General features: G+C 35.1%; 69 protein-coding genes and 1 pseudogene (1 of these 70 cut by a window edge). 11 read left to right on the forward strand and 59 right to left on the reverse strand.

Annotated features, from left to right (window positions below; all coding sequences use genetic code 11):
- From STRUR_RS09945 to STRUR_RS09965, 5 genes are all read right to left on the reverse strand, one after another.
- A protein-coding gene (locus tag STRUR_RS09945; RefSeq protein WP_006739403.1) for a DUF2273 domain-containing protein crosses the window boundary here: on the reverse strand, nt 1-64 show its 5' end (the start). 128 nt of this gene lie to the left of the window's left edge; only the first 64 of its 192 coding nucleotides appear in the window; it begins with the start codon at nt 62-64; its stop codon lies beyond the left edge, outside the window.
- 8 nt (nt 65-72) lie between these two features.
- A complete protein-coding gene (gene amaP, locus STRUR_RS09950; protein ID WP_006739099.1) occupies nt 73-648 on the reverse strand; it encodes an alkaline shock response membrane anchor protein AmaP in 576 nt (191 codons plus the stop codon).
- Nucleotides 649-666: 18 nt separating this feature from the next.
- Nucleotides 667-909 carry a GlsB/YeaQ/YmgE family stress response membrane protein gene (locus tag STRUR_RS09955; RefSeq protein WP_006739564.1) on the reverse strand — a complete coding sequence of 81 codons (243 nt, stop codon included), beginning with the start codon at nt 907-909 and terminating at the stop codon, nt 667-669.
- A 394-nt stretch (nt 910-1,303) separates the two neighbouring features.
- Entirely contained in the window at nt 1,304-2,344 is a 1,041-nt protein-coding gene (locus STRUR_RS09960; protein WP_006740056.1) for a BMP family lipoprotein, read from the reverse strand.
- 187 nt (nt 2,345-2,531) lie between these two features.
- Nucleotides 2,532-3,824: an adenylosuccinate synthase gene (locus STRUR_RS09965; RefSeq protein ID WP_006738906.1), complete on the reverse strand. Its 1,293-nt coding sequence runs from the start codon at nt 3,822-3,824 to the stop codon at nt 2,532-2,534.
- A gap of 408 nt (nt 3,825-4,232) precedes the next feature.
- On the opposite strand from STRUR_RS09965, the gene STRUR_RS09970 reads away from it, so the two are divergent.
- The 4 genes from STRUR_RS09970 (at nt 4,233) to STRUR_RS09985 (ending at nt 8,223) form a co-directional block, all read left to right on the forward strand.
- Entirely contained in the window at nt 4,233-5,099 is an 867-nt protein-coding gene (locus STRUR_RS09970; RefSeq protein WP_006740715.1) for a hypothetical protein, read from the forward strand.
- A 12-nt stretch (nt 5,100-5,111) separates the two neighbouring features.
- Nucleotides 5,112-6,377 carry a toxic anion resistance protein gene (locus STRUR_RS09975; protein ID WP_006739843.1) on the forward strand — a complete coding sequence of 422 codons (1,266 nt, stop codon included), beginning with the start codon at nt 5,112-5,114 and terminating at the stop codon, nt 6,375-6,377.
- Between the two features lie 103 nt (nt 6,378-6,480).
- The gene (hslO, locus tag STRUR_RS09980) at nt 6,481-7,353 is read left to right on the forward strand and encodes an Hsp33 family molecular chaperone HslO (RefSeq protein ID WP_006740321.1); all 873 of its coding nucleotides are present in this window, start codon (nt 6,481-6,483) and stop codon (nt 7,351-7,353) included.
- Nucleotides 7,354-7,578: 225 nt separating this feature from the next.
- Complete coding sequence (locus STRUR_RS09985; RefSeq protein ID WP_006738639.1) at nt 7,579-8,223, forward strand: deoxynucleoside kinase; 645 nt, start codon at nt 7,579-7,581, stop codon at nt 8,221-8,223.
- A 32-nt stretch (nt 8,224-8,255) separates the two neighbouring features.
- Here STRUR_RS09985 and STRUR_RS09990 read toward each other — a convergent pair whose 3' ends face one another.
- The 47 genes and pseudogenes from STRUR_RS09990 to STRUR_RS10215 all read right to left on the reverse strand — a co-directional run bounded on the left by STRUR_RS09990 (nt 8,256) and on the right by STRUR_RS10215 (nt 43,869).
- Entirely contained in the window at nt 8,256-9,059 is an 804-nt protein-coding gene (locus STRUR_RS09990; RefSeq protein ID WP_006739120.1) for an ABC transporter ATP-binding protein, read from the reverse strand.
- 9 nt (nt 9,060-9,068) lie between these two features.
- A complete protein-coding gene (locus tag STRUR_RS09995) occupies nt 9,069-9,953 on the reverse strand; it encodes an ABC transporter permease (protein ID WP_006739537.1) in 885 nt (294 codons plus the stop codon).
- Between the two features lie 11 nt (nt 9,954-9,964).
- Entirely contained in the window at nt 9,965-10,939 is a 975-nt protein-coding gene (locus STRUR_RS10000) for an ABC transporter substrate-binding protein (RefSeq protein ID WP_006739500.1), read from the reverse strand.
- 22 nt (nt 10,940-10,961) lie between these two features.
- Entirely contained in the window at nt 10,962-11,924 is a 963-nt protein-coding gene (locus STRUR_RS10005; protein ID WP_006740141.1) for an ABC transporter substrate-binding protein, read from the reverse strand.
- 411 nt (nt 11,925-12,335) lie between these two features.
- Nucleotides 12,336-12,734, reverse strand: coding sequence for a single-stranded DNA-binding protein (locus STRUR_RS10010; protein ID WP_006738748.1), 399 nt, complete (start codon nt 12,732-12,734; stop codon nt 12,336-12,338).
- Nucleotides 12,735-12,998: 264 nt separating this feature from the next.
- Nucleotides 12,999-13,280, reverse strand: a complete 282-nt coding sequence (locus tag STRUR_RS10020; RefSeq protein WP_050934194.1) for a DUF5960 family protein — start codon at nt 13,278-13,280, stop codon at nt 12,999-13,001.
- 51 nt (nt 13,281-13,331) lie between these two features.
- Nucleotides 13,332-14,399: an SH3 domain-containing protein gene (locus tag STRUR_RS11115; RefSeq protein WP_006738696.1), complete on the reverse strand. Its 1,068-nt coding sequence runs from the start codon at nt 14,397-14,399 to the stop codon at nt 13,332-13,334.
- Between the two features lie 9 nt (nt 14,400-14,408).
- Nucleotides 14,409-14,747 (reverse strand): phage holin, encoded by a 339-nt coding sequence (locus STRUR_RS11120; RefSeq protein WP_006739223.1) that lies wholly within the window; start codon nt 14,745-14,747, stop codon nt 14,409-14,411.
- A 1-nt stretch (nt 14,748) separates the two neighbouring features.
- Nucleotides 14,749-15,072 (reverse strand): hypothetical protein, encoded by a 324-nt coding sequence (locus STRUR_RS10035; RefSeq protein WP_006738968.1) that lies wholly within the window; start codon nt 15,070-15,072, stop codon nt 14,749-14,751.
- A gap of 3 nt (nt 15,073-15,075) precedes the next feature.
- Complete coding sequence (locus STRUR_RS10040) at nt 15,076-15,228, reverse strand: hypothetical protein (protein ID WP_006740385.1); 153 nt, start codon at nt 15,226-15,228, stop codon at nt 15,076-15,078.
- 62 nt (nt 15,229-15,290) lie between these two features.
- Entirely contained in the window at nt 15,291-15,686 is a 396-nt protein-coding gene (locus tag STRUR_RS10045; protein ID WP_006740170.1) for a DUF1366 domain-containing protein, read from the reverse strand.
- Between the two features lies 1 nt (nt 15,687).
- Nucleotides 15,688-15,822 carry a hypothetical protein gene (locus tag STRUR_RS12030; RefSeq protein ID WP_006738497.1) on the reverse strand — a complete coding sequence of 45 codons (135 nt, stop codon included), beginning with the start codon at nt 15,820-15,822 and terminating at the stop codon, nt 15,688-15,690.
- Between the two features lie 13 nt (nt 15,823-15,835).
- Nucleotides 15,836-20,350, reverse strand: coding sequence for a gp58-like family protein (locus tag STRUR_RS11405; RefSeq protein ID WP_006738499.1), 4,515 nt, complete (start codon nt 20,348-20,350; stop codon nt 15,836-15,838).
- On the reverse strand, nt 20,350-21,795 hold the full coding sequence (locus STRUR_RS10060) for a distal tail protein Dit (RefSeq protein WP_006739373.1): 1,446 nt from the start codon (nt 21,793-21,795) through the stop codon (nt 20,350-20,352). The genes STRUR_RS11405 and STRUR_RS10060 overlap by 1 nt, the downstream gene beginning before the upstream one ends.
- Nucleotides 21,792-25,169, reverse strand: coding sequence for a tape measure protein (locus STRUR_RS10065; protein ID WP_006739602.1), 3,378 nt, complete (start codon nt 25,167-25,169; stop codon nt 21,792-21,794). The genes STRUR_RS10060 and STRUR_RS10065 overlap by 4 nt, the downstream gene beginning before the upstream one ends.
- 15 nt (nt 25,170-25,184) lie before the next feature.
- A complete protein-coding gene (locus tag STRUR_RS10070; RefSeq protein WP_006740224.1) occupies nt 25,185-25,784 on the reverse strand; it encodes a Gp15 family bacteriophage protein in 600 nt (199 codons plus the stop codon).
- 1 nt (nt 25,785) lies between these two features.
- Nucleotides 25,786-26,154, reverse strand: a complete 369-nt coding sequence (locus STRUR_RS10075; RefSeq protein WP_006739703.1) for a hypothetical protein — start codon at nt 26,152-26,154, stop codon at nt 25,786-25,788.
- Between the two features lie 62 nt (nt 26,155-26,216).
- A complete protein-coding gene (locus STRUR_RS10080) occupies nt 26,217-26,678 on the reverse strand; it encodes a phage tail tube protein (RefSeq protein ID WP_006740168.1) in 462 nt (153 codons plus the stop codon).
- Nucleotides 26,679-27,080, reverse strand: a complete 402-nt coding sequence (locus tag STRUR_RS10085) for a minor capsid protein (RefSeq protein WP_006738546.1) — start codon at nt 27,078-27,080, stop codon at nt 26,679-26,681.
- A complete protein-coding gene (locus tag STRUR_RS10090) occupies nt 27,077-27,439 on the reverse strand; it encodes a minor capsid protein (RefSeq protein ID WP_006739147.1) in 363 nt (120 codons plus the stop codon). Before STRUR_RS10090 ends, STRUR_RS10085 begins: the two co-directional genes overlap by 4 nt.
- Nucleotides 27,439-27,780 carry a putative minor capsid protein gene (locus STRUR_RS10095; RefSeq protein ID WP_006739028.1) on the reverse strand — a complete coding sequence of 114 codons (342 nt, stop codon included), beginning with the start codon at nt 27,778-27,780 and terminating at the stop codon, nt 27,439-27,441. The genes STRUR_RS10090 and STRUR_RS10095 overlap by 1 nt, the downstream gene beginning before the upstream one ends.
- Nucleotides 27,767-28,174 carry a head-tail connector protein gene (locus tag STRUR_RS10100; protein WP_006739628.1) on the reverse strand — a complete coding sequence of 136 codons (408 nt, stop codon included), beginning with the start codon at nt 28,172-28,174 and terminating at the stop codon, nt 27,767-27,769. Before STRUR_RS10100 ends, STRUR_RS10095 begins: the two co-directional genes overlap by 14 nt.
- Nucleotides 28,175-28,189: 15 nt before the next feature.
- The gene (locus STRUR_RS10105; RefSeq protein WP_006738833.1) at nt 28,190-28,390 is read right to left on the reverse strand and encodes a hypothetical protein; all 201 of its coding nucleotides are present in this window, start codon (nt 28,388-28,390) and stop codon (nt 28,190-28,192) included.
- A gap of 6 nt (nt 28,391-28,396) precedes the next feature.
- The gene (locus STRUR_RS10110) at nt 28,397-28,597 is read right to left on the reverse strand and encodes a hypothetical protein (RefSeq protein ID WP_006738516.1); all 201 of its coding nucleotides are present in this window, start codon (nt 28,595-28,597) and stop codon (nt 28,397-28,399) included.
- Nucleotides 28,598-28,610: 13 nt separating this feature from the next.
- A complete protein-coding gene (locus tag STRUR_RS10115) occupies nt 28,611-29,435 on the reverse strand; it encodes a phage major capsid protein (protein ID WP_006739785.1) in 825 nt (274 codons plus the stop codon).
- A gap of 20 nt (nt 29,436-29,455) precedes the next feature.
- A complete protein-coding gene (locus tag STRUR_RS10120; protein ID WP_006739341.1) occupies nt 29,456-30,034 on the reverse strand; it encodes a phage scaffolding protein in 579 nt (192 codons plus the stop codon).
- A gap of 167 nt (nt 30,035-30,201) precedes the next feature.
- Complete coding sequence (locus STRUR_RS10125) at nt 30,202-30,474, reverse strand: hypothetical protein (RefSeq protein WP_006740156.1); 273 nt, start codon at nt 30,472-30,474, stop codon at nt 30,202-30,204.
- Nucleotides 30,475-30,517: 43 nt separating this feature from the next.
- Nucleotides 30,518-30,700, reverse strand: a complete 183-nt coding sequence (locus STRUR_RS10130) for a hypothetical protein (RefSeq protein ID WP_006739687.1) — start codon at nt 30,698-30,700, stop codon at nt 30,518-30,520.
- The gene (locus tag STRUR_RS10135; RefSeq protein WP_006738951.1) at nt 30,697-32,418 is read right to left on the reverse strand and encodes a phage minor capsid protein; all 1,722 of its coding nucleotides are present in this window, start codon (nt 32,416-32,418) and stop codon (nt 30,697-30,699) included. Before STRUR_RS10135 ends, STRUR_RS10130 begins: the two co-directional genes overlap by 4 nt.
- A 4-nt stretch (nt 32,419-32,422) precedes the next feature.
- Nucleotides 32,423-33,934, reverse strand: a complete 1,512-nt coding sequence (locus STRUR_RS10140; protein WP_320153872.1) for a phage portal protein — start codon at nt 33,932-33,934, stop codon at nt 32,423-32,425.
- 11 nt (nt 33,935-33,945) lie between these two features.
- The gene (locus STRUR_RS10145; protein WP_006738411.1) at nt 33,946-35,244 is read right to left on the reverse strand and encodes a PBSX family phage terminase large subunit; all 1,299 of its coding nucleotides are present in this window, start codon (nt 35,242-35,244) and stop codon (nt 33,946-33,948) included.
- Entirely contained in the window at nt 35,213-35,713 is a 501-nt protein-coding gene (locus tag STRUR_RS10150; protein ID WP_006739977.1) for a terminase small subunit, read from the reverse strand. Before STRUR_RS10150 ends, STRUR_RS10145 begins: the two co-directional genes overlap by 32 nt.
- A gap of 81 nt (nt 35,714-35,794) precedes the next feature.
- The gene (locus STRUR_RS10155; protein WP_006739917.1) at nt 35,795-36,256 is read right to left on the reverse strand and encodes a DUF1492 domain-containing protein; all 462 of its coding nucleotides are present in this window, start codon (nt 36,254-36,256) and stop codon (nt 35,795-35,797) included.
- A 104-nt stretch (nt 36,257-36,360) separates the two neighbouring features.
- On the reverse strand, nt 36,361-36,552 hold the full coding sequence (locus STRUR_RS10160) for a mitochondrial pyruvate carrier family protein (protein ID WP_006739436.1): 192 nt from the start codon (nt 36,550-36,552) through the stop codon (nt 36,361-36,363).
- 11 nt (nt 36,553-36,563) lie between these two features.
- Complete coding sequence (locus STRUR_RS10165; RefSeq protein WP_006740041.1) at nt 36,564-36,794, reverse strand: hypothetical protein; 231 nt, start codon at nt 36,792-36,794, stop codon at nt 36,564-36,566.
- Nucleotides 36,791-36,943, reverse strand: coding sequence for a DUF7204 family protein (locus tag STRUR_RS11775; protein ID WP_006739597.1), 153 nt, complete (start codon nt 36,941-36,943; stop codon nt 36,791-36,793). Before STRUR_RS11775 ends, STRUR_RS10165 begins: the two co-directional genes overlap by 4 nt.
- A 361-nt stretch (nt 36,944-37,304) precedes the next feature.
- Complete coding sequence (locus tag STRUR_RS10170) at nt 37,305-38,699, reverse strand: virulence-associated E family protein (protein ID WP_006739553.1); 1,395 nt, start codon at nt 38,697-38,699, stop codon at nt 37,305-37,307.
- The gene (locus STRUR_RS10175) at nt 38,683-39,507 is read right to left on the reverse strand and encodes a bifunctional DNA primase/polymerase (protein ID WP_006739075.1); all 825 of its coding nucleotides are present in this window, start codon (nt 39,505-39,507) and stop codon (nt 38,683-38,685) included. The genes STRUR_RS10170 and STRUR_RS10175 overlap by 17 nt, the downstream gene beginning before the upstream one ends.
- An 85-nt stretch (nt 39,508-39,592) precedes the next feature.
- Nucleotides 39,593-39,907 (reverse strand): annotated as a pseudogene (gene ssb, locus STRUR_RS10180) (single-stranded DNA-binding protein); the annotation flags it as partial.
- 81 nt (nt 39,908-39,988) lie between these two features.
- Nucleotides 39,989-40,696 (reverse strand): ERF family protein, encoded by a 708-nt coding sequence (locus STRUR_RS10185; protein WP_006740313.1) that lies wholly within the window; start codon nt 40,694-40,696, stop codon nt 39,989-39,991.
- Between the two features lie 10 nt (nt 40,697-40,706).
- Nucleotides 40,707-41,030: a hypothetical protein gene (locus tag STRUR_RS10190; RefSeq protein ID WP_006739734.1), complete on the reverse strand. Its 324-nt coding sequence runs from the start codon at nt 41,028-41,030 to the stop codon at nt 40,707-40,709.
- Nucleotides 41,031-41,041: 11 nt separating this feature from the next.
- Nucleotides 41,042-42,223 (reverse strand): DEAD/DEAH box helicase family protein, encoded by a 1,182-nt coding sequence (locus STRUR_RS10195; protein WP_040832837.1) that lies wholly within the window; start codon nt 42,221-42,223, stop codon nt 41,042-41,044.
- Nucleotides 42,186-42,653 carry a hypothetical protein gene (locus STRUR_RS10200; protein WP_040832839.1) on the reverse strand — a complete coding sequence of 156 codons (468 nt, stop codon included), beginning with the start codon at nt 42,651-42,653 and terminating at the stop codon, nt 42,186-42,188. Before STRUR_RS10200 ends, STRUR_RS10195 begins: the two co-directional genes overlap by 38 nt.
- Nucleotides 42,650-43,132: a siphovirus Gp157 family protein gene (locus tag STRUR_RS10205; protein WP_006739284.1), complete on the reverse strand. Its 483-nt coding sequence runs from the start codon at nt 43,130-43,132 to the stop codon at nt 42,650-42,652. Before STRUR_RS10205 ends, STRUR_RS10200 begins: the two co-directional genes overlap by 4 nt.
- Nucleotides 43,116-43,310 (reverse strand): hypothetical protein, encoded by a 195-nt coding sequence (locus STRUR_RS10210; RefSeq protein ID WP_006740003.1) that lies wholly within the window; start codon nt 43,308-43,310, stop codon nt 43,116-43,118. Before STRUR_RS10210 ends, STRUR_RS10205 begins: the two co-directional genes overlap by 17 nt.
- 133 nt (nt 43,311-43,443) lie before the next feature.
- Entirely contained in the window at nt 43,444-43,587 is a 144-nt protein-coding gene (locus STRUR_RS11610) for a BOW99_gp33 family protein (RefSeq protein WP_006738771.1), read from the reverse strand.
- A 90-nt stretch (nt 43,588-43,677) separates the two neighbouring features.
- Nucleotides 43,678-43,869: a hypothetical protein gene (locus STRUR_RS10215; RefSeq protein ID WP_006740177.1), complete on the reverse strand. Its 192-nt coding sequence runs from the start codon at nt 43,867-43,869 to the stop codon at nt 43,678-43,680.
- A gap of 306 nt (nt 43,870-44,175) precedes the next feature.
- Between STRUR_RS10215 and STRUR_RS10220 the strand changes: the two genes are divergently transcribed.
- From STRUR_RS10220 to STRUR_RS10240, 5 genes are all read left to right on the forward strand, one after another.
- The gene (locus STRUR_RS10220) at nt 44,176-44,523 is read left to right on the forward strand and encodes a helix-turn-helix domain-containing protein (RefSeq protein WP_006739937.1); all 348 of its coding nucleotides are present in this window, start codon (nt 44,176-44,178) and stop codon (nt 44,521-44,523) included.
- Between the two features lie 3 nt (nt 44,524-44,526).
- The gene (locus STRUR_RS10225; RefSeq protein ID WP_006739224.1) at nt 44,527-44,913 is read left to right on the forward strand and encodes an ImmA/IrrE family metallo-endopeptidase; all 387 of its coding nucleotides are present in this window, start codon (nt 44,527-44,529) and stop codon (nt 44,911-44,913) included.
- 124 nt (nt 44,914-45,037) lie between these two features.
- Entirely contained in the window at nt 45,038-46,777 is a 1,740-nt protein-coding gene (locus tag STRUR_RS10230; RefSeq protein WP_006738522.1) for an ATP-dependent nuclease, read from the forward strand.
- A gap of 56 nt (nt 46,778-46,833) precedes the next feature.
- Nucleotides 46,834-47,691 carry a DNA adenine methylase gene (locus STRUR_RS10235; RefSeq protein WP_006738913.1) on the forward strand — a complete coding sequence of 286 codons (858 nt, stop codon included), beginning with the start codon at nt 46,834-46,836 and terminating at the stop codon, nt 47,689-47,691.
- Between the two features lie 120 nt (nt 47,692-47,811).
- Nucleotides 47,812-49,230 (forward strand): recombinase family protein, encoded by a 1,419-nt coding sequence (locus tag STRUR_RS10240; protein ID WP_006740287.1) that lies wholly within the window; start codon nt 47,812-47,814, stop codon nt 49,228-49,230.
- A gap of 104 nt (nt 49,231-49,334) precedes the next feature.
- On the opposite strand, the gene ytpR is transcribed toward STRUR_RS10240, so the two are convergent.
- The 3 genes from ytpR to STRUR_RS10255 are packed head-to-tail and all read right to left on the reverse strand — an operon-like array spanning nt 49,335 to nt 50,561.
- Nucleotides 49,335-49,958 carry a YtpR family tRNA-binding protein gene (gene ytpR, locus STRUR_RS10245; RefSeq protein WP_006740231.1) on the reverse strand — a complete coding sequence of 208 codons (624 nt, stop codon included), beginning with the start codon at nt 49,956-49,958 and terminating at the stop codon, nt 49,335-49,337.
- A gap of 13 nt (nt 49,959-49,971) precedes the next feature.
- The gene (locus STRUR_RS10250; RefSeq protein WP_006739683.1) at nt 49,972-50,286 is read right to left on the reverse strand and encodes a thioredoxin family protein; all 315 of its coding nucleotides are present in this window, start codon (nt 50,284-50,286) and stop codon (nt 49,972-49,974) included.
- Complete coding sequence (locus tag STRUR_RS10255; protein ID WP_162097623.1) at nt 50,286-50,561, reverse strand: DUF4651 domain-containing protein; 276 nt, start codon at nt 50,559-50,561, stop codon at nt 50,286-50,288. Before STRUR_RS10255 ends, STRUR_RS10250 begins: the two co-directional genes overlap by 1 nt.
- 122 nt (nt 50,562-50,683) lie before the next feature.
- Here STRUR_RS10255 and pepA point away from each other — a divergent pair, with 122 nt between their 5' ends.
- Both pepA and proC read left to right on the forward strand, forming a co-directional pair.
- The gene (gene pepA, locus STRUR_RS10260) at nt 50,684-51,751 is read left to right on the forward strand and encodes a glutamyl aminopeptidase (protein ID WP_006740084.1); all 1,068 of its coding nucleotides are present in this window, start codon (nt 50,684-50,686) and stop codon (nt 51,749-51,751) included.
- A gap of 1 nt (nt 51,752) precedes the next feature.
- Nucleotides 51,753-52,523, forward strand: a complete 771-nt coding sequence (proC, locus tag STRUR_RS10265) for a pyrroline-5-carboxylate reductase (protein ID WP_006739347.1) — start codon at nt 51,753-51,755, stop codon at nt 52,521-52,523.
- Between the two features lie 32 nt (nt 52,524-52,555).
- Here the strand turns inward: proC and STRUR_RS10270 are convergent, their stop codons facing one another.
- The 4 genes from STRUR_RS10270 to STRUR_RS10285 form a co-directional block, all read right to left on the reverse strand.
- Nucleotides 52,556-53,218 (reverse strand): CPBP family intramembrane glutamic endopeptidase, encoded by a 663-nt coding sequence (locus STRUR_RS10270; RefSeq protein ID WP_006739173.1) that lies wholly within the window; start codon nt 53,216-53,218, stop codon nt 52,556-52,558.
- A 104-nt stretch (nt 53,219-53,322) separates the two neighbouring features.
- Entirely contained in the window at nt 53,323-54,510 is a 1,188-nt protein-coding gene (locus STRUR_RS10275) for an acetate kinase (protein WP_006738434.1), read from the reverse strand.
- Between the two features lie 168 nt (nt 54,511-54,678).
- Complete coding sequence (locus STRUR_RS10280) at nt 54,679-55,872, reverse strand: acetate kinase (RefSeq protein ID WP_006740360.1); 1,194 nt, start codon at nt 55,870-55,872, stop codon at nt 54,679-54,681.
- A 64-nt stretch (nt 55,873-55,936) separates the two neighbouring features.
- A complete protein-coding gene (locus tag STRUR_RS10285; protein WP_006739646.1) occupies nt 55,937-56,884 on the reverse strand; it encodes a class I SAM-dependent methyltransferase in 948 nt (315 codons plus the stop codon).
- Between the last annotated feature and the right edge of the window lie 204 nt (nt 56,885-57,088).

Raw genomic sequence — 57,088 nt, forward strand, 5'->3', positions numbered from 1 at the left:
TTAAACCTAACAATCCACCAATAATTGGATAACGATATTGATTAAATAATGCTACAAAGTCCATAACTACCTCTATTCTACGCGGTTTGTAACCACACGCTCTTTTTCTTCAACATTTTTAACATTAACTGTATAGTCAACTTTTTTCGTAATACCAAAGAATTCATCTAAACCAGTTTTGATATCACGTTCCAGACCTTGAGTTTTTTCCACAACATTAATCCGCGGAAGCACAACACCTGAAACATCAACTTTAAATTTTTTCTTGTACATTTTGGCAGTAACAACAGGGGATTTCATAAATCCTTCTTCTTTAACAACTGTTTTTACAAAACCTTCAACTGCACTCTTCTTCAATTTTAATTTACCATTTTTTGAATCTTCAAGTTTAATTTCTGTATATTTTCTTGGGTAAAATAAAACTACGATAATTGCTACCAAAATAATAATAAAGAAAGCAACTGAGACCCAGAAAAAATAGGGTGAAAACATTTTTTCAGTGTGAGGACTCAAATTCAAGAAAGAAATAGAATCTTCTAGTTCCTTTGGAACATTAGCTAAACCAACATAATGCCCAGCCACCACTGCTAAAATGGTCATCAAGACTAAACCGATGATAATGTATAGTGTTTTTTTAAACTTATTCATAAATACCTACTTTCTAGTCTAGTGTCCAACACGACTTAATAAATAAGAAACGACAAGGACAACTATTACTGCTCCCAATATTGAAGGAATCAAAGCCATTCCTGCAAGTGATGGTCCCCAGGATCCTAAGAGAGCTTGTCCAATAACTGAACCAACTAGACCTGCAAGTATATTTGCAATCCAGCCCATTGAGCCACCTTTTTTAGTTATAGCTCCTGCTATTAACCCAATTAAGGCACCTACTAAAATTGTCCATAACATAATTTTTCCCCCTAAGATAAAACAACTTATTATACTTAGTTGAAATGTTGTCACTCTGAGGTCCGCTTATCTGAGTGTGTGTCTTATCAAGGAATAGTATTGTAAACAAACGAACCTTAAAGTGACAACATTTATTTATCTTTATGTTGTTATTATAACATGGATATTTTAAAATGCAAGTATTTTGACTTAGTGACTACACATTTTTTTATTGTGGTTGTTTTATGATATTTTACACTAAAAATAACACCTTTGCATAACATTTTCATCTCTTTTTCAATACTATTCAATTAATAACTACTTGTAAAATATAAGTGTGGTCACTTTAAACTTGTCTTTGTTTTCAAGAGTCACTCACTTAGAATAAATAAAAAAGATTCCTCATTGGAACCTTTTAATTTACTGGGACTATAATTTGTCCCTCTTTAATTTTTTGTTTTGCAGCTTCAATTACCTGTTTGGTATCAGATGATAATTGATTTCCTTTTAAATCAACACCTGATTCTTTAATTCCATAAGTCAATGTTTTGCCTGATGGAAACTGATTTTTTTTAGATTTATGGATGATATCAATAATAGCTGAGCCAACTTCTTTTATACTTGAAGCTAATATAAAGTTTGCTTTTTTATGATCTTTTGACAAGTATTGTCCCTCAGAAGATTGGTCACTATCACAGCCAATAACCCAGACTTTATTGCTCTCCAATCGTGTCTCATTTTCTGATTTCGCTTCATTAATAATACCTGCTCCACTTGCACCAGCAGCTTGGTAAATCACATCAATTCCTGAAGCATATTGAGTTGCCGCAATTGATTTCCCTTTTGCAGCATCTGAAAAAGAACCTAGGTAAGTAACTCTTACATTAATAGAAGAATTTATCGATTTAACACCAGCTAAGTACCCTTTTTCAAAGCGTTTTATGACAGCACTTTCCATGCCTCCAATAAAACCTACTTGATTCGTTTTTGTTGTTTTCGCTGCTGCAACTCCAGCTAAATAAGCCGCTTCATTATCAGCAAATCTTATACTAACACTATTTTTTTGAGCTGGAATAACATCATCAATGATAGCAAAATGCCTATCTTTGTGTTCTTTTGCTGCTTTTTCTATTGTATCATGAAAAGGAAAACCAATACCAAAAACTAAATTATAATGACTTGCAATTGCGGTATTAATACTTGTTGCAAATTCTGATTCATTTGAAGATTGAAAATAATCAAATTGACGACCTTTTTGATAGTGATTTCTTTTTGCCCATTTTTGTAGCCCTGTCCAAGCAGATTGGTTAAAAGATTTGTCATCTACTCCCGTCTGATTTGTTAGCATAGCAACTTTTACGTGATTTTCTTGATTGGTCTGGACTCTTTTTGAACAAGAACCTAATAAAATAGTTGAACAAACTAAGGCACTCAACACAGTGATTCGTTTTGTCATTAATGATAAACTCCTAAATATTAACTTTTTGTAAGTTCACCACTTTAAAAGATATAACTTACACATTATTATATCATAATTTAATTTAACTTTTAATTAAATATTCGTTTTTTAATCTTTGTCATCTTTTGCTATTATAAAAAAACAGAAAAAAAGGAAACAATTACGTGTTTCCTTTTTTTATTGTTTAGATATTTGCCCAAACACTTTCAAGAATATTTGTTTGATCACGGTCTGGTCCAACTGAGAAAGTCGAAATACGAACGCCAACTAATTCACCAACGCGACGAACATAGTTCTTAGCATTTTCAGGTAAATCTTCTAAGCGACGAACACCAGTGATATCCTCAGACCAACCTGGTAATTCTTCATAAATCGGTTTACAACGTTTTAATTGTTCAAGACTTGCTGGGTAATAATCAATTCTTTGACCATCTAAGTCATAAGCAACACAGATTTTCACTGTGTCAAGACCAGAAAGTACATCAATAGAATTGAGTGATAGATTAGTGATACCAGAGACACGACGACTATGGCGCATTACAACGGAATCAAACCAACCAACACGTCTTGGACGGCCTGTTGTTGTTCCATATTCATGACCAACCTCACGGATTTGATCACCAACTTCATCAAATAATTCAGTTGGAAATGGACCATCACCTACACGACTTGTGTATGCTTTGCAGACACCAACAACTTTGTTGATTTTTGATGGCCCTACACCTGAACCGATAGTAACTCCACCTGCAACAGGATTTGAAGACGTTACAAATGGGTAAGTTCCTTGATCTATATCAAGCATAACACCTTGTGCTCCTTCAAAAAGAACACGTTTGCCATTATCTAGAGCATCATTTAAAATAACCGATGTGTCAGTAACATATTTCTTAATTTCTTGGCCATAAGCATAATACTCTTCAAAAATATCATCAAAGTTAAGTGCCTGACTATCATACATTTTTTCAAAAAGACGGTTTTTCTCAGCTAAATTAGCTTTTAAACGGTCTGCGAAAATATCTTTGTCGAGTAAATCAGCGATACGAATACCAACACGCGCGGCTTTATCCATATAGGCTGGACCAATACCTTTGATTGTTGTTCCAATTTTATTATCACCTTTGGCATCTTCTTGCAATTGGTCTAATTTAATATGATAAGGCAAGATAACATGTGCACGGTCTGAAATTCGTAGACTGTCTGTTGTAACACCTTCTTTATGAAGATAGGCTAATTCTTCAACTAATGATTTTGGATTAACAACTACACCATTACCAATAACTGAAATTTTTTCAGGGAAAAAGATACCAGATGGAATAAGGTGTAATTTAAACTTCTTTCCATCAATAACAATGGTATGTCCTGCATTATCTCCACCTTGATAACGAGCAATCACTCCTGCATCTGCAGATAAAAAATCAGTGATTTTCCCTTTACCTTCATCACCCCATTGGGTTCCTACGACTACTACTGATGTCATAATTAAGCTCCCATGAACTTCTCAACACAAAACAAATCAGCCTACCCTCCTTTGTATCACATAAGTGCAGACTTTTTCTTTTTTTGTGGAAGTTTCATTCCTTTCAAACGTCACGGCAGGAGTCTCACCTGCTAGTTTCTCTTACACCTTATTATATCAAAAACAGAAAGATATTGCTATATTCAAACTAATTTCTAAGAAAAAATATAATTTTTATAAAAATTATCATGAATATAGTGTAAAAAACGAACATTAAAGATAAATGACAGTCGCTAGAGATATTATAGAATCATCAGCTTAGCATTCATCCTTTTAAAATACAGTCTTTTCTTTGTGATTTTTATTTTTTAAGGTAAAATATGGTTAAGTTAACTGTTCAAGTTAGTGGTTAATATAGAATAGGAAGTGATGATATTGTCTCGAAAATCCAATCGCGGCTTACATCGATTAGTAAATATTCCCTGGTGGGCTTGGTTAGTCATTTTTATTACCATAGGTTCCATTGATGATTTTAGTAAATATGTACTCCCTTTGCTTATTTTTTCAGGAGTCGGTTATGTCGTTTATCGTATTTCAAAGAGGCAAACAAAGCTATCTCATTCTGAAACCGAAAAACGTATCCAAGACTTAAAAAATAAAATTCAGCTAGCAGACAATCAAGTGAAACTACTGAAAAATTACAAAGTAGAGCATAAAACAAAACAGTATGCTTTACTAGCAGAAAAAGTATTACCGCAGATTAATGAAATCAAATCAGATGCTAAACAATTAAAAGGCCATCTAGAAACACCAACCTATAATCGAATAACCAAAAAAGCAACTGATTTCCAATCTGAGATTATCAATCAATTAGAACTACTAGGAGCCGATGCTCTTAATAACCCTTTAACAGAACAAGAAGAATTAGTTTTCTCAATTGCACCTGAACTTATTGAAAGCTTTCAAAACATACAGCAAGATCATAAGACAATCTTAACAAAAATAGATGAATCTGATTTACCCAATAAAGCTGAACTAAAAGCACTTCATCAATCAGAAATGAATCATTTTTCTGATATCTTAAAAGGGTACTTAGAGATAAAACAATCTCCCAAAGACTATTATCAAGCTTCCGAACGTCTAAATGCAGCAAAAAATGCTATTACTCAATTTGATGTAAATCTTGATGAGACTTTAAGAGAGTTAAACGAAAGAGGCTTGAAAGATTTCGAAATCAGTCTAAGAATGATGACAGCGAATCATCCCAAAGAAGACAATCCTCAAAATAATGAGTAGAAAGGTAAGAAAATGAGTGACCAGTTTCAATTTGATATTGATAAAATAGCTAGTAGTACCTTATCCAAAACGGACCCAACAACTGAAATAATAACTGAAGATAGTAATGACAACCCAAAAGCCATTTCATTTTTTGATAGACTAACACCCGAACAACAAAGTGCAATCAAAGAAAGAATACCTGCTCTTGTTGATCAATTCCTAGATGATCAAAATAGTCTATTGGATTTTGGTCAAGCAGCTGTTGAGGAAGTTAATACTACTGTCAATCATATATTAGCCGAACAAAAGAAAATTCAAATTCCACAAGTAGATGACCTTTTAAAAAACACAAACAAAGAACTTCATGGTTTTATCGCTAAATATAAAAATGCTAGCCCAGCAGAATTAGAGAAAAAACCAAATCTCATTCAAAAATTATTTAAGCAGAGTAAAGCAAGTCTGCAAGAGTTTTATTTTGATTCCCAGTCCATTGAACAAAAAATGGACGGCATGGCAGCTACTATTGTCAAGCAAGAAGAGACTTTAGCTCGAAATATCGTTTCTGCAGAAATGTTAATCGAGGATAATACACAATCAATTGAGAATTTAGTTGGTGTCATTGCATTTTTAGAAGCTGCACAAATAGAAAGTGCTAAGCAAGCCCAAGAAATTCAAACTCAAATGTCTCATTTGGACACGACCAGTGCTGATTATCAAATTAAAAGTAATCAATTGGCTAGAGTAACTGAAGTGGTCAATACACTTGAACAACAACATACAGAGTACGTGTCTAGGCTTTACGTTGCTTGGGCAACAACACCACAAATGCGCAATTTAGTAAAAGTCTCTTCAGATATGAGACAAAAACTTGGTATGTTAAGACGGAACACCATTCCTACCATGAAGCTTTCTATTGCACAACTAGGTATGCTACAACAATCTGTTCGATCTGGGATGACAGCTGATGCTATTACAAATGCTAATAATGCTGCCTTACAGATGTTAGCCGAAACCAGCAAAGAAGCTATTCCAGCTATTGAACAATCAGCTCAAAATCCAACACTTTCTATTCAATCTGTCACATCTCTCGCAGAGAGCTTAGTTGCTCAAAATGAAGGGATTATTGATGCTATTAATCAAGGTCGCACCAAACGAAATCAACTGGAAAATAGCATTATCACATCCACACAAACAATAAATGATTCGACAAAATTAAGAGATCAAACAATTATTAAAGCAATTTTGTCTCAAGCTAAAGAGACACAAGAATCTATTGGAGACAAAGCAAATGAATAACCAGCTTAAAGACTATCTAATCCTCATTTAGATGGTCTTTTTTATTGACTGTCACAAGAACAAAATCAAAAAAAGTGGGCCTCTTTATGCTATAATAAAGATTATGGATAAACTCATTAAATCAATTTCTGAATCTGGCTCTTTTAGAGCTTTTGTTTTGGACAGTACAGAAACTGTCAAGATAGCTCAAGAAAAGCATCACACATTATCATCATCTACAGTAGCACTTGGTCGTACACTCATTGCTAATCAAATTCTTGCTGCTAATCAAAAAGGAGACAGCAAAGTTACAGTTAAGGTAATCGGTGACTCCTCATTTGGCCATATCATCAGTGTTTCTGATACAAAAGGTCATGTCAAAGGTTATATTCAAAATACTGGAGTAGATATTAAAAAAACAGCAACTGGTGAAGTCTTAGTTGGACCATTTATGGGTAATGGCCATTTTGTTACTATAATTGATTACGGTACTGGCAATCCTTATACCTCAACTACTCCGCTTATCTCTGGTGAGATTGGTGAAGACTTAGCTTATTATCTAACTGAAAGCGAACAAACACCATCAGCTGTTGGCTTAAATGTGCTATTAGATGAGAAAGATCAGGTTAAAGTTGCAGGAGGCTTTATGCTTCAAGTTCTTCCTGGAGCTAGTGATAACGAAATTGCTCGCTATGAAAAGAGGATTCAAGAAATGCCTTCTATTTCAAGCCTTTTAGATTCTGAAAATCATATTGATGCCTTATTAGCTGCTATCTATGGTGATGAGCCTTATAAAAAATTAGCAGAAGAGCCACTTTCGTTTTCATGTGATTGCTCACGTCAACGTTTTGAATCAGCACTCATAACCTTACCAAAACAAGATCTTATAGATATGAAAACTGAAGATCATGGTGCTGAAATCACTTGCCAATTCTGTGGCACAAAATATTATTTTAACGAAAACGATCTTGAAACTCTAATCAATAACAAGGTTTAAGTCATCACCTACCATTTAACAACAAACGAAATAGTGTTAAAGAACACTCAAATTACTTCATCCAAAAAAATCATTAAATTATTGTCATCCATTACTTTCATAGCTGGCATCATATGAGTAAAGAAGAACTGATTAAAGGGCTAAAACAATGGAGCAGTTTACATGTTCCTATTTTGGATGATGTTCAATAAATCTTTGCACAACTATGATAAAAAAAGGAGAAACATGTTGATTGTACTAGCCGGAACTATTGGAGCTGGAAAAAGCTCACTCGCTGCTGCTCTTGGAGAGCATTTAGGAACTGAAGTCTTTTATGAAGCAGTTGATAATAACCCTGTCTTAGATTTGTATTATCAAGATCCTAAAAAGTATGCTTTTTTACTTCAAATCTTTTTCTTAAATAAACGCTTTAAATCTATTAAAGAAGCTTATAAAGCAGACAATAATATCTTGGATCGATCTATTTTTGAAGATGAATTATTTTTAAAATTGAATTACAAGAATGGAAATGTTACCAAAGCTGAACTTGATATTTATCAAGAATTACTTGCAAATATGTTGGAAGAGCTTGAAGGCATGCCTAAAAAGCGTCCTGATCTTTTAATCTACATCGATGTTTCATTTGAAAAAATGATAGAACGTATTGAAATGCGTGGCAGAAGCTATGAACAAATCGAAGGTAACCCTGATTTATATACTTACTATAAACAGGTTCACGGAGAATATCCTGAATGGTATGAAAACTACGATGTTTCTCCCAAAATGACCATTGACGGTAATCATTTAGATTTTGTTCAAAATTCAAATGATTTAGATCAAGTTTTACAGATGATTGATGAACAGTTAAAAGAACTAGATCTCATCAAATAAAAAAGTTAAGCCAAGCAACTTAACTTTTTTTATTAACTTAATACTAAAGCGTCATCTGTTAGTTTTTGACCACTATTTTGTTGGAAGAGAGACATTAACTGTTGTACCGTTAATTGTTTTTTCGCCTCACCTTTAACATCAACAACAATTTTCCCTTGGTGTAACATCACAAGTCGATTGCCATAGGCGATGGCATTTTCCATATTATGTGTAATCATTAAAGTTGTTAAGTGGTGTGTCTCTACAATTTTTTGTGTTAAATCCATAACCATTGCACTTATTTTAGGATCTAATGCCGCAGTATGTTCATCAAGAAGTAATACTTTGGGCTTTTCCAACGATGCCATAAGTAGTGTTAGAGCTTGTCTTTGACCACCAGATAAAAATTGTGTATCAACTTTCATCCTATTTTCAAGATTGAGTCCTAGTTCTTTAAGAGATTTTTTTAATATTCCTCGTTCAGCATCTTTAACACCCCAGCCTAAGCCTCTTGATTTGCCACGGCGATAAGCAATGGCCATATTTTCCTCAATGCTCAAGCGCGAAGCTGTTCCCATTTTAGGATCTTGGAAAACACGACTAATATCTTTTGCTCTTTTTGCAGATGATAAATTTTTTATGGATTTTCCATCAAGTAATATATCACCTTGATCAACCTTTAGAGTTCCTGCAAGTGTGTTCATCAAGGTTGATTTCCCAGCTCCATTACCACCAATAATAGAGATGAAATCACCCTCTTCTACATCTAAACTGAGACCTTTGAGAACATGATTTTCATTAACAGTTCCTGTTTCAAAAATTTTGTGAATATCTTTAATCGATAATATTGTTGTCATAACTAACCCCTATCCTAAATTCGGCTTGCGTATATGTAATTTCTTTTGAAGTTCTGGAATAAACAGAACAGTCGCCAAAAGAATAGCTGAGAATAATTTAACCAAATCAGCATCCATACCTGGAATAGCCAGAATAGCTAAAATAATGAGACGATAAACAATTGATCCAAGAACAATAGATACCAAACGCCAACCAATGCTTAAATTTCTGATGATAACTTCAGCAATAATGATAGAAGCTAATCCAATAACAATAGTCCCAACACCAGAATTAATATCTGCATAACCATTATTTTGACACAGAAGAGCTCCACATAAAGAAATCAATCCATTTGAAAGCATATAACCTAGAATCTTCATATTATCCGTTTTAATACCATTTGACTCACTCATTGGAATATTATCTCCAGTTGATCGAAGAGCCAGTCCAATTTGTGTTTTGAGTAATAAGGTCAAAAGTAAGATTACAACAATCGCAAATGCACATCCAATGATTAAAACAGAGGCTACTTTTGTAAAGCCCATATCATATAGCTCTGTTACCAAGGTTTTTTGTCTCAGTAAAGCAACATTTGCTTTGCCAAGAACTTTTAAGTTAACAGAGTATAGGCCAGTCAAGGTTACAATCCCAGTTAATAAAGCTGGTATTTTTAATTTTGTATGAATAAGTCCAGATACTAGACCTGCTAGAAGTCCCCCTACAAAAGATAGAAATGTCGCCATCAATGGGCCATGTCCTGAAACAATACTTGTCGCACAAATAGCTGCACCAAGTGGGTATGCTCCTTCTGCTGTTAAGTCCGCAATATCTAATATTCTAAAAGTAATATAAACACCAATAGCCATTATTGACCAAAGTAAGCCTTGAGAAAGGCTTGATAATATGAGCTCCATGATTTCTCCTTTTATTTATCTGATAGATTTGAAACATCAATGCCTAATTTTGATGCCATCTCTTTATTGACGTGAAGACTAACTGTTTTAGGATATTCAACTGAAAGTTTTGCTGGATCAGCACCTTTTAGGATTTTTACAGCCATTTTTCCAACTTGTTTCCCAAGTTCTTTATAATTTGTTCCATATGTCAATAAGCCTCCTGCATCAACCATATCAGTTGACCCACCAATAACTGGAACTTTATTTTGAACGGATAATTGACCAATCATTGTCATTGTTGATGCAACAGTATTATCCGTTGGTACAAAGACGGCATCTGTTTCTTTCATTAAGCTATTTGCAGCATCTTGAACATCATTTGTACTTGAAATCCCTTTTTTAACAACTTCATAGCCTGCTTTTTTCAATAATGATTCTGCTTTCTTAACTTGAACTTCTGAGTTACGTTCACTTGTTGTATATAAAATACCTACTTTTTTAGCTTTTGGTAAGGCTTCACCTAATAATTTAACTTGTTTCCCAATTGGAGCCTGGTCACTTGTTCCTGTTAAATTGCCACCAGGTTTTTTTATCGAATTTACTAAATCTGCAGATAATGGGTCAGTTACTGCTGTAAAGACAATGGGCTTTTCAGAGGTTGCTGTTGCCAGTGCTTGGGCAGCTGGTGTCGCAATAGCTAAGATTAAATCATTATCTTTAGCCAATTGCTCTGAGATAGTCTGTAAATTAGATTGATCCCCTTGTGCATTTTGATAATCTAGTTTTAAGTTTTTTCCTTCTTTGTAACCTTCTGCTTTTAATTCTTCTTCAAACCCTTTACGTGCAGCTGATAAAGAAACATGTTCCATATATTGAAGAATACCGACTTTAACAGTCTTTTTACTTTCACTAATGGAATTTGAACTAGAGTCTGTATTTGAACGACAAGCAACAAGAGTTAAGCTTGCAAGTGAAACTACCAATAGTTTTGTTAATTTTTTCATTTCATTTCCTCTTTATCTTTTATTAATCCGCAAATGACTTGATGGTTTCTGGCTTAATATTTAAAACCTTTGCCATGTCTTCATTTACTGCGATGGTTGTTTTTTTAGGTTTCCCAACCTTAACTTCTGCTGGATTTTTACCTTTTAAGATGCTGACAGCTTGTTTTCCTGCTTGCTTTCCAATAGCATGATAATTGACTCCAGAAGTAAATAAAACTGCATTTAAGTAAGCTTCATCACTACCAATTGAAGGAATCTTAGCATCTTTTAAAATATCTCCAATCGTAGTTGCAGTAGATGCTACTGTGTTATCCGTTGGAAGGTAAACGGCATCAACTTGTTTAGCTAAACTGGTCATCACCTGTTGAACATCATTTGTACTTGTTACCGTTTTTTCAACAACCTTAATACCCTTTTTCTCAAGAGCTTCCTTAGCCTGCTTTGCTTGTGCTTCAGAATTTACTTCACTTGAATTATAGAAGATACCAACAGTTTTTGCTTTTGGAGCTACTTTTGTTAACAAATTTATTTGATCACTAACATTTGTCGCATCAATCGTTCCAGTCATATTACCACCCGGTTTTGAAAGTGAATCAACAAGGTTAGCTGCAACAGGATCTGTAACTGCCGTAAAAACTTCCGGTGTCTCTTGATCCGCATTTAAGAGTGCTTGAGCGGCAGGTGTAGCAATGGCAAAGTTTAAATCGTTTTTCCCAGCTAATTGGTCAACCATTGTTTGTAAATTGGACTGATCTCCCTGTGCATTTTTGATGGTTAATTTAAGATTTTTTCCTTTCTTATAGCCTCCCTCACTTAAACCTTCAATGAATCCTTTTCTAGCTTCATCCAGTGCAGAATGTTCTGCATATTGAATAATCCCAACTTTAACAGTTTTTGATGTCTTGTTTGTTTCTTGCCTACAGGCTGTCAGTGCAACTAATGAAATAACTGCTAAGATAATAACATTAAACCTTTTAAACCCCATTATTTTCTCCTTCAATTTCTCACAAAAATAAGACCATTTAGAATATCTAAATGGTCTTAAACAATTATTTTGTATCACAAAATACAATATATATATGGTAACCACCTAGATATTTTTATCTACGTGGCGTACAACTCAAATAGCCTTTAGCCTCATAGATACAAACTTAACGTTTTACGTGTTTGCATCCATGATACTTCATGTCTACAAACACTATCTAAAGAAGCTAAAGTAATAACGCTTATTGGTTATTTGAGCCGTACTATGGTTTACCATAATTGTACCTCCTGATTTCTTTCATCTGATTTTTCTAAAATTATAATGGTTTTTGGAGGCGATGTCAAGGTGATTTGATTAATTTTTTGTTTTTTCTAAAATTTCTATATTATATACACAATTTAATAAAATCTTTTAAAAAGGTAACTCTTGGTCATCAAGAACCAAATCGGCTAAATCACTGATATTATTATTTTCACGCATTGCTCTTTGAGTACGTGATTCTAATAATTGAAAAGAATGGCAAAGGACTTCTGAAATATAATGTGTCTGATTTTCTTTTTCATATTTTCGTGTCCTTAATTCTCCATCGCATGATAAAAGGCTACCTTTATTTGCATATGAGACTAAAGTTTCCGCTAACTTACCCCAAACAACAAGATTGATAAAATCAGTCTCTTTTTCACCAGTTTTTGTTTTATATCTTCTATTGACTGCAATTGTCGCACGACAAAATGATTTGTCATTTGTCGTTTTAATTAGCTCAGGTTGAGCTGTTAGTCGTCCAATTAATATGGTATTCACTTGATACATTTTTTTCGAATTAACTAGTAAGGAGGTAAAAATATGGACATCAAAATGCAAGACCGTGGAAAAACCATGATTAATAAAGTTGGAGAATTATTAACAGAGAGGAAACAAATCAAAATAATGAAAATCTATTCTGGTTATGTGACAATAATAACCAGAGACTGTGAATGCGACGAATTTTTTCTATCACTCTGCAATTACATCTACGTTGGCTATTCGCCAGAGTATGATCTGTATTTGTATATTTAAAGTCTATTTAAACAGCAATTATTCATATTTGCCATTTAAACGGACGTAACCTTTGTATGAATAAATGTCATCATTTAGTTCAAAATCAAATCTAATTTTGACCATCTCTTTGCAATTAGCAGCATCCAGTATAAAAAATGTGTCACCAGTAGCTCGCATGGTTGCACGAATGTCATCTGTAAGAAATGTTAGTGGTTCTTTTAACGCAGACAACTCGTGGAAATCTCTCTCGAATTGTCTATAATTACGACTGAAATAATCAAAATCTGGAAAATTATCGAATTTTTTTAAGTAGTTCATAGACTTATTATAACAAAAAAAGACCCTCGAAATTAATCGAGGGTTTACTTTTTATTTAATTGTTCCGTAAATGTCTCCACCTTCGATTTTTGAAGCGACATAGCACTGCTTGCCGTTTCGTTCGAATGAAATCCAGTAAAATCCATCAGCATTCGCAGAACCTGTTATTTCAACTACTTCACCTTTGTTGAGACGACCTAAGATATTACCATTTGTACTTGCGGCGTCTCGGATATTTAGGTTAACAATAGCTGTAAATTGTTTTTTAACTGCGATATCATTTCCTTTTACGAGTTTTGCAAGTCCTTCTTCAAACTCTTCTTTTAAATCAGTAACAGCATTTTTTAATCGTGAATTTGTTGTATCAGTACCAAGTCCAGCAAATAAACGGCGATAGCTTGGTGCTTTTGTAGAGAATGTCTTCATTGGTATATTCTCATCAGTTCCTTCCTTGTACCACTCAGACACATATTTAACTTCTTCTTGATTGTGAAGGCCTGTGACCGTGTTAGTCAATGAATTATAAAGATATACTGCACCTTTTGCAAATTCACCGTCACCTTCTTTTATACTAAAAATAAAGCTTCCAAACATTTTATTTCTCCTTTTTTTCTTAGTTTTAGTGGTTATTTCCATTTTGGAAGTGACCGCTTTTTCATCTGGAAACATACGATACCAGCCAATCATCCAACCGATTGTATATCCAGTTTGTGCATCTATTAAAGCAGTACCACGCCAAATTCGTGACTTACGACGTGCTGGACCACCTATGTATAACGAGTCGTAATTTCCATCAACATTAGTTTCCATTGTCTCTAGTGTGTTACCGTCACAATCCACAACTACTATTCCAGTATGTCCAAATACGTGTCCATTAGCTTGAATAACAAACACGTAGCCACGCTTAGGAAGACCTGCGGCAAATACTTCAAAACCATTTGAAGATGCCTTAGAAAGCAAATCTATGGCATTTGTGTAAGACATATTTTTACCAGTAAATGTTCTTGCTGCTAAATCAGGAAAAACGACACACTGAGAACCATATGGATTCGTGTTGACGCTGAGTCGCTGACCTGATTTTGTCAGCGCCCAATTTGCGACATCTTGATTTGTTGCCATACATGCCCCCTATCCAAATGTTTCGTCAGTATTGATTCCTTGAGATTGATTATTTACATTTAATTGTGCTGATGCCTTAGCTTGACCTAGTTGATCAGCTTGAGCTTTGTTAGCCAACTTTTGATTTTGCATGATTTTTGTAGCTGTTTTTGCTTCATGAGTAAAATCATTATTTTTCCACCATGCAGCTAATGCAGTTGCTGTCGTAAAAACAAAAGAGATGAACTGGGTCATCTCTTCGTCTGAAAATGGTAACGTATTTTTTCCGGCCATAACAAGACCTTGGTTAATTAATGCGAGTACTAAAACGATAGTTCGTGTTAATGTTCCATTATCAATTTTTTTCATATTAGTAATCCTTTCTATTTTCAAGCACAGTAATTCGAGTTTCATGGTTATCAAGTCGACTGTCGTGATCTACAACTTCTTTTTTGACTTCGTCTGATTGTTGTTTAGTCAAATCAAGGGTAATATTCAAAAGTTTTATCTGTTCGGTTAAAGGCTCGACTGTATCTCTCAACGCTTTGTTGTTTTGGTCATTAATCTTTTTGGCCATCCGGTTATCAGGCTCAACTACCAAATATTTGTAAATTGCGATTAAAAATCCAAAAATGACTGTAATTGAGGCAACAACACTTGCAAAATCTGCCAAATTATCAAAAAAGATATCCATAGGCTACACCTCAGTATCTGTAACCTTTTGACTCAATAATTCCAAAACACAGTCCCTTAAATTAAACAATTTTGGTACTTCCTCAAAAGTACAGATTCCATTTGCAACTCGACGATACCATACGTCAACAATTAAATAATCTTTAGTAAATTTCATAGTAATTTCTCCTTTTTTAAACATAAAAAATAGTGTAACGATTGTATTTAAAGCATGTTCCATTAAACTGTACCTGAAGTCATCAATGTCGAAGTAACCAATTCTGTTAATTCGACAACAGCTTTGTCGACTTTAGCCTGCATATCAATTGTTGCTTGTGTCATCTTAGCTATTGATGCATCAGCCTCTGTTATTTTTTTTGCTAAAGCTTCTTTATCAGCTTTAAGCAATTCAATGTCTTTAACAGACTCTAAAATTGCAAAATCAACAACATTTTCTTTTGCGAATGTATCAAGTACCAATTTGATTAGTTCTTGATTATCTTTTTCTACGTAATCACCAATTAAAATTTGAGGTAAGTATGTTCCATCGTCAGCTTGCAGACGTACATCAGTTTTGACAACAACGCCATCCTGATAAATACCATAAGGTTTTCCGATTACAGTCCATTGCTTCATTCTAGTCACCTTCCTTTTCTTCTCTCAATTGATTAATTTCTGATTGCAAATGCTTTACTTGTGCTTCCAATGTTGCTTTATCAAGTGCAAGCTGTGCAATTTGTAAAGCTAAATTTGATTTGATTTGTTCGTCCATTATATTTCTCCTTCTATGAGATAACTGCTGCCCATGAGCCTACATTACCGATTCGATTAGCTATGTCTTTTAGTATATAACCCAAACGTTGGCCTTTAATATACATTTCATTAATGTACATTTCATCAACAGGATTCAGAGATGTTCCAATCATTGCTTTATACGTATCCTGATATGTCGTATTTGGTCTAAAAACATACTGGTTATTCAAACCATTAATATTTTCAAATACCCAGCCTCTATCACTAGAATTCGCTGAATGCGCAATTTTTAAAATATCTGATGAAATTTCAATTCTGTCTACAACGCTGTCACCAGTTCCACTTCCACCAGCGTAGATATTGATGCCAGTAAAACCACCATCTAAATTATTTTCCGTTCGCAATCGATTAGTGCCAATTGATGTAATAGCAGCTGTCAAATTTGATTTTGTGCCGGAACCAATAATTCTATAATTGTTGTCATTGGGTTGAGTACCAGTACTGAATTTAATAAATTGATTTGGTAAATCAGCAGTTACTCTTCTGATTGCTGGGTTATCATTGTACATTTCTGTTGTACCATTATTCAAATCAATCGACATCGCACCATTTAATGCGGTTAAAACGCCACCTTTAATAAGACCTCCAGAAATCTGACCTGAAGTAATGTTACTCGCATTTAAATTAATTACTGATATTTTATTTGCATCAATGGTACCACCTATAATTTTATCAGCTGTCAAATCCTTAATCATTGCATTAGTAATAATACCGTTGTCAATTAATGTCTGACCGGTGATTTTAACATACTTACCATCAATTTTTACTGTGCCATCGGTTAGATTGATTTGACTAAGGATTGAACCATTTGATGTTAAGTTTTTAACCGCCCAGCTATTGGATGTTTGGGTAACTGTCGTTTGAATTGATGATATTTGATCGTCAAGTTCTTTTTTAGATTTGCTAAATGCTGATGATATTGTTCCTGTTTCTAACTTAACATTATCAAGCGCTAATATTGCATTTGATGAAAAACCATAACCGTAGATTAAAAATGAAAATGTCTTACTAAAATCACAGTTATCCTTGTTAAACGGAACTTTAACAGAGTATCTGTTCCAAGATCCAGAAGTTATTAAGTTGACTGTAAATTGCCCGGCGTGGAAATTCGCTGTACCAGTCAATTTGTTAACATAATAAAAACCACCAAATAATTTAGCACCGGATAGATCAGCATATGCATCAAACGAAAGAATAAAATCATCTGTTGAATCAGGAAAATCTGACATTATTGTTTTTCCTATTGATTGATTTATTGCTTTCCAATTCCTTGATCCGTCAGATTCATTGAAAATTACAACATTATTTCGACCGGCAAACGAACCACTATATGAATGAAAAGATGTTACTGGATTCGGAATTCCACCATTATAAGTCGACCAATATTTAGGACCTTGTGAATAAGTAACTCCACCAACAGTAAAAGATGTTTTATTTTCTAATAATTCAAAATCAGCATTTAACAACAGATTATTTCCACCAACAGATAGATTTTGAACTGTTGTTACAAGTCCATCAGCAGTCTGTGTGACTGTCGATAACCTACCGTCAATACTGCTTACTGACGATTGGATAGAGTCTACTCTTTGAATTGTAGTCGTTAAAGATATTCCCTGCTGACCAATTTGTTGAGTGTGACTATCTACTGTATCTTTTACTGTGTTGTATTTGATAGTTAATCCATCTGTGACAGCTTTGAGGTCTTCGGGAGCTTGAGACCACTCTGTGTTAAGATTGCCAGCGTATAAAGCAGGTAAAGCGATAGACACGCTGTTAACACTATCCCAATTCCTTCCGACAATTACTTCCTTTGGAATTTTTTCCGTATCGTCTTTTGGAGCTCTGAGAGTCCATTTTATCCAATATCGTTTCCACTCATTCGTTAATGAGATATTTATGGACCCATCAGAACCGGTAGGTCTATCATTTACAACCCCTTGGGACGAAACCGATTTTATTGTCGTGTTAGGTGCGTAAAAATAACAAGTCACATTATGACTGACAGCCGTTGATTTTGCGTAAAAAGAAACAATATACTCTAATTCGTCAGGAACAATGCTCATTTTTTGTCTAAAAGCATCTTTGTAGCTACCAGATTGACCCAACGCTGAAACAACAGAACCACCCATGTATGTCTCTGAAGTCTTATTTGCTGATGTATAAGGTATATTGTCCATTGATTTTGTATTAACCAATAGGTTACGATTGCCTGAAAAAATCCCATCAACTAATCCTTCAACTCTCGTTATCTCACGACTAAAACTATCTGATGTCTCTTTGACTTTGTTATCCGTAATGACAGTTGCTTTGCTAGTAATGAGTGACTCGATATTAGTCTGAGATAATCGTGTACTAATCTCGTTAGCATTCTGCGTGATAGTCGTCTCAGCGCTAGACATTCGACCTGATAAGTTATTTACTGTTAACTGACTTGCTTTTGTGGCAATATCATTTTTATTTTGAGTAACTTGTGTTTGTAGACTGCTGATCGTTCCATCGACAGATTGTTTATTTTCTGCAATGTGGGCTGTATTCTGATCGATAGTCTGCTTGTAGTTAGTTAATGTCTGAGTAATCTCATTATCTTTGTTAACTAATGCAGTGTAATCAGTTTGTAGACCTTTTACAGTTCCATCAATTTGAGTTAGTTGTTGAGATGTTGCAGAGTAATGTTCGCCTTCTGTTTTAGACAAAGCGGACATCTGATCAGTTAATTTTTTAGACTCACTAACTATGTTAGACAAGGCAACACTCGCGGTATCCTTAGCAGCATCAGCTGTTGATTTAACTTGACTTATTAGCTCATCTTGACTGACATTTTTTGCAACAATTGCATTATATTGTTCTTCGTCTAGCGCCCCGTCTTTACCTTGATATGTATACTTTATATCGATAGTATCAGGAACATTTTTATCAGTATATGATAGTGTTGTTTTTGACCAAAGCACCTCTCCCTGACCGACAGCTGGCCTGCTATCTGACCAATTTACAGGTTGGGTTGATATTGATGTTGTCTTGCCATATGTGACTTTTCCTGACTCAATGCCATTCCCTTTTTCGCCGTCACTAACATTGATAAATGTTAACTCTTTGCTAAATGTAATTGCATCAGTGACATCAACCTCAAGCCTCAAATTTAACTTGCCATCTGTCAGCATGTCAGGCTTTATTGTCACTTCTAAGCCATTTGATAATAGTTGAGTGCCATTGTACCATCTTTGACCAATGACAGCAGCATCCAATCCATTCTTTTTAAAATTGAATGATACTATTGATGCCCCAGTGTTGTTTTTAAAAACTTGTCCGGCAGTTGTATTAAATGTAATATCATAACTTGCAGGTGTCTCAATACTTTCTTGTAAAGCAAGACCTTGAGCAGAAATTTTGGATGATAATCGTTTGAAATTAGCAAATGAGACTTCATTTTCCTCAGTTAGTAAATCCCATACAATTTTAACAACACGCAAAGTTCCCAAAAGCCCATATCTACCAACACCTTTATGATTCAAAATTACAGTATCTCCAATTTCAACATCAAAAGACCCTGCAACCTCAATGGTTTCTTTTGCATAACAATTGTTTTTTATCCATTTGTATGACTCAGACTCAAGTTTATCTAATGAATCAGTATCAAAATTTTGTTTCCAAACTAACCATTTGTCATTAGATAATACACGAGTTGTTTCTTCGGCAGCAATAACAGCATAAATTCTGCCATCTTTTTGTTCAAATTCAACTCTACCATCATTATTTCTCCAGGTTTTTCCGCTATTGCCTAACCTCAACCCATCTTTTCCTGTTGGTTCAATAGCTGTTCTTATAGTTGTTGAATCAACCGATCTGCTAATGTTGTTAGTGTTATCAATATTGAGTTCTAAATCTCTTCTATTTCTACCAACACCTTGAATTTTTTCACCATCATTTGCTTTATAGATATTTAGAATTAGTTTGTCAAACTCACCATTTCTTTTTTGTCTAATTTCAAATTGACACTCACCATCAAAGTTATTGATTAGAGAGATGAGTCTTTTGTATTTCATCTCTTCACCTGTATATTCAACAACTCTGCTGCTGCTTGCTAGTTCATTGACACCTATTTCAAAGTTAGCATATGGCAAAATCTCCATTGCTACTAAATGCTGTACAATAGTCCTTGATGGTTGTTTTTCATATGCTAAACAGTTCTCATTTAGCATTTCTAGATTGAAATAATCACCTAAAATGCTGATGGAATTGGTTTTGACATCTTCTTTGAATTTTACGATATTAAATCTATAAAATTTGCCTCTAAATCTAAATGCAAGATAGCCATTTTCTTTGATCCCCCACCATTCACCTGTTTCTTTTGAAAATTCAAACTCAACATAATGAGTTGCCTCTTCAAAATATGATGATAATGATGCCTTTTTAATTTTGATAGCATTTAACAATTGATTGTCAGCAGTTGCTGTTTCAATCATATTCTTATCATAAAAAGTAATCTGCACTATCTATACCTCTTTCTGTATTTGATGTTTACTGATGGCAATGATGTCAACCAGCTAGAATAATATAATTTCATCGTTGAGATACCAGGTGGCAACTTGATATATTCTGAACCCAATACAGTTTGTTCAGGCATTCCATCAACTGTCACTTTTCCTATCTCATTATCAAGTATGATTTTTGAAAATTTTGTATATCTATTTGGAACATCTCTAATACCAGGAACATGATGTTTTTGCCACATAAAATCAGATACAAACATATCAGTAACTTGTGATTTATTAGCATATTTGAGCAAGAATACACTTACTTTTGCGCTCTTTTTACCTTTTAAATAATCAGATTGATGATTTGAATAACCTCTCTCATAAAATGTAATGACATCATCATTTCTATACATTGCCATGTGTCCATTTGCATTCATAAATGGATTTTCTTTCAAAATATGACTAGCTAAAAATGTAGTTCTCTTTACAAAATCATATCCAACTGGGTTGTTAGGATTTGCAATCATACAATTGAACTCTGCGATGTTTGAGTTTGAACGTTTGATTGTCTCAACACCATATAGAAAATTGCCTGATGCATCAGAAACCATCACCTTGATTGCTGATTGTTGAGTTAGCATACCAGTATGGAAAACTTGTCTCCAATAAATTGTGTCAAATAATGTTCCTACCTCACCATTCAAATCAGCTTTTGCTGAAAATGTAAGTGATTGACCATTCAACCCATATCCTGCTGCTGTTCCTGGATTTGACAAATAAATCCAATCAACATCACTAGTTCCATTCGTCCTTTTAACAATACCCAATGTTCCTGTCTGTGATTGCATATTATCATTAGCAACACCAACACCCTGAGCACCTGTTGATAACATACCTTGAGCATTAAATGGTTTAAAATTGACCATCATTTCAGAATTTTGAACCTGAACTGTGTCAACTTCTTCAACATTACCAATTTCAAGGCTGCTGTTATCAACAGCAACCCCAACAAATCCATTTTCAGATGTGTTTGTCAATTCAATAATTGGTAATGCTAATGCTGAACCTTGATTGTCAAATTCAACAGTAACAATGTTATTTGATGTTGTTATCTTTTCAGATGGAATACTTTCATAAGATGTACTGTAGGCATAACCATCAAGAGTAACAAATGTAATATCGACATCTTGAAACCATGATATTTTATTTGATTCATCAAAAGGATCAATAACTTTTGCATAATAGAATAACTCAGGCTCATCAGAAAAAATCAACTCATGATAAGTATCAGACATTAAAATCTTTCTCAACTCACGTTTTTTCTGTTGCATTTCTCGACTACCTGATGTTTTCATCTTGACAGTCACCACAATTTCATGCTGATCTGCTCTGTCAATGTCAACCACTCTAAAAAATGATGACAAATCAACATTATTAAACTTAACTGTTAACTCACTCATGCAAATAATCCCTCAATCCTACCAATGTTTTCTTTAACTTCTTTTTGAACTTTGTAAGTCTCATTTTTCGTTGCTGTGGCAATAGTTTCACCGTTAACATCAATATGTGTTGGTTTCTCAACTGCTTTCTTAGCAATTTCCAGAGCTTTATTGATTAAGTTGTCATTTTTCTCTTTTTTAGCAGTAAGATCAGCCTTGATAGATTGCTCAGTGTTTGATTTAAGTTTAAGTTGACTTGACAATGTTCCGTTGCCTAAACCAATTAAGTCCTCTACATCAAACTTAAAGGATGACATCTCTTTTTGAACATAGGCTAGGCTATCTGTTACATCAGAAGTATTTTTCTCAATACCAACTGCAATACCTTGAGCGATATAACGGCCTATATTGTCCCTAAACAAGCGTGATGGTGAGTGAATTTTAGCCTTAGCTTGTGCTGCTCTCTCAGCTTGGGCAACTAGTGCATTAGCTGCAGCTGTTACTGCTCCAAGCGCTGAATACATACCTTGAGCCAAACCTTGGCCAATCATTGCACCAATACCACGCATAGCACCAACACCGCTCATTCCAGCAGAGTGCACTGCTGACATTAACGCATTCATTGCACTTGCAGCTGATCCAATGCCACCATTTATACCACTAGCTATATTTTGAGCTGTTTGTCTACCAATTCTAGTACCCTCAGCTTGCATCTGAGAGCCGACTGATCTAACAGTGCTCAAAATAGCCTGCATAGCTGATTGCACTGCACTCTGCATTGAAGTAAATGCGCTAGATACAAGTAAACAAGATGTCGCCACTTGATTAATCTGTGTAGCTGTCATATCTGCCATGGAACCAACTCTGATAAACGCTGTAGCAACTACGCTAAGTTGTGCTCCGAACATTAAAAATCCAGCAGATGCCATTGCTAACGCTGGTGTAATTGTCATAATTTGCATCTTCAACATTGCGATAGGTGCATTAACAACAGATAAACTTGATGCACTAGCAATAATCTGTGAAGAAAATGTACTAAAACCAGCAGATGCCGACATTAAAACAGAAGGTATTGTACTGATTGAAGCTTGTAACGTAGTAATAGCTGATGATATTCCAGTCATTCCAGCAAGAGCCATTGTTGAACTTGTTGCAAGCATTGTCATTCCTGTTGCTAATTGTGTCATGCTTGAGCCAACTATTGCCAAACCAGCTCCACTAGCTGAAATTTTACCTAAACCAACTGCAACTGCTGTAAGAGATGCAGCCATATCACCAAATCTTGTATTGGTAATCATAACAACACCTTGAGCAAGAGACTTAAATCCTGTTCCTGCTTTCAGTGCAGCATTTCCAATACTTGTGATGACACCAGAGACACTATTCAATACACTAACAAATGCTCCGCTTACAGCTTCTACGACTGTTGAAACAGCAGTTGCTAATTTTTGAAGCGCAGGTGCGCAGATGTTTAAAGCTACACCAAATGCAGCGACACCAGCTGATGCAACTAATAATCCAGCTCCTAATAACACGGTAGCTGCTCCTGCCAATGCAGCTCCAACTGCTAAAGCTGTCAATCCTACTCCAGCAATTAACAATCCAGCTCCTGCCATCAATGCACCAACTCCAACCGAAAGCAAACCCGCAGAAAGAGAAATAAGAGCAATTGATGCACTAAGTCCATAGGTTGCAATAGTTGGCAACTGAGTTGCTAGCAACGCTATTCCTGCAGATGCAATTGCAATACCTGCTCCTATCATTAAAATAGCACCACCAAAAGCTAGTATTCCAACTGCTCCAGCTGTCAGAGCAGGAGCTAGAGCAGTAGCACCTGCCGCTAATAAAGCAATTCCTGCAGCAAAAGCAACCATAGCTATTTGGGCACCAGTCCCAGCTGAAGATAATTGAGTAGCTGCTTGAACGAGCACATATACTCCAGTCGCAGCCAAAAGAAAACCAGCTCCAACCATTAACACTCCAGCTCCCATTTTCATTACTGATACAGCAGCAGCACTTGCGGTTGTTCCAACAGCTGTATTTCCTGCACTCATTGCTGCACTTGCTCCAGCATTTGCAGCTTGTGCAACGGTCAAGCCGAATATATTCGCTATTAACGAAACTAGTGTTTTACCAAAATCAAATGCTGATTTTAGGGTGGTAGCTATTTTGATACCTTTTTTTAAGGCAAATAAACCAGTATTAAATGCTAACACTCCAGCAACTAAATTTCTAAAAACTCCAGGATCAATCTTAGAAATCCAGTTAGCAACACTTTCAATCTTTCCTGAAATCTGAACAAATGCGTCGCCAACAGCCGTAGCGAAACTTGTTATTTGCTCTTTATTGCCAGTTATTGATGAAACAATATGACTAATCGCTTTGCCAACAGCTCCTAACGCTGACTGTAAAGCTGATACAGCTCCAGTCCCTTTAAAAATAGAAAAGAATTGTTGTAATTTGGATGTGGCAGAAGAAACTGTACTAGCTATCTTGTTAATAACAGATTCTATATTGATACCATCTAAGAAAGTTCCGAGACCGCTAGCTAACTTGTCAAAATTAACCTTATCAATTGCAGAAGATAAGGCGTTAATTGCTTTAATACCAAATGCATTTACTTTATCAAAAGCAGGCATCAACTTATTTGATAGACTTTCTTTTGCTCCATCAATTGCCTGATCAACAGTTTTGAACTCAGTAGCCATTTTTTGAAAAGCGTCTGAGTTACCTGCACGTTCCATTGCTGCAAAGAAATCTTCAGTTTTTACTTTTCCATCATTTACTGCTGAAACTAGTTCAGCTGTTGTCATGCCCATTTCTTTAGCAACAGCAGCCATACCAGCAGGGGCTTGTTCCATCATTATTTTAAAATCCATCCAAGCAACCTTTGGTTTAGCCGCCATCTGAGTAGCTTGCACAGATAAAGACTTCATAGCTTGGGCTGGATTTTCTGCTGATGCTGCAAGTCCACCAAAGGCTTTAACCAAGCTACCAACATTCTTGGTCCCAACAGCATCTAACTGAGCGTATGTACTAGCCATATCAGACGCTGAGTAAATCGTCTTGGTTGCAAAGTCTTGCATTTCGGTCTTAGCTGCTTTGATTACCTCAGGAGAGCGCCCAAAAGCCTGCAAGTTTCCCTCAAAGGTCTTCCATGCTTTGGCAGAACTATTCAGCTCAGAAGCCATGTCACGTATACCGTTATTAACAGTACTTATGCCAGCTGTTAAAGCCGAACTAATAATATTAGCTCCTAAAACCGACTTAAAAACAGACCCAACCTTTGAGCCTGCTCCTTCTAATTGTCCAAAAAGTGATTTTAACTTACTGACGCCAGACTGAGCGTCAGAACCGTCCAAATCAACTTTGATTGTTACTGATCCATCTGCCATATATACCCCCTTTCTCTAGTAGTCGAAATCATTTGGTAGTGCATACTCTTTCTTGAGTTGTTTCATGCCTTCCTTGTACTTCTTACTATCGCCTTTCTGTGGCTTGTAAGAACGTATTTTAAGCACCTCAGCAAACTTAGTGTCGCTAGGTAACCCATTAAGTAGGGCATTAAATTTCTTCCAGTGCAACGTATTCTGTGCGTCAATCAAATCAATACCGTAAGCCTGCATGAATGATGAGTAGATGTACTCAGCGTCATACTTCAAACTAAAAAGACGCTCTCCGTCCTCTGATTGACTTTTAGAGCGTATCTTGCTTTTGATTGGATTTCCTGCTAAGTCTAATACTGGTGCACTATCTTTAGCTGGAATTATTCTGATGTGTTCCTCAAAAATCAGCTTGAAAATAGCCGTAGCTTGTTCAGGGCTCAAAGCATCTGTGAAATCAACATCAGTAAAAATCTGAATAGCTAGATATGGTTTATAAATATCATCAAACTCATCATCATTGATAAGCTCCATAACTTTCAAAACCTTGTTAAAAGCAATATTCATATTGTACACATCATCACCAATGACTAGCTCATCTGTCAATTTCCTTGATAAATCAAGCATATTAGTCACCTAGATATTTTTTAAGCGCATCCCCGTTGTTATTTTTTTCCCACTCTGACATAATCCCATTTACAGCTTCAAGTAAGTAAATCATGCAGTCAATTGTTGTACCTTCTGAGAATTTATAAACTTTTTCAAATGCATTTTCATCAAAAATCTCAGTCCATGATAATTTAACTAAATCGTGCAATGATTCAAATGCTTGATTGTCATCATCATTTACAGTTTCTGATAGTTTAGCACCTTCAGACTCTAATTTTTTACCAACTTCCGTCATTTTCTTAATGCTTTTATCGTTAGCAAGAAATTCAAGTTTGAACTCCCCAAAATCGACTGGAATTACATTACTACGCTTTTTAATTACTACCATTTATTTATCTCCTACTAAAAATCAAAAATAAAAAAGGGGAGCAATAACTCCCCTAAGTTGCTTTATCCACCAACTACAGCGGACTGTTTAGGTACTGTGTTCCAGCTGATAGTACATTCAAAGGCTTCAAATTCAGCAGCCTCACCGCCACCGATCTTGATTTCAGACACTGTGGCAACTCCTGAATATTGAGTCATGCCGTCGGGGTCAACTACCTTAAACCACACCTTGCGTTGGTCTCCAGTCAAGAAACGCATATCAGCAATGATTTTTTGCGCTTCATCTTCTTTGATGTAGTCACCCTCAAAGCTGTAACCGTACTTAACAGATGTAACCACTGTCTCAGGTGTGCCGTCACCGTTGTAGTAAGCTATGTCGTCTGTTTCTTCGTCATTCTCAACTTCTGCAGTTGTGACACCATCTGCAAGCCATTTCCAAGCATCAGTTAATGGCTCAGTAGTTGGATTTTCTGCTGACCAAGGCGCTACATAGTGTTTGCGCTTGGCGTTTTTCATTTTAGGCATTTAATTTCCTCCATCTGTTTCAATTTTTGCTGTGATGTCCAGCATATAAACATAAAAGCCTTGGTCATCACGGTCATTAAGAAATGGCTGTGAGACTTCAAGGCCTCTGAATTGATATGAATTATTTTGACTAGGTAGCTCAAGGTTAAAATCAGCAAGAGCACTATTGACAGCCCACAAAATACCACTTGTTTTTTGATGATCAGTAGTTTTTATTGCTACTTCAAAAAACAAGCTGATATCCTGTTTACCGTTTAGATACTCTTTTTCAACCTTGCCACCAGGTAAAGGATAAAGAACTAAGCCTTCAGTCTCTGACAAGTAATCAAGTCTACAAATCAGAGGCAGGCCTAGTGTGTTGATGAAATCTCTTAGGACTTCTGAAAAATCATTATTGTTCATGCTTTAACTCCCATTGCTCTAAGTCCGACTTTACCCCAATCCTTGACATGTAGAGCGGTTGCTTTTTTATCCCACCTTTTACCAGTTCCAGGTGTTGTATAACGCTTAAAAGTAAAGCTCTTGTGTTTGTTGTAGCTAGAGCCGTAAAACTGAGCTCTTGCATAAGGTCCAGGATAACGCACACTATCACCGCTAGCTTGAGCACTACCTCTCAGGTTTCCTTCTTTGGCAGGTGTGAATGGCGCCATATCAAGTATCATTTGGTTAGCGATTGCTAATTTACCTCTTGCTAGCGCTTGTGATGATACTTTCTTTTCTATACCTTTAAGGTCAACTTTTACAGATACTGTTGCTCCCATTAGATACACTCCAACTCATAACAGAAAATTTTCCCATTATGTGGATAACTGACAGGGACAATAGTAGTCACTCTGTACTCCGTCTGTCCGTCATTGATAATGGCATTTTCAAAAGACTTATCTAGGACTATTGGGCAATATTGAGGATACACAAACAAAAGGCTAGGTTTAGCCTCTTTGCGGTTGTTCTGGGTGCCTTGCACTTGATACTGCCTATCAAACCTAACAGGACTAAGCGTGACTGGGCTCTCTAACATTACTTTTCCCCATGCGTCTTTTTCCTCTGTGGTTTTCTGGATAGTCACAGTATCGACCAAAAGTCGCTTATCAATACCTGTCATAACCTACCCCTCTAAAGCCAAATCCTGCTCCTTTCAGAGCGTTCAAAGCGTCAAGTGATAAATTATACCTAGCACTCTCTAAAGAGGTTTTAGAGGTGTCCTTGTAGCTCACTGAGGTACGCCCAAGCGATACACTAGCCACTGACTGCTTATCATCAGCCGTCAGGATACCGCTAGTGTCCAAATAGACTACTTGGAAAGCTACAGCCAATTTGACCGCTTGCTTTCTGTGCTCAATCTCTTTCTCAAAGTCTACAAAATCATAGAACCCATTAAGAAAGAGGTTGATAGACACCTCCGCTCTCTTTAGCAGTTTTTCAAAGTCATTGACTTCATCAAAGCCAAAATCCTTAAATTCATCTTTGGTTAAATAAGCGATAGTAACCACCTCCAATTAAAAAAGGCGGTGTTACTTATCCGCCTTTGTTGCTTTTTCTTCCTTGTCAACACGTTCAAAGAATGGGCTGAGTTCAGGGTGTGTAACTGCCCCCTTAGCGTTAAGTTCCTCAGCTTTCTTTACTTCCATGTCGTACTCAACATTTTCATCAAAATGTGTTTCTTTGCCATCAACGACAAAGACAACGTTTGATGTTGCTTTGAATTTAGCCATTTTTTATTATTCCTCCACTTCGTAGCCTTGGTTTTCAAAGGCTGAAATCATGATAGGGTCAGAGAGGGTGAAAGACACCCCGCCCTTGGTCAAGGTAACAGACTTTTTGACAGAAACTGTTTCCACCACTTCCTCTGTGGTTTCCTCAGTTACTTCTTGCTTTTCCACCACTTCCTCTGTGGTTTCCTCAGTTTTCTTTCTAGCCATTACTTAGCCTCCCTTATGCTGATTTGTGAACGTAGATAGCTTTTTTCTTGTTGTCAAGAACAAAAGCGTCATAACGGATACGACCCTCAACAAGTTTACCGTTAATTCCTGGTGGGTTGTCGTGGATTTTGTAATCTTCCAACTTAACAGGAGATGTAGTAGCCACTGGGTGAGCAATCACGAACTCTACATTTTGTGGCAAGCGTGATGTTGGTGTCAAGACAACTGGCAAGCCGTCAATCATACCTACTTGACCTTTGATAGTGATTTCTTGGCCAAGGTCAGAGTTCTTCACAAATGTTGGGTCAAGTTTGATAAGTTTGTAGAACTTAGGAGACACATGCAAGACACGACCAGCTACAGGAATAAAAGCGTCTGTAAGAGCTACCTGACCATCTAGGACAGCCTCATAAGCGTCATCTTTAGTAATAGCCGCTGTCTTAACATGTTCAGGAGCTGCACCTGCTACGATTGTTGCAAAGCGGTAGGTATCAACCTCAGGGATAACAACCTCTGACAGTTGACGTGCAAGAGCCTTACCAGCCTCCATAACACCATTAGTATCTTGTTCAGATTTCTTATCAATTGTAAATGTAAATGAACGGTCTTTGGTTAAAACCATAGTTTGAACTGTATTACCAAGTTCTTCTGCAGTACCATAGCGATTAACTCCTGATGTTGTGTAATCGTTCATTTTTGATGTTGGCACAGAATACACTTTTACAGTATCAACACCAGTAAAATCAAAATCCTGGTTGATAATTCCTGTTGAAAGTGCTTCTTTTGCAAAGCGCTCATCAACTTTAGTGTCAAATTTAGATGCGTAATTTACTACCATGTAATACTTCCTTCTTTCTCTTAAATACTGTCAAAGCCTGCAAACAAGGCTTTATCTTCTTCACTCAGGTTAGATCCTGAGTCTGCTGACGGATTTCCAATTGCGGTAATTTTTGGTGTTGGTTCTGTTTCGTTTTGGACTTGGAAAAGATATGGACTTGACTCTCTAAGGTTGTTGATTGTTTCTTCTAAAACAGGTTTACCATCTTCTCCTATTTCGATTTTGTCTAAGTCGATAAACTTCATCAAATCTTCTGAGTTGTAAGCTCCAACATCTTTAAGTGCTAAAGCTACCGCATTTGTTTTTTGAATTTGAGCAAGTTGCGTCTCGCTATCAGATTTGTAAGTATCAAATTGGCTCTTGATATCAGCTAATTGTTGTTTCAGCTCATCACTAGCACCTTCTTTGTCCTGCAAATCTTTAATAGTTTGAGTTTGTTGCTCAAGCTGTTGTTTCAATGTGTCGTTTTCTGCCTGTAACTCAGACTTAGCCTGTACTTTTGCATTTTCAATACCTGCACCGTACGCTTGCATGATATTATCCAGCACACTGTTATCTGTTATACCTGCGTCAACCAACATCTCACGTTTAAGGCTCATACCTTAACTCCTTTGTTTTACGTCACGAGGGACTGAGATACAGACACTTTTACGCCATATCCAGGGCAAAATAAAAAACCGTTCTAATGTACGGTTCAAGACATAGATATAAGATCACGCTCCTTTCAGTTTTCAGACGGTTTCAAGGTTGTAATCTCCTTTCTAAATTATTTCCAAAATTGCCAAAACGGCCTTTTATTGGTTAAATCATTCAAAACATAGTCTTGCAACTCAGCTAGAGCTTCAGAAAGTGCATGAGTCAGTTCTTGCTGATCAATTAATGCTTTACGTAAGCTTGTAAACTCTTTGTTAGTTGCTAGTGCGTTTCGAGACTGTACAATTTCAATATCAAGTATTTCTTTATTTAGAACTTTGTAGTTTTTATTTAAAATTTTGATTGTTTGTTCAAGCTCTAGCTTCTTTTTTAATCGTTTATTCATAACAACTCCTATTTTTGAGCATGAAAAAAGCACCTAGTTTTAACTAAGTGCTAATAACTTCAATTTGCTTAATACTACTTTCTGGATATGAGTGGTCTTCTATGACGATTTCATCATCACCATCTAAATCAACTCCATCATACCAATCAAGCACCTTTCCAATGACAGAGGTGCCATCAACTAATACTAGGCGGACTGTTTTATTTATATATTCCCATAATTTCATTGAGTACCTCCTTCTTTGTTATCGCTTGGCATTTTTGGCACTAGGTGAGTAGTTGCTTTGGAAATGTGGATAGTAAACTCAACTGTCTCTGTTGGATAAGCTCCATCTAGGTCTGAACGACTATATGCAACACCACTCTTAGTGTCAATCTTGATAATAGAGCTATACTGCCCTTTCTGACGCTTGACTATTGTACCGTCCAGGTAATTGTCATTGATAATCTTCTGGACAGTATCATTGTCTACCGTGATATAACCAGGTATTGGCTTGTTTTTACTCTTATTGCTTGAGACATAATCAGCATAGGCCTTGTGGTCTTTGGCGTGTCTATTTTGCTTATCCTGATTGATAACCAAAGATAGCTCGCCGTTGTTGATTTGCTCTTGCAGGTCAGACTTGAGTAATACTTGCCTGTACCCTCTAGTGTTATTATACCCCATTTTCTTAAATTCTGACAATGATTTTGGTGCTCTCCCCCCTAAAAGTTCCTTGGCTCGCTCATATTCCTTAGTCACTTTTTCCTGGCGTGCCCTAAGCTCAATATCTTTCTTAGCCTTGGTAAATGGGTCATCATAGTACTTCTCTCTGGCATAATCACGGTGTAGGAATGGGTTCTGTCTGAGATAGTCTCTCATAGATCCCTGTTGTATCCTTACTCTGTTCTTATACTTGTCTATCAGTTCTTGGTCTCCTAGCTTTTCTGCTACGTGGAGGAACTCTTTAGACTGCCTGATAGACCGCTCTAGGGCCCTCTGTTTAGCCTGTACGTTGGCATTTTCTATAGCCTGCTCAGGCGTTAGGTCTTTCAGCTCATCAGGCAAATCAGGCTTATAGTTAGCACCGACAACAAAAGGCGTGATTTCATGAGTACAGTTAATACCCAAGCAACCGCCAGCGGTTCCATATCCATAATCTGATAAGGCAAGGATACGCTCACCTTTTTCAGTTCTAGCAACTCCAGTAGTGACTATCTGATGTTGTAGAGGGGCGCACATTTCTCTTGCTGTAGATTTCTTTGAGTAGTAAAAGGTGTCTATACCCATTTCCTCAGCTGGAGCCATTCTAACCTCACGATAAACACGCCAAGCAGTTGACTTAATGACTTGCCTAGCGTAGGTGTCAGCTTTCCACCTCTTCCCTTGACTATCTGTAAAGCCATAAAAGCCTTTTTTAGCCCATTTCATGACAGTATCTGAAATAGCCTTGTCTGATGTTGCTAGACCTGTGACAACCTTTGCTGTGGCCTCTTCAATGATAGACTGATAAGCCCCCATCACGCTTTTTGGTAGCGTGGTATTGATAAGGTTATTTATGTCTCCAATTGTCTGATTGACATATGCTGCTAGATTTGTTTGAATGAGTGAGTTAGCCACAAAACTACCGCTACCAGTAGCCTCTAAAAGCTGCTGTTTGGTATCTTTGTAGATTTGGTAGCCCTCATTTTGGATAACATACCTAAGCTGTTCCTCAGCAATTCCTGAGCTGTCAGAAATGAGCTTGAGGTTATCCTCATTGAGTAGCCCCATCTCATTCATTTTCTCTAGTTGCCAAATGTATGGGTTATCATCAAGACTAGCAGAGCCACGCTCTTTGATACGGTCTATAACTTGGTCAAATAGATCCAGAGTAAGCTGATGATAGATGTCTGCAACCTGACTAGCGTCAAGCATAAGCTGCTCATCATTTAGTTTGATTGGTTTCTTCTTGTCATCAGCCATCTAATCACTCTCCATATACTCCTACATCAGCAGGACTACGCTCTCCGCTTGCCTCGTCAATGGCATTACCGCTGATTTCAGCTTTAATTTCCTTAGCTTTCTCAGTCGTTACGTTAAGCACCTTCTCAATAGCCATTACATCAGTACCAAAACCAGCGTTAACTACCTTAATCCAGTAGTCAAGCTCAGCATTTCGGTCAGTAAAGACACCGTCATCAAGGTTAATGCTGATAGCGTCCATGTCTGGTATATTGCCCTTGTAGAGTTGATAGGCCTTCCCAAGTTCTAACATGGAGATAATCAGCTCTTTTAGGGATTGCTCAACCAAGCTGACGATACTGTTACGCATTTGGTAAGTGTCAGAGTTCTCTGAGACAATCTCAGTAGCTGTCTTCATACTCTTACCGTCAAAGGTAAACATGCCAGCTGATACCCCTATCTGCATTTCAAAAAGCGCTAGACCCTCGTTGATAGCCTTGATATAGTCATCAGAGCGTATAGGAGTTGTAAGGTCTGTTATACCTATACCCTTGTCTATATCACCACTATCGAACTGCTCATAGACATTGTGCCCAGTTTCAAACTCACGCTTGACAGTGACCTTGTCACCGTCCTGATTGTACTCTGTCTTAATCATCTGAGTAGGAACAGCCACCCTACGCTGACCCATTTTTACCTCCCACATAAACTCATCATAGGTTGTATTAAGGAAGTCAATAGTAGTCTTAGCGTTATCAAAGATAGATAGACCAAGCGGACTATTAATATCTTTGTTATTCATTCCTGGTGTCTTTAAGTAGGTAAACAAGGGTCTGCTAAGACCGTTCAAGTCTACTATTTCCTCCAAGTCCTCATAGAGTTCTGACAAAGGTACTCTAGCTCCTACAATGTTCTGATTATCAGACTTGTAGAGCTCATTTGTCACAGTGTACCTGTCATCTTTTACCCATTCGTGCAATTCAATTAGCGTGTAACACTTGTGCTTATTACCTTCTGATTTGATTGTTTTAGTAACAATAGCAGCACTAGAAACATCTTGGGTATTTGACTGGAGAGGCAAAAAGACGGGAGCTTGAATAAATGCTATCCTTACCTTGTCATTGTCAACATATGGCCTCATGGCAAGTCCTCCAAGAGCTAAACAGCTCTCTAGGTAGCGTTCAAAATTCTTAATAAAGCGATCATTTTGTAGTTGTTTCTGGATAAACTCATTAGCTCTTTCATCATCTACCTTGATTTCAGCCTGTTCGTTAAATACCAGGCTTGCAATCTTCTTAGATGCTGTTCTGCCTATTGGTAAATGGTTAAAATCTCGCTTTTGTTTTGTGCCGTTGCTATCTTTATACTCAATCTGTGGATAACGACCAGCATAGTATTTGAGGTTTTCCCTGATACGGTCATACTCAGCAACTGAGACTGCTATTTTAGGGTGGTCAGTAATGTTTGTTAAGTTTTGTGTGGTCATCACATACTTGCTCCTTGTAAAGAAATTCTTGATAGTCTGTACTATTCCCATTGTTAGCTCCTTTAGGCTTTCAAATCTAGCTCCCTAGCATTGTCTAAGACAAAATACTTGAACTCATCTACCGTGTGGTCATCTTCCTTGATAACTTTAGGATCATCAGAGTTAATAGTCTTGTCATCATAGCGGTACATCTTGTGCTCCTCGACAAACACCTTATTAGCAGGAATGTCAAGGTAGTAAAAGCGCCCCTCTGCTAGCAAGCTGATAACCATGTCAATCATAGTCTGGTTTTTCTTTTTGGCTACTGGGTGCCAACGTTCGCCATAGTCCTTAAAGTATTGATTTCTCAAAGCACCCTCAGCACTATCAATAGTCATCTTGAGCTTTGGCACTCTGTACTGTTTCATGACCTTGTCAATAAAGTCATGTATCATCACAGACAACTCACTAGGTGCTTTCTTGATTGTCTTGCCAGCTGGAGAATAGTAGAACGTATCAAGCAAAATAACATTCCCCTTGGCAGTCAATCCATAAGCTCCACAGGCTGTCGCTGACTGCTGGTGTCCAGTATCTAGGGCAAATGATATACCGATAAGCCTATCGTCCTCAGGGAGGCTCTCAAGTGGCTTAAAATAGCTCATGTTATAAACATGATTACCAAGCCCTATGACTTCTCCTAGATACATCCAACGGTAATAGTCAGGATCAGTTTCCTTGTATCTTTCTATCTTCTCTTTCATCTGCCTAGACAAAAAACCTAGCTTGTCGTCAAGATAGGTGCTGTGATGTATCATGTAGGTTGGGTCACTAGCTTTCTCAGCTACCCATTCATTTATCCAGTCGTAGGGATTTCTAGGTGGGTTGTAAGTGAAATAAACCTTGACCTGTTTGCCATTTGGCAACTCTTGACGGATAAAAGTATCCTCAACTATGTCAATGTCCTCACGCCCTGCAAACTCTGCTAATTCCTCAAACCAAACAGACATAACATAGCCCTTTGCTATCTTCTGTGATTTGAGTTTCATTGGGTCATCTACACCATAAAAGTAAAAGGCTGTACCTGTCTTTTTGTGGGTAATCTGTAGCGGTGACTTACCAAATTTGAACTGATTTGCTAGTCCCATTTCATAGATGGCCCATCTTATCTGCTCATAAACAGACATTCTCAGGTACTTACCAACTTTCCGTAGAACTACCACATTACCTAGAGGGTCACTAATAAAGTCATTTACTAGGTCAATGGATACCACAGAGGACTTAGTAGAGGCACGCCCACCCTTTAACACTATATGGCTCTTGAGAGTATATAGGACTTCATCAAATACTGGATTAATCAGCTTTGCTAGGTTCAGTATCGCCATTGTACTCACTCCTATCAAATGTAAATCCAGTAATGACCGTGTCATTTTCATCATCAGAGCCTAACTGTGCCTTGAGGTTGTCAATTTCAAGTCTTAATTTCTCGTCAGCAAGCTCTAAATCATGAAACGCCATATTATTCATGCCGTCTAATGCTGAAAGAAAGGCGTTAGAGTTTGCTTGTCTAACGCCATCTTGTTCAATGCTAGCTCTAGCCTTATTCTTTAGCCATTCATACTCATTAAAAGCCTGTTCTCGTGACCATAAAGACATGTTTGAGAACTGTTTTAGTAGTTCTCTATACCTTGACAAAACCTTTACATTTTGCAAGAGGACAGCAGCCTTAGTGTCAACGCTACTGTCTAGCCATTTTTTAGATGATGGATACGCCTTTCTATACGCCTGTCTTTGAGATAGCCCTGAGATTATCCCTTGGACAAACAATTCTTGTTTTGGGGTTAATTTATCCACTCATGGACTACCTCCTTTCTGACAAAAGAAAAGGTAAGACACTTCATAGGTGCCTTACCCTTATTTCTTGATACTATCATTCTAGCAGATTTTAGACTTCATGCCTGTACCGTTACTATCATTTACTATCAATTCTGAAAGTATAACATCAAGTTCCTTTACTGCCTGTTTCTTTAAACGGTAGTAAGTAGGAGAACTCATGCCACCCATGCTGTCACAGATGTCATCAACGTACATCTTGTTGATGTAGGTCATTCTCAAGATAGTCCTATGCTTCGGATTTTTCAGCTTGTTAATCAATCTACCAAGTTCAAGTTTCCTGTTAATAACTTCATTGGTATCTTGCTCTATCGCTTCTTTCATCACAATAAGCTGAGTATAGACATCATCAACTTGTCTAGCTGGACCGCCTTTGACTTTGTCCGTATTCCACTTAGGACTTGAGAGTAGTCCAGCCTCAAGTTCATTGATTTCATCTATACGACTTTGAATATCTAAATCTAGGTTTTGCAGCTCATCAAGTAATTCTTTGGCTCTATTCACTCTCTATCTCCCTTATGATATAATATTAGTAACGAAAATATTAACCAGGGAGTCAGCTATTGCTGGCTTTTTTAGTATCTTAGGAAAATCTGGTATGTTTCTTATCAACCTCCATTACCAGTTGTTTCTGCAATTCTAGCTGTTTTCTTAGCTAGTTCTTCATGACACCTATCAATTTGCTTTTGCAATCCTGTTATTTGTTGTCTATACTCATTACTTGCGAAACGATAACCAGTGTAGATACCAGCAGCAAAAACAATAAATACTATACTAAAAGCAATAATATTTTTTCTCATTTCAATCCTTTCTAAATAACTAAGTATTGTACCTCATGGCAATCTACTTCAAATATGTAAGTAACATGATCAAGCAATTTGTCATGCCTACGATTAATCAATCTAAAATTAGTAGAACGATAAGGTTTCCCATCAGATTTGTTGATTAATACCATGTCATATTTTCTTCTAGCTAAGATAGCCGCTTGTGCCTCACTAGCTTCGAATGCATCTAATGTTATAGAAACTGTTAAAGTTTTCATGAGACTAACTCCTTTTTTACTTTATAAAGTCGTTGACCTTGATATTTTCTTCTTAATTGATCATGACATTTAGAAGCTTCTTTTTCTGAATTAAACTCATGAATTTCATCCAGCATATTGTCGAAATAAACTAAAATTTTATAACTCATTTACTCTCCTTTTTATACATTTTGAATGTATATTTTTAATGGTTACATGGTTACACCACTTTTTCAAAAAAATTTTTATAAAAAATAAGAATAGCGTTATATCAACGTTTATATCACTTGCTATTTTTACTTACTTAAATATTTATAAAATGATGTAACCTTAGTTGCTAACAGCTTATAAAACCAGTAATATCAAGGCTTTAGCGCGTCTACACCACTTTTTTAGAAATTGTTAATAAAATACGCCTTAAACCATTGATATAACTGACTTTCACCAACGTCTACATCAAACTGTAGACTTTATGTAGACTTGTGTAGACTTTTATCAATTATATCTACATCAATACACATTATGTCTACATCATTCATTTTGTGTATTTTTTCTAAAGTAAGCTCTTGTTGACCTATTATTTACTTTTCTTATTTTGTACTCCCAATCAGAATGATTGTCCATTATCAGCTTAATCTTCCTGGCCAATTTATCGCCCCTCGCAACATCAACATCGAACACATTTTTTAAAATTTGTTTTGATGACACATAAGACTGCAGATTGATACCTTCATACTTATTTCCGATTTCATCACGATATGTTCCGCCATTGAAGTAAGAGAAAGTATATTGATGCTGCTGAACAATTGTAAAGTTATCCCATTCTTCAGGAACTAGCATATCAAGATATTCGTAGATTTGTGATTCTGCTTCATCTTTATATGTAAATCTTTCTTTATAAACAGCAAGCTCTTCTTCAAAATCATCATCAAATGTTAAAGTATAACCTCTTTTATATATTGCTACAGCCTCTCCCCAAAGCTGCATCACATCTTGATCAGTCATATCGAATGGTTTTACGAACTGATTGTCAGCATCGACTAATATCGGTAAAAAACGTCTCTCACCTGTTTTATCACCTAAATACTCTATCTTATTGCTGGTCCTTGCTATCACGAAATTTTTTGGATATTTTTCAGCCCTCCGACCGTATGATCTGCGGAAAGTCAAATCTGTTTTTGTAACAAATGCTTTTAGTTCATCAAATGTTGTTTTTCTCGATGCAACCATCTCGTCATCATTGACAATTAATGATTTCAACATAATTTCATAATTGTCTTTATCCATGAAATCCTTGGCTGAATCTGTATACCACTCGCCTGCAATCTTTTGCAGAAAAGTGGTCTTACCTGCACCTTGGCCACCGACCAAATCCAACGTGTAGTCAAACTTAATGAATGGATTAAAGACTTTACTCACTGCGCCTACAAAAAACATAATGGCTATTTGCCTTACATAGACACTATCTTCAGCACCTAACCATGTTTGAAACACTTGAGCCAATCTCTCTTTATGGTCCCAAGACTCAAAAGCTGTTTCCATGTATTCTTGGACTGGATTATAAGTCTTCTCTGCAAAGAATGCCTCAATTCCATCTCTCAAAGCACCTGCTTTGAAAACAACCTTAAAGTGATTTTCTAAATAAACACTAAGATATGATTCAAAGGCGGATGGCAACTGGCCTTTTTTAAGTTTTATAGCATCCAATTTGACATCAGCAACAATTTCATGCTCACCAGTAAATTCATTGTGCCTCAAAAAATCATTTAATCTGCTATCACTCTTCATGGCCAAAAGAACGTTTCTAGGACTATCTGCAATAATTGATTCAATTTCTATCTGATCACCATTTTCATCCAAAACTTTCTTCTTACGTCTAGAAAATTGTTTAACTGTGATATTCACAACATCACCAATGACGGCCACCTCCTCTCATATCTTTACTAATCATACTCTCGACTGTTCTTTTTAATTCAATATCACTTAATGGATCCGTTGAGTTATTATTTGCAAGCTCTGATAGCTGCATCACATATTCAGCTTCAACACCTCTACTTAGTAGACTGCCTACAAATTTTGCTAATGTATCATTTCGACTTCCTTGGTCCCCAAATCCAAGTACAATCATTTCAAATAGTTCAGTTGTCCTATTCCTTTTTCCAGAACTGTAATTTTGATATCTGATATCATCTAATTCACTTTTTTTCGACTTTTTCAGATACTCTTGTTTTATAGCCATAACTAGTGCACGACTTGCAGTAACCATGGTTCCACCAGCTCTGGATTTTTCTTTGTCCCATCGATAAACACCTTTTTTTGTTTTTGATGGAGCAACCAGGACATAATTGTTTGGATGAGCTTTTATATCGACTCCTGGAAGAAATGCAATCATTTGTGTCATACTGATATCTTGATGCTTAAAGTAAAATATATGTTTTCCACCGCTTGCTGTTATTGCCTGCAATGTTGGAGTAATCAAGTTTAGATTCTCCCATTTAGCTAGACTTTCATACCCGTTGTCTTTACCATGCACGTCGATATCGATAACAAAGAATTTATCAGTTTTCAGTGCAATATTCGCAGTTGGATTATCTGTCCAGAACTGATTGATTTCTTCAGCAGTCATTGCAGGCTTATCTGCAAATTTGATCATTGGTTTTTTACTTATAGGACTAATCGGGATTACAGAAAAGCCCTTTGCTTGATACCCCAAAGCGTATTCTTTCATCCCCATAACTTACTCCTTAAAATGGCATATCATCATCAGAAATATCAGCTGGATTACTATTATCGAACGGGTCATTATTATTTTGGTTACGACTTTCCAGCATTTTGAAATTATCTGCAACTACTTCAGTCACATAGACACGTTGACCTTGTTGATTTTCATAGTTACGAGTCTGAATGCGACCTGTAATACCGATTAAAGCACCTTTTTTCGCCCAGTTTGCTAAATTTTCAGCAGGTTGGCGCCAGATAACACAATTAATAAAATCTGCTTCACGTTCGCCGTTTTGACTTTTGAATGTACGATTAACAGCAAGTGTGAAAGTAGCTGTAGCTACTTGATTAGGTGTATATCTCAGTTCAGCATCTTTAGTCATTCGACCAACTAACACTACATTATTTATCATTTTCTTTACTCCTTTCACCAACTAAAAATCCAATTAATAGCCAGATAACAGCCATTCCAATTTCTTTAAATAATTCTGTCATTATTCAATACCTTTCTTTTTCTTAGTTTCTGCAATTAAATCCTGGGCTTCTTTTAGGCGCTCTACAGGTATCTGTTCTATCTTTGGAACACCAAGTTGGCCAATATACCACTTACCAACTGTGATAACTGGTCCACCTGTCGCTTCAGCAATAGCTTTAATTTCCGCTCTAATTTGTTTAGCTTGATTTGTTGTAATAAACTTCTGTTTGCTATTTTGTTGTGGTTTGCTTTGCTGTTGATTTTGTTGAGCTGGTTTCTGATTAGGTACTTTTGTCTGCTTATTCTGATTATTATTTTGATTGTGATACTCATTTGTATCAGCATCCTTATTGTCATCAATTGCTAGTAAACCATTTAACGCATACTTCCTTGCATAACTAGATGCTGCACCTGTAATCTGACTGCCATCCATACCCTTTTTAGTATCATCTTCCCTTGCATATGCTTGGTTCATAATACATTCTCCTAGTGCATAAAGTGTTGCAGTAGCTTCAACATAATACCGTTCACCAATTTGAACAATTTTATCAGTCATAATCAGTGATGCATCATACTTAATAAGCAATGGTTTTACTGCTTCCAAGATATCTTCGGCGCTTCGGTAGTTATATTTTCCAAATGAATTATATTGTCCCTTTGGAGCAACTAATTCTGCCTGAATACACCTCAGAACAATAAAGATTCCAGATTCTTTACTTTCTGCCATATTAGTCCCCTTATTGTCTATTTATTGATGATAGAACATCATGAATTCTATCGATAACAGAAACTTCTTTAATTACTTCAACTTCACTACCATTTGGATGTGTCAAAGTATATTCAGCGTTTACTTTGATGATTTCACAATCAAGTAATTTTGCTAAATTTTTAATTCGTTTCTTGTTATTCAAGTAATTTTCATATGGAATAAATAGCGCACAATTTAACTCATTAACATAGGTACCATCAATAGATAAAACTCCCTCTTTATTTCCAAATTTTGATAAAAAATAACCACGTTGGTTTTCACGTAAGACGATAAATTCATTTGTCTGTTTCATTTTGTTTTCTCCTAAAAATAAAATTCTATAACATGAACATCATGTTGTTGACGACTTCCTGTTATCCGCCACAAAAGTTGGCGGTAGTCATCATAGTCACCATCATTAGCATTAGATGGATCTAATACGATAATTGTTTCAAACCTATGTTGAAGCCCATCAACTCCAACACCTAAAACTTGAGCAGTGGCCACAATGTTAGTTTTTTCAAAATCTTCCTTTTTCTGACCAGTCCATATACCTATCTCAGGATGCCTCTCATGGATAACTTCAACAATTTGTTTTGATTTGCTAACTATCAATGTTTTATCTTTTTTATCCAGGTATTCATCAATTTTTAAAAGCATTGGACTATCAACATTTACTGCCTTGATCTTTGGAAAATCAACTTCAAATCCTGTTTGAGAAAGATACCTTTCAAAAGTCTTCTTACCGAAAGATTGTTTTGACATTGCAAATTTTCCATTCTTGCCAACAATATTAAATGTATTAAGCATTTTAAGCTCTTTAGGATTTGCAGGCATTAGCCAAACTGGTTCAATATTGATTTCAAAACCATTATTTTCTTCAGCTCCCTCAATTTCTTCAATGGTTTCCCACCTCATGAAATTAGGAAGTTTCGACACATAGGACTCATAATCTCGGAAATCTATCCATTTTTCTTTTGAATAAGAATAACGATCATATGTCATTTTTCCATGTTGCTTTTGCCAATCAAACTTATTATTTGGTTCTGCTTTACCAAATACTGTTTTTTCAAGTGGATAAAAGTTTTGCCCCTTCTTACGGATAGGTGTTGCTGATAGACCTATTGTGTAATTACGTTTTACTTTTTTATAAGCTTTGTAGTTTGACTCACTTGAAATATTTTGCCATTCATCCAATATAAGGACATCACAGCTAATCATTTCACCTGCAGATATTAAGTTTTGTAGCTTTTTGTCAGTGATAGTTGTCACTTCAACATCTTTATCAAACTCTAATATTGGAAGAGTCTGAATCCATCCTTTCAAGATATTAAGTCTGTTATTGACAATCAGGATCTTTTTAGCACCTTTGTCTTTAGCAATCGACAAGGCACATATTGTCTTTCCTCTACCACCAAGTGCTTCTAGGAATATACCAGGGCAACTCCCCCTACTCTTTTCAACAGCCTTAGACTGCCATTCCCTCAATTGTAGCCTTGCCAATATCTATGATTACCTCCTCAATATCATTTCGCTGTGCGTAAAATAATCCCATTCGAGCAGCAGCTCTTACATCCTGATGGTGACTTTTATCAAATGTCCATAGACCAAGCTTTTTTAACAAGTCATCCGGTATGTCTGATTTATAGCCAGCATTTCTTTGTAATATTACATCAGGATAACAAAGTTCAATTGCTGCTATTGTTTTGACTACAGAATTGTCTCTTGAATGATCATTTTCTCTGACTTCAAACTTTTCACAAACAACAACATCGTATTGAATAACTTTTCCAATTTCTTTAAACCAAGACTTGAAATTCTCTGCGCCATATGGAATTATCCAATAGTTAACCAACTGGGCGTTATCTAGTAATACAACCCCTGTTGTACTATTAACCACTTCGTTAGATGACGGGTCAATTGCGAGTATTCTCATTTGATCACCAATTTTTCAGTTCTGATTAACTCTGCGCCTTTGACTTTCTTACCTGATTTAAGTATTTCCTTTAATAAAGTCTTATCAGGTTTTAAGTCAATCTTTTTAGCAAAGTATTTTTTAGGAAGAAGATCTTCATCAACCTTTACTGATTCAGGATTTTTTTGAATTTTAAGTGTGAATAACCCGCTTTTGACTTCTTCTTGATTAGTCATTTTCATTGCATCAAAAACATTATCTTTAAGCCATTGCGCCTTTTTCTTAGCAGCGTCTTTTTTAGCTTTAAATTTCTTTTCAGCTTCTTCAAACATTTTTGCTTCAGCTTCAACCATTTCAATTACTGATGCATATCCCTCAACTTTATTATTAAAGTCTTCTGTCCAATCGATAGCATCAAGTGTATCTTTCTTAGTTTCATCATCAATATCCATTTCGTAGATATTAAGAAATTCACCGACAATTTCATGTAGTTTTGCCATCTTCATCACTCCATTCTTTATTTAATAAGTCACGGTCTATTTGATCTAATTCTTTGAGACTGTACTCAATATGTGATTGCTTAATAAATCCTGTTTCCATTAGGATGTCTAATAAGTTCGCTTTAGCACTAAGTAAATAAACGTGTTCGACTAATTGATTACTTTTTTTGTCGTTCATTTCACACCTCTCATGCGAGCTATAAATTCGTCGTATTGTTTCGCATTAGCTCTCCATCCATTGTGTTCAATAGTCCATTTTGATTCATGTTTAGGTTCTTCCTTTGCGAAGATTAGTTTTTTTAGTAGTTTAATCATGATGCTGCTCCTTGAATTATTTGCAATGTATTATAGAATGAATGCCCCATCGGTATAACTAATTCATCTGGATCAACAACTTCTCCTTTTTCATTTAGCACAACAATAACCGGGTCCCATTGCTTGTTTTTTCTTTTCATGGTATAATTCCTCTAATATGATTTAGCTAAGTCACTGTTCCTACAGTGGCTTTTTTGTGTTTAACAATTTCATTCTTGTCAACTCATTTCTTATCGAATTTTGAAATCTTCGATCACTCGTGCGATAAATTTGTTAGCTTGCGAATTTTTAAGCTTGCCATTTAGAATATTAGTAACATCTTGACGAGGCATGCTATACTGCACAGCAAGCGTAGTCATCGTAAGGTTATTTTCTTCTAAATAATCAAGTATTTTCTTTCGACCACCATCAGTATTTGGCATATTTTTTCTCCTTCCTTAAAATTGTAAGAAAGAAAGTTAGTAAATTTTGTTGTTTTTTATTGACACTTTACACTATATGGGTTAAAATGTAGGCATAAGAAAAACACAGTTATAACCTTTATAACTCTTTTATATTGCGCAGTTCCCCAACTACTTTTAAAAGATTTTGTAAAATGTTTAACTTCGTTTTTTACTAACTAACTATCTTACAAAAACTATTTTACACCAAATTTGGTAAAAGTCAAATATTTTTACGCCAAATTTTCTAAAATATTTTTTGTCATGCTTTGAAAGGTTGATGTATCAATGTTTTCTACATTTGAAAGAATTAAAGAATTGACAAAAAAACAAGGTAAATCGCTTGGACAAGTGGAAGAAGATTTGAATTATGGTAGAAATACACTATATAAGATAAAAACTTCTACGCCAAATGCTGAACGTGTTTCTGAAATTGCCAACTATTTCCAAGTATCAACAGATTACTTGCTTGGCCGAACTGATAATCCAGCTATTGCAAAAGATGACCAAGAATATACTTCTAATGACTTACGACAAATGGCCGAAAATGCAAAAACATTTGACGGAAAGCCACTTACTGAATCAGATATTGAAGCAATACAAAACATAATAGAAATTTACTTGAAGGGAAGATAGTCTATGACTATTGAGGAGCTATTGGACTCCTACGGCGTTGAACTCGCCTATTTCGACAATGAATTGTGGCCACGCCCTGGAATATATATTGATGAAATAAAAGTAGTCTTTGTAAATAAAGCACTATCAGATGAATCTAAAAAGAAAGTTATCTTTCATGAACTTGGACATATTGACCACGACTCCAGTCAATATGAACGTAGACATGAAGAGTTTGAATTGCAGGCAAATAGACATATGATTCGGTGTTTACTTGAAGACGAATTTGACAAAGTAGAAGATAAACATGAGTTTAATTACTTATCTTTTATGAAAAGACACAATTTAAAAACCACAACTGATGAAGTCATGGTTATTAGTGAGTATTATAATCTGCTTGATGCAGTATAATCAATGGTATTGCACTGATTGTGGAACAAGTTTTGAATCTTAATAATTCAATTACATTATTAAGTTAGAAATATAAAAATTCCAAATAAAGTAAGCTAATTAGGTTATAAAAAGGAAAAGTTATATGGCGATCTCAATAAAAAGTATAAAACTTCAAAATTTCAGGGGTTTTGAAGACTTACATCTTAATTTAAATAAATATGTAACTTGTATTTCTGGTCATAACGGAACTGGAAAATCTACTATACTTGCAGCTCTTAGTAATACTGGAGAATACAAAAAAGATAAAACTTTAAATAATAAACCTTTTAGGGGTGAATTTGAAAAAATCATTCTTGGTGATCCAAATTATGATAAGAAAATAAATTCTGAAATTAATATTGAATTTGAAAATCTTTTTGAAGATGGTCATAAAATCAACAGTGTAAAATATAGAACTGCAATACAAAATAAAAAAGCAGTTTTACCACATTATAGAGCCCTTTCGCCAAAAGATATTAATGAATTAAAAGATATTATTGATTTAAAAGATATAGATGTTAAATATAATGAATTACCATGGAAGTTATACAGAAATACTGGAAAACTAAAACATCCGAGGTTTAGACTTATCCCTAAAAAAGATAAAAATAGAGATCATGAAAGAAAAATAGAGTGGCCAACTTTTTACTTAGGACTTTCTAGATTATATCCACTTGGAGAAGTTGAGGAGAATTTACTAATTAAAGATTTAAACAGTGGTTATGAAGATGAAATTTCAAAAATTCATAAAGATATTATGACTTCATCAGATGAATACGAAGCTGTACAAGTAACAAACCTAAATGGGATGAAAACAGGTGTACTTGTCAACACAACTACATATCCCGGAACAGCTAATTCAGCTGGTCAGGATAATTTGGGCCAAATTCTCTCTGCTGTTTTTTCATTTGAAAAATTGAAAAGTAATAAAGAAAATACAGGGTATAAGGGAGGGTTATTATTAATTGATGAAATAGATGCTACACTTCATCCCGCTGCCCAGAATAAACTTTTAAATTTTCTATTAGAAAAATCACTCGAACTAGATTTACAAATAGTTTTCACAACACATAGCTTGTCATTATTAGAATATATTAATGATACTTCAAATGACAAAGTTACTATTAATTATTTAACAAAACATACTGGTCAAATTAATGTTGTAGAAAATCCTAAAAATGATTATTTAAGACGTGATTTAATATTAAAACTCGGTCAGCCGATTAAGCAATCCATTTCAGTTTTAACGGAAGATGATACGGCAAGGTGGTATCTAGCTCATTTACTTAATTATTACGTTCAGAAGCGACCAAATACAAAACTTCAAATTGACACATTAAAAATGGTTGATTGTCATATTGGATGGAGCAGTATTGTAAGTCTTGTAAAAAATGATTTTGATTACTTCAAAAATTATTTAATTATTTTTGATACAGATTTAAATAATGATGATAACTATAGAAATTTAGAAAAAAGTTTCCGCGGTACCCCTTTTAAAATAGATGAAAATTACTATGTCTTACCAGCGCCAAAATCTCTAAAAAATTACAATATTGAAAAAATAATGTGGGAATATATATCTAATTTAGAAGCTGACCATTTATTCTTCAAATCAGATTTTGCATTAAAATTTCCTATACATAAAGGTATGGTATTAGAAAACGGTCCATTTTCTGGAGATTTCGACGAATATACTAATGAATCAAAAAAAATAAAAGAATGGTTTAAAAATTATAGGTGGATTTGTGATGAAGCAATTTATTACTACTTTTCAGATAATGAAGAAGTTATTTTACCTTTCGCTTCAAAAATTGAAAAATTTTACAGAAAATCAATAATATAATAATTCTGGCCATAATTAATTAAATGTTATATCATAAGTGAAAGGAGGTAAGCCAATTGAAAAATATAAGCCCGTTGAGATACCCTGGAGGTAAGTCTCAAGTTTATGATTTTGTTAAAGAACTTGTTAACCTTAATGAAACAACTACATATATTGAGCCTTATATGGGTGGTATGGGAATTGCTTTAAGGCTACTTGTCAATCAAGATGTAAAGCAAATTATGGTTAATGATTATGATAAATCGATATATGCTTTCTGGTACTCAGTATTAAATCATACAGATCAACTTATTAATAAAATAGAATCGACTCCGATTACAATTGAAGTATGGAAAAAACAAAGAGAGATTCAACAGAACAAAGATACAATCCATGATTTATTAACACTTGGTTTCTCAACATTATTCCTTAATAGAACAAACCGTTCTGGAATAATCAAAGCTGGTGTTATTGGTGGCTTAAAACAAGATGGAAACTATAAATTAGATTGCCGTTTCAACAAAGAAAAAACCATAAAGAAAATAAAATTAATAGCCTCTTATAAAAAACAAATTAAACTTTATAATATGGATGCTGAAAAGTTCATTCGTTTAAATATCACCAAAACAAAAAAATCTTTCACTTTTTTTGACCCTCCGTACTACTCAAAAGGTCCAGGACTATATACAAACTTTTACAATCATCAAAATCATCTAAGTTTATCCAACACAATTAAGAATTATATGTCAAATAAAAATTGGATTCTCACGTATGATTTATCTGAAGAAATTTTTCAAATGTATAAAGAATTTAAGTATGAAAAATATTACCTGAACTATTCAGTAACAAAACCAAGTAAAGGAATAGAGTATATTTTCTACTCTAATGGATTAACAGTCCCAGAAAATACAATAAATATAAAAAAAGCAAATTAAAAAAGACCTACACAGCGCCGGCAAGCAAACGTGTAGGTCAAGTTGGCAATAGTAAAAACCTTACTTTTCGTAGGTCTTTTTACTATTGCCATTTTAACATAAAAGCGAGGTATAAATCAAATGGCAAAAGTAGCTATATACGCTAGAGTATCAACGTTAAACCAAGCAGATGAAGGATACTCTATTCAAGGACAGGTTGAAAGTTTAACGAAATACTGCGAGGCTATGAGTTGGACTATACACGACACTTATATTGATGCTGGTTTTTCAGGCGGCAAACTCGAACGACCAGAAATAAATAGACTGATCAATGATGTTAAACTTAAAAAATTTGATACTGTGCTAGTTTATAAATTAGATCGTTTATCCAGGAATGTTAAGGATACATTGTTCTTAGTGAAAGAAATTTTTACTGATAATGATATCCATTTTGTGAGTTTAAAGGAAAACATAGACACATCAAGTGCTATGGGTAGTCTATTTTTAACTTTACTTTCAGCAATTGCGGAATTTGAACGAGAGCAAATTAAAGAAAGAATGATGTTTGGTAAACTAGGCCGGGCAAAGTCTGGGAAGACGATGTCATGGACCACTAGTCCATATGGATATACTTATGATAAAGAACAAGGTAAATTAATTGCTATACCATCACAAGCGATTGTTGTAAAAAAACTTTTTGACTATTACATCAGTGGAATGTCCATAGCAAATATGTTAAGAAAAATGAACGCTGAAGAACAGATTGGAAGAACTGCAGAATGGTCTATAAATGCTATGAAAAATATTCTTCGAAATGAAGTTTACTATGGAATGGTTAAATATAGAGGTCAACTATTCAAAGGGGAACATGAACCATTTATTTCAAAAAAAACTTTTGAACTCGCACAAATTGAAAGAGAAAGAAGAAAACAATATTTTTCGAAAAAATTTAAAAATACAAGTCCGTTCAAAGCTAAATACATGTTATCTGGCTTGCTTAGATGCGGTTGTTGTAGTCAACCACTTATTAGTAATGTTCAAAGAAAAAGTGCTAACGGTAGAACTAATATTTTTTATCAATGTAAAGAAAGGTACAATAAAGATTTATCTAAAAGATGTACTGAATCTGGCCGTTTTAGAAAAGAAATATTAGAAGAATTTGTAATCAATGAATTATCAAAAATAAAGATTAATAACAAATATGTTGAAAATTTTTCTAAAGATGAACCTAAAATTGATATCAACAATCTAAAAAAAGAAATTAATTCAATCGAGCAAAAACTAGAGAAAGTTTCAGAATTATACATTGATGGAATTGTTACTAGAGATATTTTAATAAAAAAGAGCGAGAAATTAATAAAACAAAAAGAGTTTGTTCAAAAACAAATTGATGAAATGGATACAGTTTCTGAGAAAGATAAAATGAATATAATTAAAAAGACCATCGATAGATGGAATCCTGAAAAAACATCTTATGAAGATACAACGCTGCTTGTCAGAAAGCTTGTTAAATACATTGTCGTCGATGAAGAAAGAATTGATATATTTTTGAATTTTTAAATGTATCAAGTGAACACTATTAATATGACTTTGTTATACATGTTTTTCCTCCCTATAGTATTATTCGAAAAAGGCAATAAAAAAAAGACTAAAATTAGTCTTTTTTAATGCCAATGTTTTGAGACATCAAATGCATCACCAACAATAGCATCCTCACTTAGTTCAATAATACCACGTTTTTGCGGAGCATTAGGTAAATCTAATTCTCTAGGAGAACACATCATACCAAAGCTGTCTTGGCCTCTTAGTTTACCCTGAAATATAAGTGCCCCACTAGGCATCATTGCACCAGGCAATGCGACAATTGTCTTTAATCCAACTTTAGCATTTGGAGCACCAGCAACAATTTGAACCGTTTTATCATTTCCTATTTTTACTTGACAGATATTAAGATGGTCACTATCTGGATGAGAAACTATATCAACAATCTGACCAACAACAAAAACAGGCTCTTGAGTTGCCTCTAATTTTTCACTAAACCCTTCTTTTTCAAATTCATTATTTAATAGATCAATATCAGACTGGCTTAAGAAAACTTGACCATTTCCACTGATAGAAATCAAGCTTGATACATCAAAAATATTCCAAGCAAGTGTTTTTTTATTTTCAATAGAATAAACACGTGCTATTTTACCTTTTCGTTCCACCTGACGCTTGATATCTTTGGTATCCTCAAGGATGACCATTAAAATATCACCGACTTGTTCTTTATTATATGCAAAAATCATTCTTTTTCCTTTTCTAAAATTGATCTAAAAATGCTGTTATTTCAGATTTTGTTTTTCGTAACTTACTCACAAAACGACCTAACTCTTTGCCATCTTCAATAACGACAAAACTTGGAATCCCAAAAATATCCCATTTTTGAGCAATTGCCATATAGTCATCACGATCTACACGAATAAAGGTTAAATCTTTATATTGTTCTTCGATTTCTGGTAAAGCTAGGTAAATATACTGACAGTCTGGACACCAATCTGCTGTAAAAAAGAGTACTTTTTTCCCATTTTCTTCTATGAGACTTGCTAACTCTTCGTAAGACTTTGGTGTTTGCATTACTTAACCTCCCTATAAGCTATTGCTTTATTTTTAAATGTAAATTCGTATTCTTTTCCATTAGACATAATAACGCCACCAGTTATCATTTCTTTATTTGAGGAATAGCTATTTAAAAAAAGCACCTCAATAGTTCCTAATTCTTCAAAAAAAGATCGGATTTGTGCCGTAACTTTGTTTCTCTTTTTCTGATTATATTCATCTTTAAGGGTTAGAGTTAGGAGAAAGCTTCCAGCTAAGCCAACTAGTGTTAAGCTTGTTCCTAGAATTTTCATTTTGTTTTTCATATTCTTCATTTTACCATAAAACGTGATAAAATAGAATGGAATAGTCATCAGCAGAATCAAATCTACTATGACATTGATGCGTTACTTTATAAGATAATTGGAGGAAAAAAATGGTAGAACTATTTGAAAAGATTAAAGCAGTGACAGAACTTGATGGAATTGCGGGTCACGAGCATGCTGTACGCCACTACTTGCGTCAAAAAATGGAACCTTTGGTAGATCGTGTTGAAACAGATGGTCTTGGTGGTATTTTTGGAATCAAAGAAAGTCAAGTTGAAAATGCACCACGTATCCTTGTGGCTGCCCATATGGACGAAGTTGGCTTCATGATTAGTGAAATTCTTGACAATGGTACTTTTAAAACTGTTGGTATTGGTGGATGGAATCCATTGGTAGTCAGCTCACAAAGATTTACCCTTTATACTCAAGATGGAAAAGCAATCCCTATTATATCTGGTTCTGTACCTCCTCATTTTTTAAGAGGTAATCAAAGCTCTCCTTCACTACCATCTGTCTCAGATATCATTTTTGATGGTGGCTTTACTAATAAAATGGAAGCAGAACAGTTTGGCATTCATCCAGGTGATATTATTGTTCCTGAATCAAAAGCTATTTTAACAGCAAATCAAAAAAATGTTATCTCAAAAGCCTGGGACAATCGTTACGGTGTGCTCATGATATCTGAGTTATTAGAAGGTGTCAAAAATCAATCTTTGAAAAATACCCTCATTGCAGGTGCCAATGTTCAAGAAGAAGTAGGGTTACGTGGAGCTCATGTTTCTACTACAAAATTTGATCCCGAACTTTTCTTTGCTGTTGACTGTTCTCCCGCAGGAGATGTCTATGGGGATCAAGGTAAAATAGGAGATGGTACTTTACTTCGTTTCTACGACCCCGGTCACATTATGTTAAAGGATATGAAAGACTTTCTATTAACAACTGCCGAAGAAGCTGGCATTAAATACCAATACTATTGTGCTAAAGGTGGAACAGATGCCGGAGCAGCTCACTTAAAAAATAGTGGTATTCCGTCAACTACTATTGGTGTTTGTGCTCGTTATATTCACTCTCATCAAACGCTTTATGCAATGGATGACTTCTTGGAAGCACAGGCATTCTTACAAGCAATTGTAAAAAAATTGGATCGAGCCACAGTTGACACAATTAAAGGATATTAAAATGAAAATTGGATTTATTGGTGTTGGAAAAATGGCTAGTGCCATTATAAATGCGATAAAAGAAACTGATACTAGTATTATTATTTCAGGTTCAAGCCTTGAAAGATCTATTGAAATTGCTAAAAAGCTTGGTGTAGACTACGCAAAATCTCATCAAGAATTAATAGATCAAGTTGATTTAGTAGTTCTGGGAGTTAAACCTCAAAAGTTTCCTTCTGTTTTAAATGGTCTTATTTTCAAGCAAGCAATCATGTCAATGGCTGCTGGTATCACTTTAGAAAAACTCCAACAATTAACTGATGACAAATTACCGCTTATTAGAATAATGCCTAATATGAATGCGATAATTAGAGAGAGCACTACAGCTATCACTTTTAATGAAAAGGCCTCCGACAAATGGAAAGGATACTGCCTTCAATTAACAAATCAATTTGGAAAAACTTATGAAATTGAGGAAAAAGACTTTGATACTTTTACAGCATTAGCTGGATCTAGTCCTGCCTTTATTTACCAATTTATAGAAGCTATGGCTAAAGCTGGTGTGAATAATGGTATTTCTAAAGATAAAGCATTAGAAATTGTAGAACAGACTGTGATGGCAAGTGCTCTCAACCTACAAGAAACTAATTCCAATCCTAATGACCTCATAGATGCAATTTGTAGTCCTGGTGGAACAACCATTGCAGGCTTAATGGATCTTGAAAAAAATCACTTTACTCACACAATCAGCTCTGCTATTGACCAAACAATAACTAAAGCCAAAAGACTTTGACAGTGTCAAAGTCTTTTTATCTTAATGTTACATTACATCAATAATACCAATGCTGCAAAGGCAACAAGATTATTAAGAAAATGAGCTGCCATAGCATTTTCAAGATGATCCGTTTTATAGTAAATAAGGGCGAAGACAGCACCCATACCAGCATAGATAATAAATGCACCTAAACTTGTTACACCATGTGCTAGTCCAAAAAGTATTGATCCTACCACTAGTCCTATTTTAAAATGATTTTTAAATAACATCTTTGGAATGATACCGCGAAACATAATTTCTTCCATAATGGGTGCCCCAAAAACAGCAAATAAAATCATATTTACTAGAGGGATACGTTGCGTTAAGTTCATCAGTGTATCCTGATTGTTCAATTGTTGATTACCTTCTAAAGACATCACCATCAAACCTAAGACATTGATAAGTCTAACCACGACAAAAGCAACTAATGCAATTAAAATCATCTTACCTATTGGTACCTTTTGTGTAAATGCTATCTTATTACGTCTAGCAATATAAATAAAAAGTGCAATGCAAAAGAGTTGGAGCAGATCAACTGCCACAGATTCAATTGGGGTTACATTCCCTTTTTTGGCGAGTAGTGCTGCTAATATAATTGGACCTTGATTTAGTACAAAAAGTCCAATTAACAATAGAATAATTAATGATTTTTCCTTAATAACTTTCCAAGTCATAAATCTAGTTTTTTCTCCCTTATTTATTAAGTGTTTAATTAAAAGTATAGGTTACTTAGCCTAAAATAGCAAGTAAACAAAAAAGCTTTAATAATAAAGCTTTTTTATTTTAATCGTTCGACATCTCTGGCAATCATTAACTCTTCATCAGTTGGGATTACAAGAACTTTTATCAATGAATCTGGTGTAGAGATTTCCCCATGATAACCAAAAACATTTTTTTCAGGGTCTAATTTCATACCAAACCATGACATTGCCTCAATGACATCTTGACGCATTAAGTATCCATTTTCTCCCATACCGGCAGTAAAGACAATTGCATCTGCACCATTTAGAACAGCTAGATATTGACCAATAAATTTCTTAATACGATCAATAAACATATTGTAAGCTAGTACCGCATCTTTATTTTTTGCTTGCAACCCGTCTTCAATATCTCTCATATCACTTGAAATTTCTGACACACCGCCAAGTCCAGATTTTTTATTAAGCATATCAATAACATCAGCAGCATCATTTAATTCATCATCATTAGCAATCAGATAAGGAATAATTGCTGGATCAATATCTCCAGATCGTGTTCCCATCATCGGTCCAGCAAGTGGTGTAAAGCCCATAGAAGTATCAACTGATTCACCATGGTAATTCGCTGTAATAGATACCCCATTACCAATATGTGCTGTGATTAATTTTAACTGATCAAGTGGTTTTCCTAATAATTTTGCAGCTTCTTGGGCTACATATTGATGACTTGTTCCGTGTGCTCCGTATTTACGCACCTTTAGTTCATTATAATATTTTCTTGGAATTGGATATAAATAAGTGTAATCTTTCATAGTCGTATGAAAAGCGGTATCAAAAACAGCAACACTAGTAACACCAGGTAACAATTCCATGAATGCACGAATTCCTGCAGCTGCACCAGGATTATGAAGTGGTGCGAGTGCCGATAGTTCTTCAATCAAGGCTAGCTCTTTTTCCCCAACAACTGTAGATTGGTTGAAATATTCTCCTCCAGCTACAATTCGATGACCAATCCCTGTGATTTCCTGGTAGGAATCAATAATATTAAGTCTTAGAAGATCATCTAATAAAACTTTTACAGCCTTTGTATGATCAGGAATATCAACTGTTTGTGATTCTGATTGACCATTAAATTTAACGGTAGACTTTGATTGATGGAGACCAATTCTTTCGATTAAGCCTTTTGCTAAAACTATTTCATCTGGCATTTGGTATAACTGCCATTTTAAACTTGAACTTCCTGCATTAATTGCAATTGTTTTTGACATATCTAACCTCTTCTTGTAAACGTTTACTTTTTTCAGTACGAGAATTATTATATCAAACTAAATTAAAAAAAGCACTATCCTTTTTAAGAATTTTTTTCAAATGTTAATATTTTTTCACTTTTAAAATAAGAAAAAAGGACACAATGCCCTTTTTTAAAAACGTTATTCCTATTTATTTTTTAAACGTTCTACATCTCGTGCGATAACAAGTTCTTCATCAGTTGGAATAACCATTACTTTTACACTTGAATCTTCAGTCGAAATAATACCTTCAGCACCAAATACATTTCTCTCTGGATCTAATGACATTCCAAACCATGTTAATCCTTCAATTACTGCCTCACGAAATGGTACTGAATTTTCACCAACACCTGCAGTAAAGACAATTGCATCAACGCCATTTAATACTGCAACATATTGACCAATGTATTTTTGAACTCGATCGACATACATATCAAATGCAAGTTTCGCTTTCTCATCACCAGCTTCTCTAGCATCAATAATATCACGCATATCACTAGAACGTTCAGAAATGCCCAATAGTCCAGATTCTCTATTAAAGATATGACGAATTGCTTCTGCATCACTCAATTCAGGTTCACGATCAATCAAGAAAGGGATAATAGCTGGATCAAGATCACCAGATCTTGTTCCCATCATAATACCGCCGAGTGGTGTTAATCCCATAGATGTATCCACAGATTTTCCACCTTTAACAGCTGTAATAGAGGCACCATTACCGATATGACAAGTTATGATTTTTAAATCTTTTGCAGGTTTATCTAGAAGTTTTGCTGCTTCTTGGGAAACATATTGATGACTTGTTCCATGTGCTCCGTATTTACGAACTTGGTAATCTTCGTAATATTTATTAGCAATTGGATAACGATAAGCAACTGCTGGCATTGTTGTGTGGAAAGCTGTATCAAAAACAGCCACACTTGTAATATCAGGTAAAATCTCTTTAAAAGCTTTAATACCAGCTACGTGTGCAGGATTATGTAATGGAGCTAGAGCACTGAGTTCATCAATTTTCTCAATTTCTTTATCACCAATTAGCGTTGACTCTTTAAAGTCTTCTCCTCCAGCCACGACACGATGACCAACACCTGTAATTTCATCAAATGATTTTATTATTTCAAAACGTAATAAATCACTCATTAATATTTCAACGGCTTTATGATGATCATCAATATCAAGTGTTTGAGATTCAGATTTCCCATCAAATTTTACTGTTGAAATAGAATCTTTTAAGCCTATTCTCTCAATTAGACCTTTTGCGATTACTTCTTCTTCTGGCATTTTATATAATTGCCATTTTAAACTTGAACTTCCTGCATTAATTGCAATTGTTTTTGACATATCTAACCTCGCTTATTTATTACACTAAAACACCCTAATTATATCAAATTTTCAGTCATTTAGCTTAGTCTTGATTCCATTTTCGGAAACTTTCCATAAAATAATTTAAACTTTCAGGATTTGTTATATCTGATAGTGGAAAAACAAATGTTTCTTTCAAACTTTTTTGCTGTTTTTGTAAAATATAGATTGACTTTGTCATATAACTATTTCCAAAAAGGTTTTCTGGTAGAGCAATAACTGCCTGTATAGAGGCATATCCTTTTAACCAGCTTTTTAATAAATCACTTTGTTGACTAGCTAATAAATCAGTAGGCGCAAGCATAATAGCAAAACCATCTTTTTTCAAATATTTTAGTGATTGTTCCATCAATAAATGGTGAGCATAAGTGTGTTCTTTAGATGATGCTACTTCATATCTCGCAGCTATCTCATCATTTGGATAATAACCAATTGGTAAATCAGCGATAATGAAGTCACTTTCTTTTAAAATATGTGGTCTAACAGCGTCACCTTGTATAAATTGTGTACTTGACGACATTATCTCAGCAATACTTGCTGATAAGTCAATTAATAAGTCATCTATTTCAATTCCTAAGTAATTCAAATTATTCTGACTATAATTTAGGATTGTTTGTGCCAAATTTCCAGTTCCACTGCCAATTTCAATAATGTCTAATGATTCTTTACCTTTAGTTAAACTATCAATGAGAAAAACAAATAAAAAACCAATAGTGTCTGGTGTAAATTGATGATTTGCTTGCAATTTTTCAGTTTGCCCTGCTTTGATAAAAATAAATTGAAAAACTCTTTGCCATTCTTCTGATGTTAAAGCTAATGTTTTCAATATATCATTATTTTTATTAATTGTTTTATTATCTGTTTTAGCACCTAAAAAATAGGAATTCTGTTCAATAATTGCATCATATATATGAGTATTAAGTTGGTTTTGGATCAATTGACTATTTTCCAGTATTATTTCATAAGCTTGTTCTATTTTTTCGAAGTTCATCTCATCCTCCAATGCTTATCATATCAAAAAAAGGTTAACTTTAAAAGAAATGTAAAATCATTTACCTAATCCTTATTACTAAACTTACTTGAGATATTTAAAATAATAAACATTAGTGAATCAATGGAAGACAGTTTATTTAAATGCTTAACCTGTCAATACTTTGTTACTACAATTGACCATATTCCAATTTTTGAAAAAAGA

Origin of the sequence: Streptococcus urinalis 2285-97, assembly GCF_000188055.2 — a bacterium.
In the GTDB taxonomy this organism is placed as follows: domain Bacteria; phylum Bacillota; class Bacilli; order Lactobacillales; family Streptococcaceae; genus Streptococcus; species Streptococcus urinalis.

Coding starts and splice junctions, on each gene's coding strand:
- STRUR_RS10090 (WP_006739147.1), bottom strand. CDS start 27,439: ATGGGAGCAACAGTATCTGTAAAAGTTGACCTTAAAGGTATAGAAAAG.
- STRUR_RS11610 (WP_006738771.1), bottom strand. CDS start 43,587: ATGAAAAGAAAAAACAAGCAATGGGACCCGGTTATTGTTGTGCTAAAT.
- STRUR_RS11775 (WP_006739597.1), bottom strand. CDS start 36,943: ATGAGTTATAAAATTTTAGTTTATTTCGACAATATGCTGGATGAAATT.
- STRUR_RS09990 (WP_006739120.1), bottom strand. CDS start 9,059: ATGACAACAATATTATCGATTAAAGATATTCACAAAATTTTTGAAACA.
- STRUR_RS10205 (WP_006739284.1), bottom strand. CDS start 43,132: ATGGCAAAACTACATGAAATTGTCGGTGAATTTCTTAATATCTACGAA.
- STRUR_RS10200 (WP_040832839.1), bottom strand. CDS start 42,653: ATGAGAATACTCGCAATTGACCCGTCATCTAACGAAGTGGTTAATAGT.
- STRUR_RS10095 (WP_006739028.1), bottom strand. CDS start 27,780: ATGACAGGTATTGATAAGCGACTTTTGGTCGATACTGTGACTATCCAG.
- STRUR_RS10120 (WP_006739341.1), bottom strand. CDS start 30,034: ATGAGCCTTAAACGTGAGATGTTGGTTGACGCAGGTATAACAGATAAC.
- amaP (WP_006739099.1), bottom strand. CDS start 648: ATGAATAAGTTTAAAAAAACACTATACATTATCATCGGTTTAGTCTTG.
- STRUR_RS09970 (WP_006740715.1), top strand. CDS start 4,233: ATGATATTGTCTCGAAAATCCAATCGCGGCTTACATCGATTAGTAAAT.
- hslO (WP_006740321.1), top strand. CDS start 6,481: ATGGATAAACTCATTAAATCAATTTCTGAATCTGGCTCTTTTAGAGCT.
- STRUR_RS10225 (WP_006739224.1), top strand. CDS start 44,527: ATGACTATTGAGGAGCTATTGGACTCCTACGGCGTTGAACTCGCCTAT.
- STRUR_RS10270 (WP_006739173.1), bottom strand. CDS start 53,218: ATGACTTGGAAAGTTATTAAGGAAAAATCATTAATTATTCTATTGTTA.
- STRUR_RS10110 (WP_006738516.1), bottom strand. CDS start 28,597: ATGGCTAGAAAGAAAACTGAGGAAACCACAGAGGAAGTGGTGGAAAAG.
- STRUR_RS10000 (WP_006739500.1), bottom strand. CDS start 10,939: ATGAAAAAATTAACAAAACTATTGGTAGTTTCACTTGCAAGCTTAACT.
- STRUR_RS10175 (WP_006739075.1), bottom strand. CDS start 39,507: ATGGGGATGAAAGAATACGCTTTGGGGTATCAAGCAAAGGGCTTTTCT.
- STRUR_RS10080 (WP_006740168.1), bottom strand. CDS start 26,678: ATGCCTAAAATGAAAAACGCCAAGCGCAAACACTATGTAGCGCCTTGG.
- STRUR_RS10280 (WP_006740360.1), bottom strand. CDS start 55,872: ATGTCAAAAACAATTGCAATTAATGCAGGAAGTTCAAGTTTAAAATGG.
- STRUR_RS11115 (WP_006738696.1), bottom strand. CDS start 14,399: ATGGCAACAAATCAAGATGTCGCAAATTGGGCGCTGACAAAATCAGGT.
- STRUR_RS10010 (WP_006738748.1), bottom strand. CDS start 12,734: ATGTATCAAGTGAATACCATATTAATTGGACGACTAACAGCTCAACCT.
- STRUR_RS10185 (WP_006740313.1), bottom strand. CDS start 40,696: ATGGCAGAAAGTAAAGAATCTGGAATCTTTATTGTTCTGAGGTGTATT.
- STRUR_RS10210 (WP_006740003.1), bottom strand. CDS start 43,310: ATGAACGACAAAAAAAGTAATCAATTAGTCGAACACGTTTATTTACTT.
- STRUR_RS10045 (WP_006740170.1), bottom strand. CDS start 15,686: ATGAAGCAATGGACTGTAATCGGAAAACCTTATGGTATTTATCAGGAT.
- STRUR_RS10220 (WP_006739937.1), top strand. CDS start 44,176: ATGTTTTCTACATTTGAAAGAATTAAAGAATTGACAAAAAAACAAGGT.
- STRUR_RS10255 (WP_162097623.1), bottom strand. CDS start 50,561: ATGAAAATTCTAGGAACAAGCTTAACACTAGTTGGCTTAGCTGGAAGC.
- STRUR_RS10285 (WP_006739646.1), bottom strand. CDS start 56,884: ATGAACTTCGAAAAAATAGAACAAGCTTATGAAATAATACTGGAAAAT.
- STRUR_RS10250 (WP_006739683.1), bottom strand. CDS start 50,286: ATGCAAACACCAAAGTCTTACGAAGAGTTAGCAAGTCTCATAGAAGAA.
- STRUR_RS10070 (WP_006740224.1), bottom strand. CDS start 25,784: ATGCTTGATTTATCAAGGAAATTGACAGATGAGCTAGTCATTGGTGAT.
- STRUR_RS09995 (WP_006739537.1), bottom strand. CDS start 9,953: ATGGAGCTCATATTATCAAGCCTTTCTCAAGGCTTACTTTGGTCAATA.
- STRUR_RS10125 (WP_006740156.1), bottom strand. CDS start 30,474: ATGAATAAACGATTAAAAAAGAAGCTAGAGCTTGAACAAACAATCAAA.
- STRUR_RS10240 (WP_006740287.1), top strand. CDS start 47,812: ATGGCAAAAGTAGCTATATACGCTAGAGTATCAACGTTAAACCAAGCA.
- pepA (WP_006740084.1), top strand. CDS start 50,684: ATGGTAGAACTATTTGAAAAGATTAAAGCAGTGACAGAACTTGATGGA.
- STRUR_RS09975 (WP_006739843.1), top strand. CDS start 5,112: ATGAGTGACCAGTTTCAATTTGATATTGATAAAATAGCTAGTAGTACC.
- STRUR_RS10065 (WP_006739602.1), bottom strand. CDS start 25,169: ATGGCAGATGGATCAGTAACAATCAAAGTTGATTTGGACGGTTCTGAC.
- STRUR_RS10130 (WP_006739687.1), bottom strand. CDS start 30,700: ATGAAATTATGGGAATATATAAATAAAACAGTCCGCCTAGTATTAGTT.
- ytpR (WP_006740231.1), bottom strand. CDS start 49,958: ATGATTTTTGCATATAATAAAGAACAAGTCGGTGATATTTTAATGGTC.
- STRUR_RS11120 (WP_006739223.1), bottom strand. CDS start 14,747: ATGAAAAAAATTGATAATGGAACATTAACACGAACTATCGTTTTAGTA.
- STRUR_RS10145 (WP_006738411.1), bottom strand. CDS start 35,244: ATGGCGATACTGAACCTAGCAAAGCTGATTAATCCAGTATTTGATGAA.
- STRUR_RS10160 (WP_006739436.1), bottom strand. CDS start 36,552: ATGAGAAAAAATATTATTGCTTTTAGTATAGTATTTATTGTTTTTGCT.
- STRUR_RS10115 (WP_006739785.1), bottom strand. CDS start 29,435: ATGGTAGTAAATTACGCATCTAAATTTGACACTAAAGTTGATGAGCGC.
- STRUR_RS10105 (WP_006738833.1), bottom strand. CDS start 28,390: ATGGCTAAATTCAAAGCAACATCAAACGTTGTCTTTGTCGTTGATGGC.
- STRUR_RS10040 (WP_006740385.1), bottom strand. CDS start 15,228: ATGAAATTTACTAAAGATTATTTAATTGTTGACGTATGGTATCGTCGA.
- STRUR_RS10275 (WP_006738434.1), bottom strand. CDS start 54,510: ATGTCAAAAACAATTGCAATTAATGCAGGAAGTTCAAGTTTAAAATGG.
- STRUR_RS10005 (WP_006740141.1), bottom strand. CDS start 11,924: ATGGGGTTTAAAAGGTTTAATGTTATTATCTTAGCAGTTATTTCATTA.
- STRUR_RS10085 (WP_006738546.1), bottom strand. CDS start 27,080: ATGAACAATAATGATTTTTCAGAAGTCCTAAGAGATTTCATCAACACA.
- STRUR_RS12030 (WP_006738497.1), bottom strand. CDS start 15,822: ATGGACGAACAAATCAAATCAAATTTAGCTTTACAAATTGCACAGCTT.
- STRUR_RS10060 (WP_006739373.1), bottom strand. CDS start 21,795: ATGAGTGAGTTAACAGTTAAGTTTAATAATGTTGATTTGTCATCATTT.
- STRUR_RS10190 (WP_006739734.1), bottom strand. CDS start 41,030: ATGAAACAGACAAATGAATTTATCGTCTTACGTGAAAACCAACGTGGT.
- STRUR_RS10135 (WP_006738951.1), bottom strand. CDS start 32,418: ATGGCTGATGACAAGAAGAAACCAATCAAACTAAATGATGAGCAGCTT.
- STRUR_RS10020 (WP_050934194.1), bottom strand. CDS start 13,280: ATGAACTACTTAAAAAAATTCGATAATTTTCCAGATTTTGATTATTTC.
- STRUR_RS09985 (WP_006738639.1), top strand. CDS start 7,579: ATGTTGATTGTACTAGCCGGAACTATTGGAGCTGGAAAAAGCTCACTC.
- STRUR_RS10215 (WP_006740177.1), bottom strand. CDS start 43,869: ATGCCAAATACTGATGGTGGTCGAAAGAAAATACTTGATTATTTAGAA.
- STRUR_RS09965 (WP_006738906.1), bottom strand. CDS start 3,824: ATGACATCAGTAGTAGTCGTAGGAACCCAATGGGGTGATGAAGGTAAA.
- STRUR_RS09955 (WP_006739564.1), bottom strand. CDS start 909: ATGTTATGGACAATTTTAGTAGGTGCCTTAATTGGGTTAATAGCAGGA.
- STRUR_RS10140 (WP_320153872.1), bottom strand. CDS start 33,934: ATGGGAATAGTACAGACTATCAAGAATTTCTTTACAAGGAGCAAGTAT.
- STRUR_RS09960 (WP_006740056.1), bottom strand. CDS start 2,344: ATGACAAAACGAATCACTGTGTTGAGTGCCTTAGTTTGTTCAACTATT.
- STRUR_RS10075 (WP_006739703.1), bottom strand. CDS start 26,154: ATGGTAGTAATTAAAAAGCGTAGTAATGTAATTCCAGTCGATTTTGGG.
- STRUR_RS10230 (WP_006738522.1), top strand. CDS start 45,038: ATGGCGATCTCAATAAAAAGTATAAAACTTCAAAATTTCAGGGGTTTT.
- STRUR_RS10035 (WP_006738968.1), bottom strand. CDS start 15,072: ATGGATATCTTTTTTGATAATTTGGCAGATTTTGCAAGTGTTGTTGCC.
- STRUR_RS10165 (WP_006740041.1), bottom strand. CDS start 36,794: ATGAAAACTTTAACAGTTTCTATAACATTAGATGCATTCGAAGCTAGT.
- proC (WP_006739347.1), top strand. CDS start 51,753: ATGAAAATTGGATTTATTGGTGTTGGAAAAATGGCTAGTGCCATTATA.